Consider the following 55733-nt stretch of genomic DNA (forward strand, 5'->3'; position numbering starts at 1 on the left):
GGAAGTTTTTGTGGGATTTTTCAACTCAGGGGGACGGGGTTTCCCTTGCTATATTCGGCTCACCGCCCGCGCAGCCTCATTATCGTCGGATGATGAGGTAAACGAGTAGGCCATCCATTATGTCCCGGAGTGTTTACGGGAAACTGTCTAAAGTGACCTGTCTTCTTGAGAAGGCGGAGGTGAGGGGTGAACAGAGGCTTCATGCGGGCCGTAGGGTGCCCCATCGTCCAGAGGGCGGCTTGCCTCCCAGGCTCTAGAAAATAAATGTAAAGCAAAGTCGTACATTAGGCTGGGTCGTTGCGTGTAAACGCAAGGTGAGTTTCTGCCGTGTTCAGATGGCCTGTAGAAGGTTATGTAGGCGGCCTCGTCTGTTGCGATCACTCGACACATGTTTGGGAGATCGTAGAAGCGGATAGCGGTGTTCTTTGTTTTGCGAGCGATCTCGGATAGGTATGTTAAATTCGCGTTCACTTGCTCGGCGAGTAACCCTGGCCGGAACCCTGGGTCGATTTTCTGGATTTCTTCCTCTCTCTTTGTTAGCCATGATTCTGGACCGCCTTCTGGATCAGGCAAGAGGATTCGAGTGCTCTCCAGTCGTCCCGCTGACTTCGTCCATAACGAAACGAAGGTGTCACGTGTCAGCGCATTTCCTCGACCGGCCATCACCCATAACCAGCGTGCGTTGTTAAGATCGAGGGCTAGATCCCGTTCGGCTTCTCGCTGCTGGTCGTAGACATAGTGGATGCCTAGTCCGGTCAAACCTGCCAGTCGAGCTACGATTCTGCGGCGGATTCCTCTGGAGAACAGCCAGCCGAGGGTGACGGTGAGCGCTGTAGCTATGATGGAGCTCAACACACCGATAATGAATTCGTTCATTCCTACCTCCTCCTGGAGGCAGGGGTTCCTCCCCTGCCCCTGGCAGCTTAGAATCTAGATAAGGTAGGGAATGAGTGCCTTCAGTGTCGCCGCGGCATTAATTGCTGCTACTTTATGGTGGTCATCGTTCTTTGTGGCGTCTGCTTTATCTGAGATTCCACGCACGACTAGCCATTCGGGTGCGCCGCTGCTGATTGCGGAGTTTTCTTGAGAAAACTGAGTGATCGCTCCAGCCTCCATATCCACTGCGAGAATTTTGTCGTTATAGGAGGTCAGATATTTCTTGATCCATCCCCTATCGTCTGTCACGACTGCTTCTCCGGAGCCGATCGGACCAGTGAAGACGCGAAATTTTCCTGTCGCTGTAGTGAGGGTGGCTGGCTCTTCGTGATCGGTGAAGAAAGCGTTCACCGAATGCAGTATGCTTGCAGGGGATTCCCGTTCTTCACCGCGGGGCTGTACGCCTTCATGGCTCTCCCTTCGTAGGTCGTAGTAAACGACTCGTGTGGCAACCACAACATCGCCGACGGCGACACTGCTGTGGATGCCTCCCCCAATCCCGACGAGTGCCGTGATCTTAGGAGAAAAGCACCTGCGGAGATTCTCCAATGCACCCATTGCTGCTCTTTGTCCTTGGGAAAGTGCTCGGATTACGGCTACCCTAGCTACACCCTCCCCTGTGTCTATTTCTCCTTTATAGAAGCGTAGCGGTCCGACCTTCTGAGATCTGCGGGGGATTCCCAATTCGCTAACGACTGCGGCGGCTTCCTCTGCGAGTATGGTGACTATGCCGATATGACACTCCTCTTCCATTCTGTTGGGAAAATTAATTCGGCTGTGATCGTGTGATTCTCCTATTGATGCGCCGTCTCCCACGGCTGAACTGTATACCTGTGTGGTTCCGCTTAGGTTCATGATTCCGCTATTAGTGATCTCGCGAATATTCTCGCTTTTCATTTGTTCTCCGTGTCCTGGCTTTGGTTGCCCTGGTCGTCAGGTTTCCCTGAAGATTCATTACGGGTGCGAGAGTTACGGCCAATCGCGGAGTTGTTTACTTCTGTCTTGCCGCCCATGTTCAAGACTCCGCTGTTGATAATGTTGACGGCCTGCTTCTTGAAGGTGGACGTGTCCACCTCGTGTGTCTCCAAAAATTCTTCAGTGGCTTTCAGAATCCACTGTTCGATGATCTTCATTTGGTCGAAGATCACATCATGATCCCGTTGGGAGATCTCAAGCCAGTCTTGAGAGGCGTTCTCGCGAATGCTTATCCTGGGACCTATATGGATGCCCCGACGTGGTCGGATCGAGCGGTCCTTCCTGGACCAAAGAGCGCAGATTAGGAAAATGGGTGCTTGGATGAGTCGAGGGGTTCGCCGGATTGTGCTCGGGAGCCCCACCACCTCTCGTAAGGCCGAGCGGGCGACTGCGAGCTTGCCGTGCTCTGCGTAGGCATCAATTTTCCGGTGATCGTCGAGGGTTCGGGTTAGAGCGCAAGAAGAAAATTCCAGGCTTAGAGTCCGGCTTTTGATGCTTACTCGCAGGAAAACCGTCGTGATTAACTCGGCCTCTGCGTAAGGGGCCGTGATCACAAGGAAATGGTCGGCTTTTTCATCGGGGTTGTCGATTATTTCCGCAAGACGGTCTGGGGTCAGTGGTTCTGTCAGGAGGCTACGGTCTTTCGAAACGTCGGTTTCGGCAACGTAGACCCGGTCGGTGACTTGTAAACCGCGCATGCGGCCGCTGCCGGTTCCACTGTCGAGCCCTTTTATTGTTGTCCGAAGATGATCGACTAGTTCATGTGCATTGAATGGGAGAGAGTTATGTCTCCTCTGTGTCATCCCTTCGTTTCCGGGGCGAAGTAATTGTACGGTCAAGGGTGGGATCCAGCGGTGTACCAGTTCACCACTGCCGATGAAGGGGGAGCGGAGGTCATTCTCTTCAGGTGAGAGAAACCTGATTTCCTCATACTCTTCTCCCCCTCTTCCTTCAGGTCGGCGATAGACGGTGCAGCCGTGGAATTGCTGGGCGTCCACTGCCCTCTCGCGAGAAGTTAGGGAAGAAGGGCGTAGCGTTGGATTCGCATGTATGTGATTCAGCAAGAGCTGCCGTATAGCTCCGATGGTAGCGGCTAGCATTACTACGCCGAATAGGATCGATATGAGGCCGGGAAGGGCGCTCTCTAGCGATTCGTTGAGCAGGCGGGACGCTATCCAGGGAAATATAGATGTGGCTGCTCCGGCGCCAAGTGAAGCTTTCAGCCACCGGATTCTTTTGCGTAGCCTTGTTGAATCGTTCCACCTTCCATTCTTCCGGGTCCGCTCTTGCCATTCCTCTGCGGTCAGGGTCACTTTCAAACGGATGATCTCTGGAGCGGTACGCAATATGAACAAGAGCAGAGAGCAGAGGATGAAACCCGTTGCTGCCAGTGTGGCGGCGAGGCGGTGGCCGAGGGACCAAGTAAGAAGGAGGATTCCGGGAACCGCGGCCAAGAGCGTGGTTTCCAGCGCCCATGCGTGCCACGCGTGCCTCAGGACTGGCACCAGGTCGAAACCGTAAGAGGGAGCGACCCGGCGATAGGGGGCGTTGTGCACCTTGCGGATAACAAGATCACGAAAAGGACGGTCAACGTAGGTGCCCGCGCATAGATGGCGGGTCACTGCGGTCTCTCCTGACTGGGAGACCGCTTCTTCTGTGGTCGGCGTCGCTTGGGTGTCGCTCATGAACTCCCCAACACCTCACTGGTTAAGGTCGCCTTGACTTTAAGTGGGTTTGAGGTTCTGGTCAAGCTGACCTTTAGATTGAGGGATGATGAGTGCTACAAGAAGGACAATTGGCCATAAAGAGCCCATGTCGGTCACGGTGGACTTGGTGATCTTTACGATCCGTGACGATGTGCTTCAGGTGCTTCTGGTCGAACGGGGGAACGAGCCTTTCGCGGGCTGTTGGGCTCTGCCGGGCGGCTACATGAGAAGTAACGAGACCCTAGATGGGGCCGCGCGGCGCGAGCTGTACGAGGAGACGGGAGTCGATGTTGGCCGGCTTCACCTGGAACAGTTGAGGGCTTACGGTGACCCTGGCCGTGATCCACGAGGAAGAGTCGTTACCGTGGCTTACCTGGCGCTCGGTCCCGATCTTCCTGCTCCGGTCGCGGGTACAGATGCCAGATCTGCGCGCTGGACTGCTGTCGCGAGCGCCCTTGACTCAGGAATGGAGTTGGCCTTCGACCACGCGGTGATCCTTGCTGATGCGTTGGAAGGGGCGAGGAGGCGTCTGGAGTACACGACGGTTGCGGCGGCTTTCTGTGTGGAGCCCTTCACTGTCAGTGAGTTGCGCCGTGTGTATGAGATCATTTGGGGCTTCCCTCTGGACCCGAGTAATTTCCGTCGCAAGGTGACCCGAACGGAGGGATTCCTCGAAGCGACAGGAGAACGCCGGATGCTCGAGTCGGGGCGTCCTGCAGCGCTCTACCGCAGGGGGGGCGCAGAGGCCCTCGTTCCTCCCCTCCTGCGCCACTTCAGCGATGGCTGACTTAATGACACCTAGTGGTCTTTGATCTGTGGCGATAGGGGCGAGTCCGCTGTGATGTCGCTTAGCGCTATGGCGAGTGCTCCGCCCCGGGGTCAGTGGCCGGGGCCGTCGTCCAGGGGGAGGGCGGCGGCCAGGCCGTCCAGGACCCGGTCGAGCTGCCAGGTGAACACGGCGTCGCGGTCGGGGTGGCGCTCGGCCTCCTCCACCATGCGGGCGAAGCGCGGGTGCCCGCCCGAGGCGAGGATCCGGCGCAGGTGGGACAGCGCCGCGGGGGCCGGGGAGACGTCGCCGGAGCCGGACCAGGCGCGTGTCATCGGGGAGGTGCTGGGCCGGCCGGTGCGCTTCGAGGAGATCCCCCGGAACGGGTGCGCGAGCTGCTGCGCGAGGAGGACCGGCCGCCGCACGCCGCCGAGGAGATGGTGTCCGCCTACGCGCGCTTGACGGCCCTGCCCGCCGCCACCACGACGGCCGTCCAGGAGATCACCGGGGCGCCGGCGCGGACCTTCCGGCAGTGGGTGGCCGACCACCTGGACGCGTTCCGCTGACCCCGGACCCGGCGGGTCCGGGTCCGGCGGAAACGCGGCGGTTCACCGGGTTCCCTCCGTCTTTGCGTAGGGTGGTTGCGCCCCGCCATGGGGCCCGCGCCGTCACGTCCGCGTTTCGTGGGTCCGGGCCGTCGACGGTGCCCGCCCTTGCAACCGGCTGGAGGAGACGACGCAATGCCGCGACGCAGCACCGTCATGACCCTGCTCAAACGCGCCCTGCTCGCCGTGGTCGCTGCGGAGGTGGCGGTGGTCGCCACGCTCATCGCGATCGATAGCTGGCGCAAACGGGTCCGCCCCAAGCGCACGAGCTTCCCCCGCTCCGCGCCCAAGGAGATGCCCGTGGGGGAGACGACGGTCACCGTCTACGCCTACGGCGAGGACCTCTACCGCGACATGCTCGACGCGATCCGCTCCGCGCGGCACCGCATCATGTTCGAGGTGTTCATCTTCAAGGGCGACGCCGTGGGACGGGAGTTCAAGCGCGCCCTGATCGAGGCCGCGGAGCGGGGCGTGGAGGTGCACGTCATCTACGACGGGTTCGCCAACCTCGTCGTGCCCCGCTCCTTCTTCCGCTTCCCGCCCTCGGTGCACGTCCTCCGCTACCCGGCGTTCCGCCCCGGGGTGCTGCTGCTCAACGTGCGCAAGTCCGGGCGCGACCACCGCAAGATCCTGGTGGTCGACGGCGAGATCGGCTTCATCGGCGGCTACAACGTGGGCCAGGCCTACGCCACGGAGTGGCGCGACACCCACCTGCGCCTGCGGGGTCCCGCGGTGTGGGAGTTGCAGAACGCGTTCTGCGACTTCTGGAACGCCAACCGCGGGCCGGGACGCCCCCGCCTCGACGACATGGGCACCGAGCACTGGGACGCCCGGATCCGCACCCACCGCAACGTCCCCGAACAGCTCATCTACCCGATCCGGGCCATGTACCTGGAGGCCATCGACAAGGCCAAGGACCACATCTACATCACCCAGGCCTACTTCATCCCCGACCAGGCGATCCTGCGCGCGCTCCTCGCCGCCGCGCGTCGGGGGGTGGACGTGCGGGTCCTGATGCCGCGCAACTCCAACCACGTCGTGGCCGACTGGCTGTCGCGCGGTCTCTACGCCACCCTGCTGCGCGGCGGGGTGGGACTGTGGCTGTTCGAGGACGCGATGGTGCACGCCAAGACCGCCACGATCGACGGCCGCTGGTCCACGATCGGCACCGCCAACGTCGACCGGCTCAGCCTCACCGGCAACTACGAGATCAACGTGGAGATCTTCGACGACGGGGTGGCGGCCCACCTGGAGGAGGTCTTCCACAACGACAGCACCAACGCCCGGGTGTTGACGATGGCCGAGTGGAACCGCCGTCCCCTTCCCGCCAAGATCGGGGAGACCATCCTGCGGCCGCTGCGGCCACTGCTGTGACCGGAGGCCCGGGGCCGGCCGCGTCGGCGGCCGGCCCCGGGCCGTTGGGTCAGCCGGTGGCGACCCGTCCCGGCTCCACGGTCAGCGTCGCGCCGTCGGAGAAGGTCACCGTCAGCGGCGCCGTCCCGGCGTTGAACGCCACGTGGGTGCGCCGTCCCTCCTTCTCGAACACCGCGTAGTGCGGGGTGTCGGCGGTGACGGAGGTGTCCACCCGGCCCAGTTCGGCCAGGGTCGACACCCACTGGTAGGTGTGCGCCTTGGACTCCCCGGCCTCCGGCTCGTAGGTCTGCCACTGGGCCTCGAAACGGGCCAGCGCCGCCGGGCCGTCCGACAACGCCAGGTGGGCCCAGTGGATGTCGCGCCACACCTGGGGTTCGCCGCCGAGGCGTTCGCGCAGCGACAGGTGCATCGCCGCGGCGTGCTCGGGGTCGTGGCCCAGGTACAGCGAGGCCGCCGTGATGGGCAGGTAGTTGATCCCGTACAGTTCCTCGGCGCCGCCGGCCCACCAGATGGCGTAGTGGCCGCCGTCGCCCCAGACCATGCCCACGACGTCGTGGCCGAAGTTCTCGGGGAAGGTCTCGCCCCCCTGGTTCTGCCAGTAGGTCCCCATGGCCGATGCCTGCGTGGTGTACATGAAGACCCCGAGGTCGCGGATCTCCTCGTCGCCGATGAGGGAGCCGAGCAGCGCCGTCGCCGAGGCGAAGTGGATCCCCTCGGAGGAGGACTCCTGGTTGTTGCCCGCCGCGAACCCGGCGTGCCCCGACGCCCAGCCGTGCCCGGCGTAGGGGGAGAAGGAGCGCATCCACGGGAACATCGGGTCGTCGCGGTCGGGGTTGGCGACGTCGCGCAGCACGGTCTTCACCATGGCGCCCCAGCGGTCGTCGGAGATCCAGGCGCGGTCGTAGCGGGCGATGGTGGCCGCCGCGGTGATGAAGTAGCCGTAGTGGAAGTCGTGGTCGTTGATCTGGTCGTCGGAGCCGAAACTGGCCGGGTAGCCGGTGAGGGTGTCCCACTGCCCGTCGTAGTGGAACTGGGCGCGGTCGCCGTCGCCGCCGGCGGTCAGCCAGTCCTCCATCCTGGTCCTGATCAGGCCGAGCAGCCGGTCGCGGCCGTCGACGTAGCCGATGGAGTCGGCGATGGTGACCAGCTGGGACAGCCGGCCCAGGGCCTTGCCCGTCCAGTAGGTGTCGGTGGCGCCCTTCCACGGATCGGCCGCGCCGAGTTCCTGGTCGATGAGGGTACGCAGCCGCGCCTGGTCGGCGGAGGCGACCGTGGGCAGGTTCGGCAGGATCCCGTGGGTGGTGAGCGTCGTGGAGAAGGAACCGCCCTCCACCACGGTCATGGTGCCGCGCGGCGAGGGGTAGGTCAGCCCGGTGGACGGGGTGGTCGCCGCCCGCGTCTGGTGCGGGTACATCGCCATGAGGGTGCCGGTGCGGTCGCCCTCCTTGGCCTGGGTGGTCACCCGGTAGGTGGTGCGCAGTTCGGCGGCGCCGGGATCGTGGTCGTACTCCAGGGTGCTGCCGGTGACGAAGGAGTAGGCGTAGCCGGCGTACAGGTCGAAGTCGGCGGGGCTGGGCAGCAGCGCCACCGAGGCGTAGGAGCCGTCGGCGGTGAAGGTGGTGCCCGATCGGGTCCAGCTGCTGGAGGAGGGGGCGAAGATCGCGTAGTGGGAGTCGCCGACGGTGACGCCCAGCTTGCCGCCCTGCTCGGCGAACACCTGGGGCGGCGCCGCGAACTCCACCTCGATGGGGCCGCCGCTGACCTCGGCGTAGGCGAAGGGCAGCCCCTGCCCGATCGTGGTGCGCAGGCGGCGGGTGGAGTCCGACAGGTCGGCGGTGACGGTCCAGTCACCGTATCCGGCGACCTTGGCCCCTGAGGCGTTGAGGCCGGCGACCCCCAAGGTCAGGTCGGTGGTGTGTGGGTACTCGTACTTGGTCCCGTCGGGGATGATCACCGGTTCGGGGGTGTGGCCGATGCCCAGTCCGCCGGCGGAGGCGCGGTAGGACAGCGGGTGGGCGAAGAGGTTCTGGCCGAACCTGGCGTCGTCGTAGCGCGGGAAGATCAGCGAGGACCACCAGTCGTTGGTGACGATCGGCTGGTCGAAGTCCGCGGTGACCTGGGGGACGGCCGGGGTGCCGGATTCGGTGGAGGGACCCCGGGATCCGGCGGGCCGGGTGGTGGTGTAGCTGCCGGAGCCGACGGTGATGATGTCGGCGGCGGCCGGGGCTGCGGGGGTGAGCAGGGCCGCGACGACGAGCGCGACCGTGGCGCCGGCCGTGGCCCGCCGCAGGGCACGGGGGAGGAGGGAACGTGGGACTCGCATGGGCGGCCTCGCGAACAGGGGGGAAGTGGGGTGCCATGGCACCCCTCCGTGCAGGGAGCGCTCCCACCTCATGGGACTCGGAAGCCCCGCCGATGTCAACGGATGATGTCCGTTCTGTTACTGCTACGTTACCCTGCGTCCCTCGGTGGGGCGGGGCTCACCCGCCCACCGGCGCCGCGTGGTCCGGGGCGGGGATGAGGGGCCAGTTCCGTTCGACGAGCGCGTCGGGGTCGCGGCGGCGCAGGTAGGCCTCGAAGGAGGCCGCCTGTTCGGCCCGCCAGTCCGCCTGGGCGGTGTGCAGGTCCTCCAGGGCGCGCGTGGCGAGTTCCTCGTTGTCGGCCGCCAGGCGCCAGGCCAGCCGGGCGGCGGCCAGCGCGTCGGCGGGCGCGCCGTGGGCCTGGCCGTCGAAGGCGACGCCGTGGTGGGCGCACACGTCGGCCAGCCGGCGGCTGCCGCGCCGGAAGCGGTCCAGGTGTTTGTCGATGACGAGCGGGTCGATCACCCGCAGTGTCCCGCCGGTCAGGACGTCGCTTGGGTGGCCGTGGCGGCGGGCCTCTCGTTCCAGCAGGGTCAGGTCGTAGGGGGCGTTGTAGACGACCAGGGGGACGCCCCGGGCGGCGACCTCGGTCAGCGCGGCCAGGATCTCGCCGATCACCTCGGCGGCGGGCCGGCCGTGGGCGCGGGCGTGGTCGGTGGTGATGCCGTGGATCGCGGTCGCCTCCTGCGGGATCTCGACACCGGGGTCGGCCAGCCAGGTGGTCGGCGTCATCGCCCCGCTGGCGCCGTTGATGCGCAGCAGGGCGGCCGAGACCAGGCGGTCGGACTCGGGATCGGTGCCGGTGGTCTCGGTGTCGAAGGCGGCCAGGGGGCCCAAGTGCCAGCTCATGTGCTCTCCGGTGAGGGGACGGATCCCCATGACGCTACCCGCAGGCGGGGACGTCCAACGGGCCGCCTCGCCGGACGCGCCGTGTCCGTCCCGGGGCCGGCCGCGCGAGTCCGGCTTCTCGCCGGCGGGCCGAGGAGGGCACGGGGAGGCGGGGCCGGCCGGTGCCGGGCCGGGCGCGGACACCGCCCCGACGTTTCGCGTGGAGGGGACGGCCCGCTCGGCGGGCGGTCCGGTGGGGGACGGCGTTTCACGGGACGGGTCATGGCGCCATCGGCCGGCCACGTCGAGGCGGTTCACGGTGGTGCGGCCGGCGCGTGCCGGTGGCCGCGGCGGCGCCGACCGTGGACCAGGCCGGTCCGGTCGAGAGGACCCGAACCGGGGTTCGGGGACGTCGGCTCCGCCCCGCGTTCCCCGGAGGGCTCCGGCGGCGGGATCCACCCGTCGCGGGGGCACCGACCCCTTCCGAGCCGCACCGGACCGCTGGAAGTCCCACGATCGGCAGGGGGCCTGTCAGGCTCTTCCCGGGAGAGCGCGCCTATCGGGCCGATCGCCGGGGGTGACCGGCCCGATCCGCACAGGGACCCCGGGGTGGCCGGCGGGACTCGGCTCCACGGGGTCCTCGCTCACGCGGCGGCGTCGAGCAGGGCGAGCTGTTCGGGCGACAGCTCCAGGTCGACGGCCTGAGCCGAGTCGGTGATGCTCTGCGGGCGGGAGGCGCCCGGGATGGGGATGACGGTGGGCGACAGGGACAGCTCCCAGGCCAGGCACACCTGCTGGGGGCTCACCCCGTGTTCCGCGGCGACCTGGGCGAACACCTCGTGGCGCTGCGCGAGCCGTCCGGCGTTGGCGATCCCGCCCAGAGGGCTCCAGGGCAGGAACGCGATGCCCGAACGCGCGCACAGCTCCAGCTCGCCCCTGCTGGAGCGGAAGGCCGGGGAGAACTGGTTCTGCACCGCCGCCAGCCGGCCGCCCAGCACCTCCTGGGCGGTGCGGATCTGCCCTTCGTCGGCGTTGGAGATGCCCGCCATGCGGATCACGCCCTCGTCCAGCAGCTCCGCCAGGGCTCCGATCGTCTCCTCGTAGGGGACCCGGGGGTCCGGACGGTGGTGCTGGTAGAGGCCGATCGCCTCCACCCCCAGCCGGGCGGCCGAGGCCTTGGCCGCGGCCTTCAGATGCTCGGGACGCCCGTCCAGGTCCCACCCGCCGTCGGGGGTGCGCACGTGGCCGCCCTTGGTGGCCACCAGCACCCGGGAGGTGTCACCGCCGTAGGAGGCGAGCGCCCGGGCGACCAGCTCCTCGTTGTGGCCGATGCCGGCGCCCTTGGGCTGGTAGGCGTCGGCGGTGTCGATCAGCGTCACCCCGGCGTCCAGGGCGGCGTGGACGGTGCGGATCGCGCGTTGCGGCTCGGGTCCGCCGTCCACCGACAGTGGCATGGCCCCCAGGCCGATCGCGCCGACCTGGACCTCACCCAGGGTGCGTTGTTCCATTCGGTCTCTTCCCTTCGAATCCGTGTTCGCCGTCGGCCCCCGGAGGGATTCCCGGGACACGCTACCTCGCGCGGGACGGCGGAGCTCCCGCGGAGGTCCGATGGCGGCCGGGCCGTTCCCGGTGCCGGCCGCGCGAGCCGGGGTGATGGCCGGTTCCCCGCCGCGGGGCGCTTCCAGGTACTGTCAGGGCCTCCCGCGCCGCCCCGGCCCGTGGTGACCTGGTGGCCGGTCAGGGGGTCTTCCGCGCGCCGGGGTACGGCCGCGCGGGCCGCCGCGCGTTCGCTCCGAGGACGGGAGCGGCGTACGCCGGTCCGAGGGGCGGTCGGATAGCGTCGACCCGACGGGCGGGGGAAGGCCCGGCCGGAACCCGCGACAGGAACGCCGACGAAAGCGAACGACGTGAGTCCCAGGATCGCCACCAACACCACCGTCGACCGTGACGCGCTCATCGAGTTCATCTCCCCACGGCACAAGGCGCTGCTGATCACCCGGCGCCGCGACGGTTCCCCCCAGGCGTCTCCCGTCACCTGCGGGGTGGACGGGCAGGGGCGGATCGTGGTGTCCACCTACCCCGAGCGGGTCAAGGCCCGTAACGCCGCGCGCGACGAGCGGGTGAGCGTGGTCGTGCTCTCCGACGACTTCGACGGCCCCTGGGTGCAGGTCGACGGCACCGCCGAGGTGCTGAGCGGGGAGGAGGCGGTCGAGCCCCTGGTCGAGTACTTCCGGGTGATCGCCGGAGAGCACCCGGACTGGGAGGAGTACCGGCAGGCCATGCGCCGCCAGGGCAAGGCCCTGGTGCGCGTCACCCCGCAGCGGTGGGGACCGGTGGCCACCGGCGGGTTCCCCGCGGGGCGCGCCCCCTCCTGACCCGGCCCCGGGCCGGGCCGGCCGCGCGTCCGGCCGCCACGTCGCCACTGTCGGCGACCGCGGGTCCCACGGCACCACCGGCGGGCGCGGAGTCCGTGCCCGCCCGTGCCCGCCCGTGCCCGCCCGTGCCCGCGTCGGCCCCGCGTCGACGAGTCCCGCGTGGTCGCGCAGTGCCGCCAGGGCGAGCGCGCCGTCGGGGTCAAGGGGAGGAGCGACACAGCGACCCACGCCCACGCGGGCGGGGACGAGATCGTGTCGGCCGGGGGTCGGGCGGTAGCGATGAGACCGTTCAGGCCCTGGTGGCGAAATCGGGCGCGGTCGGGCAGGCGCCTCATGGGGTACGCCGACGGCCGATCACTGCGGATCGGCCGTCGGGTGGGATAGGGGCGTGCGGGATCGGCACATCCGACCCGGAGCCGTGGTGTTCCCAGCGGCGCGGTTTGCGGTGTCGCGGACCTGTTCGTGATCGACGCCTCGGTGATGCCGGGCCTGCCCACCGCGAACCCCGATCTCACCCCCCTGGCCCTCACCGAACACCGCGCCGCCGCCCTGGCCGCCGGTCGAGGATGCCGCCGCAGGTGATGACCTCCATCGGGTAGAGGCGGACGACGACCTCGCCGGGCACGCCGCCGCGTCGGGAGCCACGGCTGTGGGTCCACATCTTCGGGGCACGAGACACGACAGAGGAGTTCGGTATGAGCCGGCCGACAGCAGCCGACGACGCCGCACCGGCGACGATGCGGGCGGTCGTCGTCACCCAGCCCGGTGGTCTGGACGCCCTTCAGGTCACCACGGTGCCGATGCCCGAGCCGCGGCCCGGATGGGTGCGGATCAAGGTGAAGGCGTTCGGCGTCAACGAGTCCGAGGTCACGACCCGAAGGGGCGAGTCGGATCCGGAGGTCACCTACCCGCGCATCCCCGGCATCGAGGGCGTCGGTGTGGTCGACCAGGCCGACGCGGACAGCGGGCTGCGCCCGGGCCAGCGGGTGGCGACCATGATGGGCGGCATGGGCCGCTCGTTCGACGGCGCCTACGCCCAGTACGTGGCCGTCCCCGCGGGGCAGGTCATCCCGTTCGAGACCGGCCTGCCCTGGGACGTCGTCGGCGCCCTGCCGGAGATGTTCCAGACCGCCTACGGATCCCTCACCACCGGTCTCGGCCTACAGGCCGGGCAGACGCTGCTGATCCGCGGCGGCACCTCCACGGTCGGGCTGAGCGCGGCCACGATCGCGAAGGACATCGGAGCCGCCGTGCTGTCCACCACCCGCAGCCCGGACCGGGCCGGGGACCTGCGAGCCGTGGGCGTCGACCATCCTCTCGTCGACAACGGCACCATCGCCGACCAGGTGCGCGAGCTGATACCGGACGGCGTCGACGCCGTACTGGAATTGGTGGGCTGCTCGGTCCTCGCCGACACCTTCCGCGCCGTCCGCCGCCACGGCACCGTCTGCTTCACCGGAGCCCTGGCGGGCCAGTGGACGGTCCCCGACTTCACCCCGTTCATGATCCCCAACGGGGTGCGGCTGACCAGCTACGCGGGCGAAGCCGGCGACCTGCCCGCGCGGGTGTTCCAGCAGCATCTGCACGCCATCGCCGCCGGACGGCTCAGGGCCCCGGTCGCGAAGGTCTACCACGGCCTGGAGCGGGTTCGCGATGCCCAGGCCGACGTCGAGACCGGCACGACGCCGGGCAAGCACGTTGTCGTCCTGAACGACTGAGAGGGCATTGGGGGCGCCGCACGCCGCTCACGGATCGGCCGTGATTGCGCGGGCCGCGAAGGCGACCGGGGTGACGCCGGTGTGGTTGCGGAAGAAACGGCCGAAGTTCGCGGGATCGGTGAAGCCGAGGTGAGCGGCCACACTCCGGGCGTCCCACCGGGCGCTTCCGAGCAGGCGCCGGGCTTCGAGGAGGCGCCGCTCGTCGATCAGGTCACGCGCCCCTTTGCCGGTGGCGTCCCGAGCGGCGCGGCTGAGGGTGCGGACCGAGCAGCCCAGCAGCTCGGCGTAGTCCGCGGCCCGGTGCAGTTCGCGGAAGTGCAGCTCCAAGGCGTCCACGAACCGGCCGTAGGTGTCCCCGCGGCCCGTGCCGGCCGTCGCCGCGCCCGCGGGGGTGATGCCGGGGGCGTTGGCAAGGCGCAGCAGCAGTGATTCGAGCAGGCTGCGCCGCAGGGCGTGGTGGACATCGAGGGGGCGGCGTCCAAGTGCCCGGTGTTCGTCGAGGAGCTGGAGTGCCGTCTGCTGGAGCCAGGCGGCGTCGTCGGGGGGCGGGCTGAGGACGGCGGGGGCCTCGTGCGCGATGAGCGGTGCCAGCAGGCGGGCGGTGCCGGGTGTCAGTACGTCCGGTTCGAAGAGGATGAACGGGCCGCGGGCGGTGCCGGGCGGATGCCAGCACTGTGCGTGTCCGGGACGCACCCACAGCCACTGGCCGGGGGCGACGGTTCGCGTGACGTGGTCGACATCGTGGAGCAGCTCGCCCTCGGTGACCGCGATGAGGTAGTGGAAGGTGGCGCGGCCTGGACGGGGCGGGTTCCACGGCCAGTCGTCGTGCTCGGCGAAGAAGTCCTCGACGGTGCTCACCTCCAGCCCGTAGGGAGTGCCCACCGGGGGCTGGAAACCATACAGCGGGATCGCGGCCGGTCCGGGCTGCCCGCCCGGCCTGGGGTGTCGCCTATCGACCATCATGTGTCCGCAGCCTACTGCCCGATTTGCCGCTTTCAACGGAAGGATGGGGGTGCCGCCGCGACCGTGTGGTGCACTGTCCGCGTCCCTCGGCGCCGACCCGCCACCACCCGAGGAAGGAGACGTTCATGAACGGACCGACCCTGCACAAGACCGCCGCTGACTGTGCGCGGGAACTTCCCGGAGCCTGGCTGGATCATCCCTTCGGTGACGACTGGGAGGTCTTCAAGGTGCGCGGCAAGGTGTTCATGCTGATGACCGAAGTCCCCGGGCGTCCCGTCGTGATCCTCAAGGCGGAGCCCGGCGAGGCCCTTGCCCTGCGGGAGCACAACAGCCACATCACTCCCGGCTACCACATGAACAAGAAGCACTGGATCACGCTGGAAGGCGGGGAAGGCGTCGATGAGTCCCTCGTCAGGGAACTCGTCACCGAGTCCTACCGGCTCGTCGTCGCTCGCCTGCCCAAGGCCGAGCAGCCCGTCGACCCCCACACCTACGGCAGCGGCGCGCGGGCGGCCCGGTGAGCGCGGCCGGGATCAGGAGTTCCCGCCGGACGCCCCTTCACCCCCGGTTCGACGTGTACACGGTCGCGGGCAAGGTGTTCCCGATCGCCACCGTCGACCCGGACGGGCAGGTCATCATGGGCAATCGCGACCGCGAACCCGCCCGCGCGCATGAACGGCTACGCCTCGATCACACCGGGCCGCTACCTCGACAGAGGCCACTGGATCTCACCCGGGCCGGGACCCGGCGTCAGCGAGGGGCCTGTCGCCGACGCGGTCGAGGATTCCTGCGACCTGGTCGTCGAACGGCTGCCGTGACGCGACCGTCCTGGTGTGGGAGGAGCGCCACAAGCGGCTGATCCCCCGCTCGCCAGTGTCCCCGTGCAAGGCTCGCCACCCCGCACACGTCCGCCACCGACCCGAGAGACCGATGGAACCGACCCTGCCGCTCTTCGACGAGGAGCCCACCCGGCCGCTCGCCGACCGCCTGCGCCCCACCCGGCTGGAAGAGGTCGTCGGACAGGACCACCTCCTGGCCCCAGACGCCCCGCTGGGCCGCATGGTCGCCCAGCGGCGTCTCAGCTCCGCCATCCTGTGGGGGCCGCCCGGCGTCGGGAAGACGACCATCGCCCGGCTCCTCGCGCACGCCGGCAACCTGGCCTTCGAACCGGTGTCGGCCACCTTCTCCGGCGTGGCCGACCTGCGCAAGGTCTTCGCCGCCGCACAACGCCGGCGCGGCATCGGCCAGGGCACTTTGCTGTTCGTCGACGAGATCCACCGCTTCAACCGTGCCCAGCAGGACAGCTTTCTTCCCTACGTCGAGGACGGCACGATCACCCTGATCGGCGCCACCACGGAGAACCCGAGCTTCGAACTCAACGGCGCCCTCCTCTCCCGCACCCAGGTCCTCGTCCTCAAACGCCTCGACCAAGCCGCGCTGTCCACGCTCCTCGACCGCGCCGAGCAGCTCACCGGCCTCCGGCTGCCTCTTGACGACGACGCCCGCGGCGCCCTGATCGCCATGGCCGACGGTGACGGTCGCTACCTCCTCAACATGGCCGAACAGCTCCAGGCCCTCCCCGACACCGAAAGCGCCCTGGACACCGCGGCGCTCGTCCACCACATCCAGCAGCGCGCCCCCCTGTACGACAAGACGCAGGAGGGCCACTACAACCTGATCTCCGCGCTGCACAAGTCGATGCGCGGCTCCGATCCGGACGCCTCGCTGTACTGGCTCGCCCGCATGCTCGACGGCGGCGAGGACCCCCTGTTCGTCGCCCGCCGCCTGGTCCGCTTCGCAAGCGAGGACATCGGCATCGCCGACCCGCACGCCCTCCGGCAGGCGCTCGCCGCCTGGGACGTGTACGAACGGCTGGGCTCCCCCGAGGGCGAGCTGGCGATCGCCCAGGCCGTCGTCTACCTCGCCACCGCGCCCAAGTCCATCGCCGTCTACCGCGGCTTCAACGCCGCACACCGCGCCGCCCGCCGCACCGGCTCGCTCATGCCGCCCGCTCACATCCTCAACGCCCCGACCCGGCTGATGAAGGATCTCGGCTACGGCGAGGACTACCAGTACGACCCCGACACCGCCGACGGTTTCTCCGGCGCCGACTACTTCCCCGACGGCATGGACCGCGAGACGTACTACCGGCCCACCCGTAACGGCTACGAAGCCCAGATCTCCGACCGCCTGCGCCACTGGGCCGCTCTGCGTGCTCGCAGACGAAGCGACTGACCGGCCGGCGCCGTGAAGAATCCGTTGTCCGGGTCCTTGCTCGCCCCTGTGTGGAGTGACGCCCTCGGCGCCGGGGGCTGCTGCACGTCCCGTGTCCGCGGAAATGAGCGGTTCTGAGAGGACGCGAACCCCCGCCGGACCGTGTTCGGTTCGCCCCTGAACTTCGTTCTCACATCCTCTCGTGAGACAGCTTCCGCGCGATGCCCCTCGCGACGGGTTCTGTGATATGCCCCGGCTTCCCGAACCGGCCGCCGCGGTCCGACTGTTCCGGTGAGCGTTTCACATGACTCAGCCCACGCGGTTTGGGTAATGCCAGATCCGACGCGGATACCCCTCGTAACGGAGGCCTTCTCCTGAGGCGGTGTCAGCCGTGGCGCTCACTCACTCCGGCCGGTGGCTCGGCCTCAGGGGCGAAGCCGTGCCGGGCCAGCACCGAGTCGCGGTCGAATCGGGTCACGAACTGCGCCGTCACCCAGAAGACCAGCCACAGACTTCCCGCCGCCAGCAGGCTCTCCACCACCTTGGGCGCCAGTCCCACCGTGTAGTCGTCCCCCCACGGGTCCAGCCCCGCGTACAGGGCTCCCCCGTAGGCGAGCGGCAGGCACGCCGCCATCACGACGACGAGCGCCGCCAGGCCCCAACCGAACCGGCGTACCGCGAACCAGCGTCCAACCACGTCGTCGCGGGCCCACATCCGATACCGGTAGGGGACCCGCGCCCCCAGGAAGCGGTAGGCGGCCCACGCGCGCAGCGGCGGGTGCTCGCGCACACGGGTGCGCAGGCCCGCCAAGGCCAGTCCCCGCAGTTCGGCCCGGTCCACCTCCTGCGCGCCGGGGGCGCGCAGTTCCAGCGCGGTGGCCACGATCTCCTCGCCGCGGCTCTCGCGGTAGTGGCGCGGGTACCAGCGCAGTGCCCGGCGCAGCTGCCGTTCGTAGGCGTCCATCGGTCAGGCTCCTCCTGTCTGGGGGCGGGGGCCGGGGGCGAGCAGACGGTGCGCGAGCTCGGCGAGGCGGGCCATGCGCTCGGCCTCACCGGCCAAGACCGCGTGTCCCTGGCCGGTGAGCCGGTAGTAGCGGCGGTTGCGGCCGTTGACGACCTCCTCGCCCGAAACCTCCACCAGGCCCTGATCGGCCAGGCGGTCCAGTGCCCCGTACAGGGTGCCGGCGCCGAGCTTGACCTTGCCCTCCGACAGTCGGCGCATCGACTACACCTTCCCCAAGGGAGACCGCGAGCGGTGCCTGCCTCCGGGGCGCAGCGACATCGGTGGCGCCAGGGAAGTACGCCTGGTACACAGGCAGGACCTGCTGACCCGACGGGGTGGTGTGGTTTGGGAAAACAAGGCGTTCACCCTGACGCCGCGGCGCCCGCGCGACGGTTCGCGCGGGCGCTGCTTTTTCCTGAACCTGACCTCCGATAAGTGAACCTTGCCGACGGACAGACGGCCTGGGTTGACGAACCTGGACACGATGAAGCCTCCGGGTAACGGCACGTTACGCGGAGGCTGCCACCAGATCCTGAAGCGGTCCTCCCCGCCCCCTGCCTACCACTGAGGGCTGGATCGTTGATGGGATTGTTGTGTGTCCTGGTCAGTGGTCGTAAGCGATCAAGGACCGTTTGGCCGGGGCATCGATCAGCCGGTCACGTCAGATCACGGCGTTGAACGCCACGATGCGCTGACATACCCGCGCCCACACCCCTCCATGGTGCGGACCGCGTACCGCTCCGGCCCGAGCTGGTTCTTCAACGTCCAAATCGCCGCTTCGATCAGCTGAGGCAACCAGGAAGGGAACACCTCCACCTCGGGTTCGTCCCCTCGGATCGGGCGAATGAGTAGATGGCCCAGATCGGCTCGACCCGCCGGACGCGGTCATGGCCGAACATCAGTGAGGTCGAAGGCGTGGGCGGTGGGGCCGCCCGCACCGGGCATGATCGCTCCGCTCGCCGCGCCGATCGGTGCGCCCCGTCCCGCGGCCTGGGCCAGGCCGCCCCAGGCGGTCAGGGGGGCGGGTTCTCGGCGTGGACGCTGGTGCGGAGGCCGGCGGCCGAGCGGGGCGGGCTGACCGGGGTGGCGAAAACCGGGCGGGTACGCTGCTGGGTGGGGAAGACCGCGGTTTTCACGGCAATGGATTCCCCGCTCGATTGCACTCTCGCGGCGTGCGTCCGCGGTTCGGGGGAACGGTGAGGTGGACGGTCATGGACAAGCCGCGTGAGCAGGACTCGTTCTCGCTGCTGTACAGGATGGGATTCCATATCAACTACGCGTTCCTGCACGTCATGGGCCCGGCGGCCCTGACCCCCGAAGCAGATCCGCGGCTCCGGGCGAAGAGGGAGTACGAGCGTCGGCGCGAACTCCACCGGGCGTGGAAGGCGCACCGGCGGTCCCGGTAGCGCGAGCGCGCACGAGGCGTTCGCTGACGCCGGGCCCGGTGCGGACAGCAGGGGGGCGGACATCCGGTCCGCCTCCGGCTTGGGATCGGACCGGTGTCCTCGGCCGGCTCGTCGCATCGACACCCGGGCCGTGCGCCGGCGTCCCCGTCACCTCAGGCCGTGGTCTGGCCGGAGGCGTACGCGGCGCCGTTGCCCGGCCGCGGCCCACGACCAGCGCGTCGGGCCGAAAACCCTGGTCACCGCGGTGACGACGGCCAGGGGGCCGGTCCGCGGGCGGTCGTGGTGGATGTCCTCGTGAGCGTGACCCCGCGGCCACGGCAGGGTGTCGCCGTAGTCCAGGAGGCGGCCACGGACCAGGCCGCCGTCGACCTCGACATGGGTCTCGGCGCGCAGGTCCAGGCCAGGGGCCGAGACCGGCAGGAGCCGTTGACCGAGTGGCCCGTGTTCTCCCTGGTCCCGATCACGGTGCGTGGTCGTTGGAGGTGTAGCGGTTCCAGGCCCCTCCGGCCTGGGTGACGACCCGGGTGGTGGCCCCGTGGTCGAACCCCAGCGTCCCGACGACGAGCGGTGCGGGGCGCGCACCGCTGTCGCGGATCGGTTCGGCGAGGCCGTGCGGGTGCGTGGGACGCTCGGCCCCGCGGCCGGGGAACAACCAGGTCGCGTCCTGGCTGGTGGTGTTCATGTCGGTCCGCTGATCCCGGGCCTAGATCGGCAGGTCGGCGGGGGTACGGGGACCAGTGCCGGCGGGCCGCCGGGACGGACGAGCGCCTGGCCGTTGGTGTCCTGGGGGATGTCGCCGGTGGTCAGCGGGGCGATGTGGCTCGCGGGTCGGGTGGAGAGCGGCATCAGGCGGACCGCCGCCCGGAGGCGTAGCGGTCCCGCGCTCTGGTCCAGGACCCGGTGAAGGAGTTCGGGGCACCGGTGCCAGCTGAACCGTGGCCCTGCGGTGATGGCCGGGCGGGGGAACCGTCCGTTCACGGCCGGTGGCCGCGTCCCCAGGTGTTGCCGGCGGGTTTCAACGCCGTCGAACGACCAGGGGAGGCAACGGGGGGTTCGGCAGGGCGCGGGGACGGGCCGGCCCGTCCCCGCGCCCGGGGTGTACGTCCGTTCGGAGATTTCGGATCTCTGGTCGCCGATGAGCGCTAGATGACCTGCTCCGTCGGGAGGATGGTGATCTCGGTGAGGTTGACGTGCTTGGGCACCGCGCTCATGAAGGCGACCGTCTCGGCGACGTCCTCGGACGACAGGACGTCGATCCGTTCGATGAGATCGGCCATGAGCTTGCTCGCGGCCGGGTCGGTGACGTGGTCGGGCAGTTCGGTGTCGACCATGCCCGGCTCGACCACTCCCACGCGGATCCCCTTGCGGCCCAATTCGGTGCGGAGCAGCCGGGTCAGCTGGGCGACGTAGGCCTTGGTCGCCGAGTAGACCTGGAAGCCCTCCAGGATCCGCACGGCGGCGATCGACGACGTCATGATGAGGTCGGCGCTTCGGCCCTCGGCCGCGGCCGCCTCCAGGGAGGGGACGAACGCCTGAATGGTGTTCATGACGCCCTTGACGTTGAGGTCGATCTGGGCGTCCCAGTCGGCCGTCGCCAGGTCGGTGATGGGAGAGATCAGCTGCACACCGGCGTTGGCGAAGACGAGGTCGGCCCGGCCCAGTTCCTCGGTGACCCGGTCGGCCGCCGCGAGGACGGCAGCGCGGTCGGTGACGTCGGTCGGCAGCGCCAGGGCGGTTCCCCCGTCGGCGCGGACGCGGTCCTCGACCTCGTCGAGCCGGTCGCCGCGACGGGCCATCAACGCCACCTTCGCGCCGAGTCCGGCCAGGCGCAGGGCGGTCGCTTCGCCGATGCCGCTGGAGGCACCGGTCACCACGGCGACACGTCCAGCGAGCGGGGTGCCGGAGATGGTTCGGGCGGAGTGCTGGGTGTCGTGTGTCGTGTCCATGTCGACCAGTGTGCGACCGGTTCCGCCGATCCGGGGGGTAGCGATACGGCCCCCCACCGGTCGGCGGCCACGCCGTGTCCGTCGGTAGGCTCACGGCATGTCACGCAGCGAGTTGGGCGAGTTCCTCATGACCCGCCGCGCCAGGGTGACGCCCGAGGAGGTCGGCATGCCCGCGGCGGGGGAGCGCCGGGTGCCCGGCCTGCGCCGCGACGAGGTCGCCGCGATCGCCGGGGTGAGCGTCGACTACTACCGACGACTGGAGCAGGGCAAGGAGACCCGCCCCTCGGAGGTGGTCCTCGCCGGCCTCTCCCGGGCGCTGCGGCTGACCGAGGCCGAGGACCGGCACCTGTACGCGCTGGCCGGCGCGGCACGCCGGCTCGACGAGGAGGCGACGGTCCGGCCGGTGCCGGCCGAGCTGTTGAACCTGATGGACTCCTGGAGCGACTCCGGCGCGATCGTGCTGGATCCGGTGCTCGACGTCCTGGCGATGAACGCCGCGGCGCGGGAGCTGTTCGCCGGGTTCGAGGAGACCGCGAACCTGCTGGAGATGGTCCTGCTGGATCCCCAGGGCCGCCGGTTCTTCGTCGAGTGGCAGGCCTCCGCCGAGGCCACCGTGGCCAACCTGCGGGCCAGCGCCGACTTCGCGGTCGCCCCGGCCCGGCTCCGGGAACTGCTCGACCGGCTCAACGCCGAGAGCCCGGAGTTCCCCGACCTGTGGGCGCGCCACGACGTGTGGCCCAAGACCCATGAGACGAAGGTGCTGCGCCACCCCGCCCGGGGCCTGCTGCGCATCGAGTTCCACGCGTTCGACGTCGCCAGCGTGCCCGGCTACCAGCTCCTGGTCTACCAGGAGAAGGGGGAGGCGACCGATGGTGGCGGCTGACCGCGGTGCGGTCGGTGTTCTTCGCCGCCTCGGGCCGGAAGGCTCCGCGGGCGTCGGCCGCTCGGACAGGTCCGCCCGCGGCGGCATCCGGTTCACGCGACCACGCCCCTCCCGGTAGCGGGAAGGGCGCTCTTCATGCCTGAATTGTCGAGGTTTCCGGTCTCCTGTAGGTGATCCCGCGACGGGCGGGAAGCCCCACTGTGGTTTCGGCTCCAGGCTGGAGGGAATCCCCACCCCCGGGAGAGCTCCAACCCGTCGCGGGGGACACGGACGTCGGCGTGGTCGACGTAGGGATCGGCCGCGGTGGGCGTGCCGGGCTGGGAATAGCCGGTGCCGTTTCCGGTGGTCCGCAGGGGCGCGCCGGCGTTGCCCGCCCGCGCGCCCCGGAACCGGGCGTCGGGGCCATAGGCGCTGGCGTCGCACAACGGACGGGTCTCCGTCCAGGACCGTGGGTGACGGGCCGGCCCCGCCGCCCCACGCCCCGGGCGAGGCCGTCTCCTCTCCGGCCGGAACCATGACCGCCCAGGCCCGGCCGCCCCGCCCTCCCCGCGAAGGAGCAGGAGCATGACCGAACCGCCATCGGACCGCTACGGTCTCGCCCACCTGTCCCCGGTCGAACGAACGCTCGTGGTGACGTTGATCGGCCGGGCGCGGGACGAGCGCCGGTCCGTGCCGTTCCTCGGTGACCCGGTGCCCGCCGCGCTGCTGGAGCGCCTGGACGTCGACCCCGGCCGTGTCGGGGTCGGTGGCACGGTGGCCCTCGCCACGGCCCTGCGCAGCGTCATGCTCGACCGCGCCGTGCGATCCTTCCTGGCGACCCACCGCGACGCGGTGGTGGTCGAACTCGGAGCCGGGCTGGAGACCCGCCGCCACCGGATCCGGCCGGGTTCCGAAGTGGACTGGTACGACGTCGAGTTGCCCGCGGCCGCGGAGTTACGCCGTGCCCTGCTGCCCCCTGAGCCCCTGTCGCCCGAAGGCGCCCGCGCGCACCTGGTGGCGGCCGACGTCACCGCCGCCGGCTGGCTCGCCGGCCTGCCCCGGAACCGTCCCACGATCGTGGTGGCCGACGGGCTCGTCGGTCTCCTTCCCCCTGACGGGGCGCGGGCGATGCTCACCGCGCTCGCCGGGCACTTCCACGACGGTGAACTGGTCTTCAACGCCTATCCGCGCCTGGTGGCCCGCACCGTCGGGGCCCAGCCCATGATGCGGCGCCTGGGAATTCCCCGCGGCTACCGGGGCTTCGGGTTCGACCAGCCGCGCGCCGTCGAGGCGCTGGCCCCCGGCCTCGTCTTCGTCGACGAGCGCTTCGGCGTCCAGGAGCGGGTGGGGGCGCTGTCGCCGCCGCTGCGGATCACGGCCGCCCTGTTCGCCCGATGGCCGGCCCAGGCCCGCAGAGGGGTGTGGGTGGTGCGCTACCGCTTCGCCGGCCCCCACCGCGAACGGCCGGGAGCCGAGGGACGGCCGGGCTGGCCGCGGAACGGGGCGCCCAGGGGGCCGTGCCCAGGGCCGGCTCGGTGGCGCGCGCGGGGCAGGGCGGGGCGGGGCCGCTGCCTGCTCCGGCCGCCCGCCACACGCCCGGCCGGGGCCGGGCGGTGACGCGAAGGGACGGTCGCCGGCCCGAGACCGGGGAGGCGGCGGCGCCATCGTCGCCGTTCCACCCCTCTGCGACACCGATGCGGCGGCGCCTTCCCTTCGACGCCGTGGGGCGGTGCCCGACGACGGCGCTCCCGGGCCGGACGCGCCGCTTGTCCACCGACCGGCGCGTCCCCGCGCGGGGGACGGCGCTCTCGGACCGAGCACGCATGCCCGGTGGGCGTGCGGGTAGCGGCGACTCGCCCCACCTCGACGGGCGCGGGGAGACCGTTTTAGGACCGCCCCGATGGCACTCGGCAGGTGCCGCCCGGCGGGACGGGGCGCCGACCTCCCGACCACACGGAACGAGGAACAGATGCAGATCGGATACAAGCTCGCCGCCGAGGCGTTCGGCCCCGACGAACTCGTCCGCCAGGCCGTCCTGGCCGAGCAGGCCGGGTTCGACTTCGTGGAGATCAGCGACCACTACCATCCCTGGCTCGACGTGCAGGGCCACTCCCCGTTCGCCTGGACCGTGCTCGGCGCGATCGCCGCCCGCACCGAGCGGATCGGCCTGGCCACCGGTGTGACCTGCCCGACCGTGCGCTACCACCCGGCGATCATCGCCCAGGCGGCGGCCACCACGGCCCTGATCTCCGGCGGGCGGTTCGTCCTGGGCGTGGGGTCGGGGGAACGCCTCAACGAGCACGTCGTCGGCCAGGAGTTCCCCGATTCGGTCCGGGTGCGCCACGCGATGCTGCGCGAGGCGCTGGAGATCATCCGGCTGCTGTGGCGCGGCGGATACCGCTCCTATGAGGGGGAGTACCTGCGGCTGGAGGACGCCCGCGTCTTCGACCTGCCCGAGGAGCCGCCGTTGATCGCCGTGGCCGCCAGCGGCGAGGTCTCGGCGCGCATCGCCGCCGAGCTCGGCGACGGCCTGTTCGCCACCGAGCCCAAGGGCGAGATCGTCGAGCACTACCGCGCCGCGGGCGGCGACGGCCCCGGCTACGCCGAGGTGCCCATGGCGTGGGCCCCCGACGAGCACACCGCCGCGCAGGCCGTCCTGGAGACGAGCCGCTGGGCGCTGACCGGGTGGAAGGTCATGAGCGAGCTGCCCAACCCCGTCAACTTCGACGCGGCCACCTCCACCGTCCGGGAGGAGGACGTGCTCGCCCAGTTCGCCTGCGGTCCCGACCCGGAGCGCTACGTCGAGTCGGCCCAGGCCTACGTCGACGCCGGCTTCGACCGGCTGGTGATGCAGAACGCCGGCCCCGATCCCGACGGCTTCATCGACTTCTACCGCAAGGAGCTGGACGGCCGCATCCGCGGGCTGACCCCGCGCGCCTCGGGGTCCTGAAATCCGGTCCGGAATCGGTGAAGCCCGGCGGGGAACCCGCGGACCGGGCGATACTCGGGAAGCCGGGGACGGCGACGGCTGGGCCTCGATGGGGCGAGGCCTCACCGCGCGTGCGTACCGGCGGGCTGTGCCCCGCGCGCGGATTGTCGTGGCATCCGGCCCCCGGCACCGACCCCGGCGAGGACGTCTGGACCCACTACGGCTTCACCGGGACCGCGACGTGGGTGTCGCCCCGGGTCGGCAGGTGGGCGCTGCTGCTCACCGACCGGATCCGCTACTCCCGCGACCCGGTGCCGATCTCCCGGCTGCGTGACGCCTTCCGCGGGCTCGTCTTCGGCCGGGCGGGCGAGGGGCAGGGGCGTCCCCGCGGGCACGGCCGGAGCTTCGGAGGCGAGGAGGGCACCAATGGCGCGGCAGGAGGAACCGGAAGGCGGCCCCGCCCCTTCCTCCTCGACCCTGCGGCGGTGGCGTCGCCGGCTCGCCGACGAGCGGGAGGCGGCCCGGACCTACCGCGCGCTGGCGGCCCGCCGCACCGGCGAGGAGCGCGAGATCCTGCTCGGCCTGGCCGCCGCGGAGGAACGCCACGTCGCGCACTGGGAGGACCTGCTCGGCGACCGGGTCGGGCCGCCGCGCCGGGGCGGGCCCCGGAGCCGGCTGCTCAACCTCTGCGCCCGCCGCTTCGGCTGGGTGTTCGTGCTGGCGCTCCTCCAGCGGGCCGAGGACCGGTCCCTCTACGAGGGCGACGCCGACGCCTCACCCGCGATGGCCGCCGACGAGCGCGTGCACGCCGAGGTGGTGCGCGGGCTCGCCGCGCGCGGGCGGGCCCGGATGTCGGGGACACTGCGCGCCGCCGTCTTCGGCGCCAACGACGGGCTGGTGAGCAACGCGGCCCTGGTCCTCGGGGTGATCGGCGGTGGAGCCGGCTCCCAGACGGTGCTGCTGACCGGATTGTCGGGGCTGCTGGCCGGCGCGCTGTCGATGGCGGCCGGGGAGTTCGTGTCGGTCAGCTCGCAGCGGGAACTGCTGGCGGCCTCCGCCCCCGGCGGGGACGCCACGGCGCCGCCGCCCGCGCTCGACGTCGACGTCAACGAGCTCGCCCTGGTCTACCGGGCCCGGGGGATGGCGGCGGAGGAGGCGCGCCGGCGCGCCGACGCGGTGCTGCGCCACGGCATGCCCGCGCCCGGCGCGCTGGGCGCGGGCGGTGGAGGCGACGAGGTGGTGGGCAGCGGGATCGGCGCGGCGGTGTCGAGCTTCGCCTTCTTCGCGACGGGGGCGGCGATCCCGGTGCTGCCGTTCCTGGCCGGTGGGGAGGGGACCGCCGCGCTCGTCGTGGCCGGTGTCCTCACCGGGATCGGCCTGCTGCTCACCGGCGCGGTCGTGGGGCTGCTGTCCGGCGCGTCCCCGTTGCGCAGGGCGCTACGCCAATTCGCGATCGGCGCCGCCGCCGCTGCGGCGACCTACCTGCTCGGCCTCGCCTTCGGCACGGCGGTCGGCTAGGCCGTGTCCCATGATCGATCGTGTGGTGGGGCGAGGAGAGACAACGGACGCGCCGTGGCGACCCGGTTCGCCAAGCCGGCGGCCCGCTACCCGGCCGGGGTGGTCATCGTGGCACTGATCCTCCGGCTCAGGGCCGACAGCTGATCATCGTGTTCAGTCCGAGTTGAACCACACCAGCACGCCTGGACCGTCCGGCGTGACCACCGGCACCCACGCCTCATCGATCTCACGGATCCGGCTCCCGTCCAGCCGCAGAGCGTGCGGCTCCTCGGTGGTTCCGTCGGATGCCCAGTAGCGGACGGCTCCGATGATCTCCCGGAGCCTGTCCCGCTCGTCATCCGGCCACCCGTGGTTCCGGGTGCCGGCACCACGGAAGTGCTTCTCGAACAGCTCGCGCAACGCGTCCAGCTCATCAGGGCCGAACAACGGCACTAAAAAGCCCTCGACCCGCCCCTGCCGGCAAGCCGTTCCGCCGTACTGCTGCTGATAGCAGACCCCGGTCTCCGCCTCGACCACCACATACAGCCAGCCGCCGGCACTCATGCCGTCAGGATCGAGGAAGACGAAGTGTCGAGAGGCCATGGCGTCAGTCTTCCGGGCCGCCCACCACAAGCTCAACGACATTTGGCCCTGCGAGATCGATCATGAGACACGGCCTACGCCGCGTGGCCGGCGGCCACGCCCGGTCGCCCGGACGAGGGCGGCCCTGAAATCGCTTCACTCGCGCTCGCCTCGTCCACTACGATCGCCGGGTTGTTCTCCCGCCGGGGCCAAGAGGTCCGCCCCTGGTCCACCCGGCGGTTCCCGGAGTGAGAGTGGGGTTCGTTCATGGCGTGTCGTATCAGTGAGCTCGTGCTCGGCTGCCGCGACCCCGAGGCGCTGGCACGCTTCTGGTGCGAGGTCCTGGACTACGTCGTACTGGACCGCGAGGAGGGCGCGGTGGAGATCGGGCCGCGCGAGGGGTTCGGCGGCCCACAGCCGACGATCATCCTCAGCCGCAGGGACGAACCGGAGAAGGGGAAGTCCCGACTGCACATCGACGTCAACGCCACCGACCGCGATCAAGACGCCGAACTCGAACGTCTTCTCGCGCTCGGTGCCCGCCCGGCCGACATCGGCCAGACGGGGGAGGAGCCGTGGCACGTCCTGGCCGACCCCGAAGGCAACGAGTTCTGCCTGCTCAAGGCCCGCCTCGACCCGCTGTGACGTTCGCGGGTCACGCCCGGTCGCGGGTGCCGCGATCGCGATGTGAGCGCGGTCTCCGGTGGCGGGTCCGTCCACGACGGCCCCGCACACCGGGGACCGCGTGGCCGCCCTGACGGGGCGGCGCGCCCCGACCAGCGGGCGCGGCCGGAACCCGGTCGCCCGTACCCGCGCGATCGGGGCGGCGGCCGGCGCGCCCAGGCGGGGCGGCGCGGACCGCCAGGCCCCGGGTGGGCGGTGCGGGCGCCGGTGGGGCGACGGGCCGGACCGGCGGAGCGGGAGGTCAGCGGTAGTACCCGTCGATCGCCCGGAGCAGGCGCCCACGGGCGGCCTCGGTCTGCTCCACCCCGACCAGCACGTAGTAGGCCAGTCCCTCGGCCAGGGCGACGAGGGAGACGGCGGCCTCCCTCGCGTCGGCGTCCTCGCGCAGCAGACCGGCGTCGCGGTCGCGTTCCAGCAGCCGTGCCAGGCGGTCGTGCAGGTGGGCGTACTCCGCTCGCAGCCGGGTCGCGATGGCCTCGTCGGTCAGGGCGAGGGCGCCGAAGGAATGGCGGACCCGCAGGTGGTCCCGTGTCGCGGCGTCGTAGGGGATCAGCTCGACGAGGACGACGGTCACGACGGTGCGAGGCGCCGCGGGCGACGCCGCTTCCGCGACCTTGCGTTCGATCCGGGCGGTGCTCAGGGCGTTGCCCCGCTCGAACGCCGTGGTGATCAGCCGGTCCTTGGTCGGGAAGTAGTGCTGGACGCGCCCCGGGGAGACGCCGGCGCGGGCGGCGACCTCGCTCAACGACACGGCGGCCGGGCCGAGGTCGGCGACCACCGCCAAGACGGCGTCGGCGATCTCGGCGCGGCGGAGTTCGTGCTGGGCCCCCGGACCGCGGGTGCGACCTCCCATGGGCACTCCAGGTAAATCGATGAGGGCATATCGGATTGACGGGGTGAGTGTATCCGGGTTAGGTTCGCGCCATCAGCAAAGCGATGAGGTCTCATTGTTTTGAGGGCTTCCGCCGCCGGAAGATCCGGACCCAACGGCGCGAGCACGGAAGGCAGGCCGACATGACCGAGCGCAAACCGCCCGGGATGGACTTCGAGTCCTGGGTCGACCGTCAGATCCGCGAGGCCACCGAACGAGGCGAGTTCGACAACCTGCCGGGCGCGGGCAAGCCCATCCCCGACATCGACCGCCGCCACGACGACATGTGGTGGATCAGGCGCAAGCTGCGCGAGGAGGGCGCCTCGCTCCTGCCACCCGCGCTCGCCCTGCGCAAGCGGGCCGAGGACGCGCTCGCCGCGGCGCAGCGGGCCGGCAGCGAGGCCGAGGCGCGCCGGATCGTCGAAGGGATCAACGAGGAGATCCGCGCGATGCTGCGGCGCCCGATTCCGGGACCACCGCTCACCCTGATGCCCTACGACGTCGAGGCGGTCCTCGCCCGCAGGCGCGAACGCCGCGACGGGTGAACGGCTCCCCGCGGGCGGCCGTTGGACGGTCTCTTCGGGGCCGTCCGACACGGGCGGACACGGGGATCCCGGCCGTTTCGCGGGACGGCCGAAGCGCGGCGGGGGATTGGCGGCCGTGACGTGGGTAGCCGCGGGGAGGACTTTGACCCCGACTGGCGAGGAGACGACCGTGCCCCCAGCGAACATCTTCGTGATCGGCATGGACGAGACCAACCTGGACACCTTACGCGACGTCCCGGGCGCCCAGGAGTACCGCTTCCACCCCCTGCTCAGCGTCGAGGAGCTCCAGCACGGGGAGATCCCCGTGGCCGACCTGATGGAACGCGCCCAGGCCGGCCTGGACGCCTTCGACGGAACGATCGACGCCATCGTCGGCTACTGGGACTTCCCCGTCAGCACCATGGTGCCGATCCTGTGCGAGCGCTACGGCCTGCGCGGCACGAGCCTGGAGTCGGTGGTCAAGTGCGAGCACAAGTACTGGAGCCGGCTGGAACAGCAGAAGGTCATCGACGAGCACCCCGCCTTCGGGATCGTCGACCTGGACGATCCCCGGCCGCCCGCGGGGGTGGGGTTCCCGATGTGGCTCAAGCCCGTCAAGTCCTTCTCCTCGGAGTTGGCCTTCCACGTCGCCGGGGAGGAGGACTTCCGGGAGGCGGTCGCCGAGATTCGCGCGGGCGTCTCCCGGGTCGGCCGCCCCTTCGAGTACTTCCTGGACCGCCTCGACCTGCCCCCCGAGGTCGCCGTCGCCGGCGGACAGGCCTGCCTGGCCGAGGCGGAACTTCCCGGCGTGCAGGCCGCGGTCGAGGGGTACGCCGTGGACGGCGAGGTCGTCGTCTATGGCGCGTTGGACTCCATCAACTACCCCGACAGCTCCGCCTTCCTGCGCCACCAGTACCCCTCGTCCCTGCCCGAACCGGTGCTGCGCCGAATGGAGGACGTCGCCAAGCGGGTGATCTCCCGGATCGGCCTGGACTCGGCGACCTTCAGCATCGAGTTCTTCTACGACCCCGACAGCGGCGCGGTCAACCTGTTGGAGATCAACCCGCGCCACTCCCAGTCCCACGCCGAGCTCTTCGACTACGTCGATGGCGTCCCCAACCACCACTGCATGCTCGCGCTCGCGCTGGGCCGCGACCCCCGGATGCCGCACCGGCGGGGGCGCTACGAGCTGGCCGCCAAGTGGTACCACCGCCGCTTCGAGGACGGCGTGGTGCGCCGGGTGCCCACCCCCGAGGAGATCGCCCGCCTCGAACGCGAGATCCCCGGGGTCAAGGTCGACATCGTCCCCGAGGTCGGCACGCGGCTGTCCGACATGCCCGGCCAGGACAGCTACAGCTACGAGCTGGCCCACGTCTTCGTCGGGGCCGACGACGAGGCCGGGCTGAAGGACAAGTACGAGCGCTGCGTCGCCGCGCTGCCCTTCGAGTTCGCCGACCCCGATCGGAGAGAGGAGGTCCGATGATCTCCACCGTCACCGACCTGCCCCACCCGATCCAGGAGGAGGAGCACGTCCGTATCCCCGTCTCCGACGGGATCCACCTGTCCGCCCGCATCTGGCGTCCGGTCTCCTCCGACCGCGACCCCGTGCCGGCGGTGCTGGAGTACATCCCCTACCGCAAGCGCGACCTCACCTCGGTGCGCGACTCCCTCCACCACCCCTACATGGCCGGGCACGGGTACGCCTGCGTGCGGGTGGACCTGCGCGGCACCGGCGAGTCCGAGGGGCTGCTCGCCGACGAGTACCTGGAGGTGGAGCAGCGCGACGCCGAGGACGTGCTGGCCTGGCTGGCCGAACAGCCCTGGTGCAACGGCCGGCTCGGGATGATGGGGATCTCCTGGGGCGCCTTCGCCGCCCTCCAGGTCGCGGCGCGGCGCCCGCCCGGCCTCGACGCCATCGTCATCTCCTCCTTCACCGACGACCGCTACGCCGACGACATGCACTACATGGGCGGCTGCCTGCTCTCGGACAACCTCGCCGAGGCCGGCACGATGTTCGCCTACGCCACCTGTCCCCCCGATCCCGAACTGGTGGGCGAGCGCTGGCGGGAGATGTGGCACGAGCGCCTGGAGGGGACCCGCCCCTGGGTCCTGGAGTGGCTGCGCCACCAGCGCCGCGACGACTACTGGCGGCACGCCTCGGTCTGCGAGGACTACGGGGCCGTGGGCTGCCCGGTCCTGGCCTCCAGCGGGTGGGCCGACGGGTACTCCAACGCCGTGACGCGGCTGCTGGAGCACCTGGACGTGCCCCGCAAGGGCCTCGTCGGCCCGTGGTCGCACAAGTACCCCCACCTGGGGGAGCCGGGGCCGGCGATCGGCTACCTCCAGGAGGTCGTGCGCTGGTGGGACCACTGGCTGAAGGACGTCGACAACGACGTGATGGACGGTCCCATGCTGCGGGCCTGGATGCAGGAGAGCGTGCCCCCCTCCACCGCCTATGAGGAGCGGCCGGGACGCTGGGTGGGGGAGCCGGCCTGGCCCTCCCCGCACATCCGGGAGCAGACCCGGCCGCTGGCCCCGCACCGGATCGCCGCGCCGGGCGAGGAGACGCCCGAGGTGGAGATGACCGTGCGCTCGCCGCTGTCGGTCGGCCAGTTCGCCGGAAAGTGGGCCTCCTACAACGCGCCCCCCGACCTGCCCTACGACCAGCGCGAGGAGGACGGCGGGTCCCTGGTCTTCGACAGCGAGATCCTCGCCGAACGCACCGAGATCCTCGGCTCGCCGGTGGTCCACCTCGACGTCGCCGCCGACGCGCCGATCGCGATGGTGGCCGCCCGCCTGTCCGACGTGGCCCCCGACGGCAGCGCCACCCGGGTCACCTACGGTCTGCTCAACCTCACCCGCCGGGACGGCGGGGACGAACCGAGCAGGCTCGTCCCGGGCCGGCGCTACCGCGCCGAGATCCGGCTCAACGGTGTCGCCCAGGCCTTCCCGCCGGGGCACCGCATCCGGCTGTCGCTGTCCACCTCCTACTGGCCCCTGGCCTGGCCACCGCCGCGACCGGTCCTGTTGAGCGTGTTCTCCGGGAGTAGCGCGCTGACCCTGCCGGTGCGCCCGCTGGCCGAGCCGGACGAGGCGCCGCTGCGCCCCTTCGGGGAGCCCGAGGCGACCCCGCCACTACAGACCACCCGGCTCGAACCGGGGGAGCACCACTGGAGGGTCTCCCGCGACCTCGTGGACTATGAGTCGGCGCTGGAGATCGTCAAGGACAACGGCCGGGTGCGCTATGACGACATCGGCCTGGAGACGGCCCGGCGCGCCCACGAGCGCTACTCGTGGATCGCCGACGACTTTGAGTCGGTGCGCGGGGAGTCCACCTGGACCATGGGGTTCTCCCGCGGCGAGTGGGACGTGCGCGCGGTGACCCACACCGTGTTGAGCTGCACGTCGGAGGAGTTCCACGTCCACGCCACGCTCGACGCCTACGAGGGCGCGCGCAGGGTGTTCTCGCGGGAGTGGAGCGAGAGGGTGCCCAGGGACCACCTCTGACGGGGCCGCGCCAGACCGGACCGCGCCCGTCCCGTCCGGTTCGCGGACGGGACGGGCGCGGGCGGTCCCGGGGTCAGCCGATGGGGTCGGGCAGCCGGCGCGTGGTGTAGTCGAGGCCGATCACGTCGCCGGTGCGCGGGTCGCCCAGCTCCACCCGCCAGCAACGGGCGAACTGGTCGACGCCCTCGCGCATCGGGATGGTCCCCGACAGCAGCACCGTGCCGGGGTGGAGCAGGTCCCGTTCGCGCAGCAGCTCGACCCAGAAGTCCGGGGCGAGCAGTTCGGCGAGGGTGCCCCGCTGGATCTCGGTGTCGGCCTTGTCCTCGCCGACCCAGGCGGTCAGGGTCAGCTCGTCGAGGTGGTCGGCGACGTCGACCAGCCGCCAGGCGCGGGTGGCGATCACGTCGGGACCGGCGTTCTTGCTCCAGGCCACCCCGTGCACCTCCAGGGCGCGGTCGGTGTGGTCGCAGGCCGCGGTGAGCAGCAGGTCCTCGGGGCGGGGGCCGGCGACGATCAGCGCCCACTCGGCCTCGCCGGAGGTGCGCTCGTGCTGGACGGGCACCTCGTCGGTCTGCATCGCCAGGTAGGGCGAGATGGGGTAGAGCGCCGGGGTGGTCTCGGGGGCGGGCACGCCGAGCAGGGCGAGTTCGGCGACGTGGGCGCGCACGTCGTCCTGGCTGCGGCCGGCGTAGCCGCCGTTGAGCAGGGTCGTGATCTCGACGTCGACCTCGACGCCGTTGTTGAGCTCAAGTTTCAGACTGGTCAAATCTACTCCCGACACTTGCGCATACCTCTTGTATACAAGCAGTATAACGACAGGTTTGCTTCTCATGAAGGAAAGGTCGGGTCGACATGACGGATTCGGGCGGGGCGACGACGGCGCCCGCGCAACGCGGCGACGTGGTGAGGGCCTTCGTGGCCAGCCTCTCCGGAACGGCCCTGGAGTGGTATGACTTCGCCGTCTACTCGGCGGCGTCCGCGCTGGTGCTGGGGCACCTGTTCTTCCCCAGCCACGACCCTCTCGCCGCGACACTGCTGGCGTTCTCCACCTACGCCATCGGCTACGTCGCGCGCCCCCTGGGCGGCTTCGTCTTCGGGCGCCTCGGGGACGTCATCGGCCGTAAGAAGGTCCTCATCAGCACCCTCATGCTGATCGGCGTGGCCACCTTCCTCATCGGCCTGCTGCCCACCCACGCCTCCATCGGCTCGACGGCGGCGGTCCTGCTCGTCCTGCTGCGCTTCGCCCAGGGCGTGGGCGTCGGCGGCGAGTGGGGTGGCGCGGTACTGCTGTCCAGCGAGTTCGGCGACCCCCGCAAACGGGGGTTCTACGCCTCGGCGGCCCAGGTCGGCCCGCCGGCGGGCAACCTGATGGCCAACGGCGTCCTGGCGCTGCTGGGCCTGCTGCTCACCGAGGAGCAGTTCCTCTCGTGGGGCTGGCGCGTGGCCTTCCTGCTGTCGGGCGTGCTGGTGCTGTTCGGCCTGTGGATCCGCGCCAAGCTGGAGGAGACCCCGGTCTTCCAGGCCATGGAGAAGGAGGGGCACCGGCCCTCCGCGCCGATCCGCGAGGTCTTCCGCGACCAGCCGCGGGCGCTGACCGCCGCCGTCCTCAGCCGGGTGGCCCCCGACGTCGTCTACGCGCTGTTCACCGTCTTCGTGCTCACCTACGCCACCCAGGAGCTCGGCTTGGAGTCGGGGACCGCGCTGGCCGCGGTGCTCATCGGGTCCGCGACGCAGGTCCTGCTCATCCCGCTGGCGGGCTGGCTGTCCGACATCGTCAACCGCCGCTTCCTCTACGGCGTCGCGGCGGTCGGGGCGGCGGTGTGGCCCTTCCTGTTCTTCCCGATGATCTCCGGCGGCTCCTTCGCCATGCTGACCGTGGGGATCGTGGTCGGGCTCCTCCTGCACTCCCTGATGTACGGTCCGCAGGCCGCGTTCGTCGCCGAGCAGTTCCACCCGCGGCTGCGCAGCACCGGCAGCTCGCTGGCCTACACCCTCGCGGGGGTCATCGGCGGCGCCATCGCCCCGTTGCTCTTCACCTACCTGCTGGCCCAGTTCGGCACCTGGATCCCGCTGGCCGTCTACCTGGCCGTCACCGCGGCGGTCACGGTGATCGGCCTGCTCCTGGGCCGCGACCCCGCGCCGCACGAGGACGACGAGGTGCTGCGGGCGGCCCGGGAGCGGGCCGACGCCTCCGTCACCACCGGCTGAGCGCGCCGGGGTGCGGGTCCGGTCAGGTGTCGATCAGGACGCGCAGGGTCGAGTCCAGGTGCGCGTCGATCGCCCGGTGGGCGGCCGCGACGTCGCCGTCGACGAGCCCGCGCAGGATCTCCTCGTGTTCCTGGAGCACCGCCTCACGGCGGTGGGGGGCGGAGAAGAGCGCGACGATCCCGGCGCGCACCTGCCGGGCCCGCAGCCCGCTGTAGAAGTCGATGAGCATGTCGTTGCCGACGGCGGTGACCAGGGCGGAGTGGAAGCGGTGGTCCCAGTCGATGAAGGCGGCCCCCTCGTCGCTGCCGCGCAGTCCGTACTGGCGGTCCAGCGCGGCGCGCATCTCGGCCTCGGGGACCACGCCACGGGCGATCGCCTGGGTCGCGGCGTGGCGCTCCACCATGCCGCGCAGTTCCATCAGCTCGCTGAGCTCACGCGCCGTCCACGGGGCCACGTAGGCGCCGCGCTTGGGGATGAGCTGGACCAGCCCCTCCGCGGAGAGCAGGAACAGGGCCTCACGGATCGGTGTGCGCGACACCCCGATGCGGTCGGCGACCTCCTGTTCGTTGATGAACCTGCCCTGGCACTCCGGATCGGCCAGGTAGACCTCCTTCAGGTAGGTGTACGCACGATCCCGCCCCGACCCGGCCACGACCCCTCCTCTTGTACACAATTCGTATGCAGGCAGCCCAGTATCCCAGCCCGCCCACCGGGCGGACACACCCGAAAGGAGCACGGATGCGTATCGCACTGTGCCAGACGAGTTCCACCGACGATCCCGCGGCCAACCTCGAATCCGTCCGCGCGGGCGTTGCCGAGGCGGCGGCACGGGGCGCCGGTCTGGTGGTGTTCCCCGAGGCCGCCATGGTCCGGTTCGGGGTCCCGCTGGCACCGCTGGCCCAGCCCCTGGACGGGCCGTGGGCCGAGGGCCTGCGCGCCATCGCCGCCGAGGCCGGCGTCACCGTGGTGGCGGGGATGTTCACCCCGGCCTCCGAGGGCAGGGTAAGCAACGTCCTGCTGGCCACCGGCGGGGGAGTGGAGGCGGCCTACCGCAAGATCCACGTCTACGACGCCTTCGGCCACCGGGAGTCCGACTCCGTGGAGCCCGGCGCGCAACCGGTCGTCATCGAGGTGGACGGGGTCCGGATCGGCCTGGCCACCTGCTACGACGTGCGTTTCCCCGAACTCTTCCGCCACCTGGCCCGCCACGGCGCGGTCGCCACCGTGCTGTGCGCCTCGTGGGGGACCGGCGAGGGCAAGCTCGACCAGTGGCGGCTGCTGACGAGGGCGCGCGCCCTCGACTCCACCTCCTGGATCCTGGCCTGTGACCAGGCCGACCCCGAGACGGTGGGGGAGACCGTCACCGGCAACGCCCCGCGCGGCATCGGCCACAGCGCCGTGATCGACCCCACCGGGCGCGTCGTGCACGAGCTGGGCGCGGCTCCCGAGACGCTCGTCGTCGACATCGACCCCGCCACCGTCACCGGCGTGCGCGAGGCCATCCCGGTGCTGGCCAACGCCCGGCTGTGACACCCCCGCTCCTCGAAGGAGCCGCCGGTGCCGGGACGGGGGCGACCGTCCCGGCACCGGTTCAGGCGGGCGACAGCAGGTTCAGCGCGCCGGGACGGACGCGCAACCGAGCGGGAAGCTCCCCCAGGTCCTCGCCGTCCCCATAGAGCGGGACCGGCCGGTCGGCCGCGATGACGACCTCGCGCGCCGTCACGATCCGCACCCCCGCCATACCGGTGTGGGTCCCTTTGCGAGCGCGCAGCATGAAGGGGACGAGCCGGTGGCGGGAAACCGCGTCCACCGTCATGACCCGCAGCACCCCGTCGTCGAGGACGGCCTGCGGGACCATGCGCAGCCCGTGCCCGTAGGTGCCGGAGTTGGCCACCGAGACGGTGTGCCCGCGCAACGTGATCGAGCGGCCGTCGAGGGTCAGGGTGTAGCGCGGGACCCGCCAGCGCAGCATCGCCCACACCGGCGCCAGCCGGTACAGCAACAGCGGGGGAAGCCCCCGGAGCTCGTTGACGAGCAGGTTCGCGGCCGAGTCGACACCGGCGTAGACGTTGCCGACCACGATGGTCCCCTCGCCCACCTCGATGACGTCCACCGCGCGCGGCCGGCCTTCGAGCAGCACGCGCGCCAGCTCCCGCGGGGAGGCGGGCAGCCCGAGCCGCCGGGCGAGGTCGTTGCCCCGCCCGGCCGGCACGATCCCCATGGTCCCGCCGGCGGCGACCACCCCTTGCGCCACGTCCCGGACCAGGCCGTCGCCGCCCACGGCGACGACGACGTCCCCGGCTTCCGCCGCGGCTTCGGCGGCCTCGGTGGCGTGCGCGGAATCGCGGGTGCGTTCGGTGCGCACCACGGCGCCGGCCCGCCGCAGCAGGCCGGGTTCGGCCCGGCCGTCACCGGAGACGGGGTTGACGAGCGCGGTGAACCGCCGCGCCTGGCTCCGGGCGGGGACCGGGTGCGCGGGGGCGGGCCGGGGCGGCCGGATGGGGGGCGGGGGCGTCGAGGGGGTCCCTGGTGACACGGTTCCTCACGATCCACACGACGACGCGGCGGGCTACACGTTATACCGGCCCGCCCCGGAGGCACCGCTGAGGCGGGAGCCGGTCCGGATCCGGCGCCGCGCGGCCTCCACCGTGCCCCCCCACGCCATCCCGGGGAGGCCCGGAGACGGAGGCGCACGGGCGGGCGAGTTCCCGCGCGATGTCCAGGAGTCACCAGCTCAGAGCGCGTGCGTGTTCGGTCCGGTCCGGCGCGGGTACGGGAGGGGCGCGCGACCGCTGAGAGCGGGCGAGCGCGGCCACCGGGACGCCCCGGCGGGTGCGGCGGACGGTTCCGCTCGTATCGGCCCGGCCGGGCGGGCGCGGGGGCTCCCCTGTTGCGCGAGGGAACTCCTGTCGGTTTCCGGTGGGGAAGTGGTGTACACGCCGGCGCGTACCCGTCACAGTGAGGTGGGCGCGCGGGGAACCTCGAGAAAGGACGGATGACGATGACCGAACCGCCATCGGGAACGAGGCCGGCCCGCCCCGTCCGCTGACGAGACCCACCCTCCCCACCCCGACCCCCTGGAGACCTCTCCCCGTGCAGCCCCGATCCGCCCATGAGGTGCCCCTGCCCGATCCCGCCGTGGTCGAGGCCGTCCGCCTGTCCTGTGCCGACCTGCCCAGAGGGTCCACCCGGCTGGCCGACCTGTTCTACGACCACCTGTTCGCGCTCGTCCCCGAGACGCGGTCGATGTTCCCGGCCGACATGGGGCCACAGCGCGAACGGATGGCGCACGCCCTCGTGGAGGTCGTCGACCACCTGGACCGCCCCGTCCAGGTGCGTGACTTCCTGCACCGGTTGGGGCGGCACCACCACCGGATCGGCGTCCGCCCCGAGCACTACCCCCACGTCGGCCGGGCCCTGGTGCGCGCCGTCGCCGACATCGCGCCCACCTGGACCTCCTCGATGAGCTCGGCCTGGGTGCTGGTCTACGAGTGGATCGCGGCGACCATGCTCGTCGGGGCGCGGGAGGCCGCGGAAGAGGAGACGGCACGCGCTCCCCTGGCCGCGCGCGGCCGGCACAGCCGCGCCGCGCGTCCCGCCGGCCCGCTTCCGTAGTCGGGAGGCGTTCGCGGCGCCCGCCTCACGGACGGGCGCCGCCCCGGCCCGGCCGGGGGGCGGCTCACAGGCGGTGGAAGTAGTCGCCGCTGTGGTAGTCGGCGGTCAACCGGAAGCTCTCGTCTCCGGGAACACCGCCCCGGCCGTTCTCGCGGTGACGCTCGGCGGCGGTGCACACCAGGTCGTCCCACATCACCTCCTCGCCCTCGGAGGTGGGGGCGTCGGGCACCACGATCGTCACGGGGGTGTCGTCGGGCAGGTCGCTCCCGGCCACCGCGCGGCGCAGTTCGCCGAGCGTCAGGATGACCGCCTCGTGGCGGTAGGTCCGGTCCATGATCGTCCTTTCGTGCTCTCGGGGTCGCCGTCCTGCCGTTGGCCATGCTCTCAGCAGCGGGCGCGCCGAGCAGGGATTTCCCTGGTATGGCAGGGGTGGCGTCGCGTCGGCTCCCCGAAGGCCGGGGCCGCGGTCGGGGCGCTCCGCCGGGCTCGGCGCGGACCGGGGCCGGCCGGCGTCCAGCCCCGGCGCGCGTGGACAAGCGCGGGAGGGGCTTCAGGGCCCCGACCGGAAAGCGGCAGGCAAAATCCATCCAACTTCTCCGCCGTGGATCCCCGCCCCTTTAAAGGCTTGACGAACTTCGCCGGTGCCTGGTTGCCGCCCGCCGCGGACCGGATACAGGCTACGTGACGGCCGGCGGTCTACGTCGGAAAAAGCATCGGATGGCGAGAATATCGACTTCGATCCGGAGGCGACGATGAATGGACCCGAGAATATGCTGCCGAACGAAACATCGAATGGGCTGGAGAACGCGGCCGAAGAAGGGGACGGCCGGTCGGTCGTCCCCGGTGGGTCGGGCGCGCGGACGGTGACCGCCGTCCGTGGACGGCTCGTGTGGTTCTGTGACGATCCCTTCCTCGTCGGTACCGGCGCGGCCATGCGGCACGAGAAGGACGGCCTGCTGATCTGCGTGGACGGCCGAATCGCTTACTCGGGTCCCTATCAGGATGGAATCGGCCGCGTTCCCGAAGGCGTGAAAGTCGTCGACTATCGTCACTGCGTCATCACTCCGGGATTCGTCGACTCCCATGTCCACTACACCCAGGTGGGAATGGTCGCCTCCTACGGCGAGAAGCTGATCAACTGGCTGGACAAGTTCGTCTACCCGGAGGGAATGAAGTACTCGGATAAGAAATACGCCGAAGAGGGCGCGGAACTGTTCTGCAAGGAGCTGTTGCGAAACGGCACCACCACGGCGCTCGTCTTCACCTCGACGTACCCGCATTCCGTCGACGTCCTGTTCGACAGGGCCGCGAAATACGGCATGCGCATCGCGGCCGGCAAGGTCCTGATGGACCGGAACGCGCCGGAGGCGCTGCTCGATCGCAGCGTCGAGGAGGCGATGGAGCAGACGAGGGGGTTGATCGACAAGTGGCACAACAAGGCGGGGACGCGCAACGTCTACGCCGTCATGCCCCGTTTTCCGCTCGCCTGCACGCGCGACATGCTCACGGAGGCGGGCAGGCTGTGGGAGGAGTACCCGTCCGTGCTCATGCACTCCCACATCGCGGAGAACGCCGACGAGGTCTTCGAGGGACGCAAGCTCTTTCCCGAGTGCCGGACCTATCTCGACGTCCTCGACGACCACGGGCTCCTCAGAGCGGGCACGGTCCTGGCCCACGGAGTGCACCTGACCCTGGGCGAGCTGGACACCTGCCATCGGACCGGGGCGGCGATCGCCCACTGCCCCACCTCCAACCTCTTCCTCGGCAGCGGCCTGTTCCGGCTGCGTGACGCCACCACGCCGAGCAGGCCGGTCACCGTGGGCCTGGCCACCGACGTCGGGGGCGGCACCAGCCTGTCGATGCTGACCACCATGAACGAGGCGTACAAGGTCGGGGCGCTGGACGGCAACCCGATCGACGCGGTCCGGCTCTTCTACCTGGCCACGCTCGGCAGCGCCAGGGCGATGCGGATGGACCACCAGATCGGGTCGCTGCAACGGGGCCACGAGGCCGACTTCGTGGTGCTCGACCCGCGGGCCACCCCGCTCCTGGAGAAACGCACCCGTACCGGCGACGGCTCCATCGAAGACGTGCTGTTCGCCCTGGCGCTCCTGGGCGACGCGGAGGCGGTGGAGGCCACCTATGTCGCCGGCCGCCGCGTCCACCAGCGCGGGAGGAAGGAGGAGAAGGCGACCTGGTCGGACTTCCCCTTCGCCTGGAGCCGCTACGACTGGAAGTCCGGCTCCTGGATCCCCGACCAGGTCGTCGCCACCACGCGGGGGTGGCGGCTTCCCGCGATCGACGCCTTCGCCGGCGGGCTGCACTGCGTCTACAACGATCCGACCGACCTGTTGCACTGGACGGTGTTCACGAAGAAGGACGACCGGCCGGGCACGTGGAGCAAACCGGAGAGCCTGGGGGTGCGCTCCCACGCCAGTGTCGCGCTCGCCCCCTACCATGACCTGCTCTACTGCTTCTACTCCAGGGACGGAAAGATCTGCTGGAAGTCCCGGGACGATCAGATGGCCAAGCCGTGGGGGCCGGAGCGGGAGATCCCCGGACTGTCCTCGCAGCAGCCGCCGGCGGTGACCGCCTACAACGACGACCTCCACGTACTGGCCGTCGACGGCGAACGGCGCATGCACTGGAACACCTACCACTCCAGCACCGGCGCCTGGAGCGGGTGGGAACCGTGGAAGGACGGCAACGGCGACATCGTGAAGGGAGGCTGGCCGAGCATCGCCGCCTACGCGGGACGGCTCTACGTCGTCTACTCCCCGGGCGCGGACGCCGACGTGCGATGGACGGCCCGCGATCCCGGAGGCGAGTGGTGGCGGCACCGGGACCTGGAGGGGACCGCCGGGACCGGCCAGCCGAGGATCGCCCATTACAACGGGCTCCTCTACGCGATCGGCTCCTGGTGGGAGTCGGGTAAGTACCAGGAGACCTGGTGGGCGCAGCAGGGGGTGGACGTTCCGGAGTGGACCACCCCGCGGTCGATCACGCAGATCCGCACCGGATCGTTCTCGGGAAACGGGTTGACCGCCTACCACGGCCAGCTCTACACCGCCTACTTCACGGGGTGAGGTTCGCCCGGCGTGGCGCGCGCGGGCGGGACGGACGTTCGGCCTGGGGTGGGGTGAGCGGTGTGGGCCGGGCTTCACCTCTCGGCCCCGTCGGGTCCGCGGCCACGGACCCCGGCCGGGATCGCCGGGACCCGCGCGCCCGGGGGCGTGGGGTCTCCTATTTCGGGGGTCTCCCCGCCGGCCCGGTCCCGCTCCGCGGGCTCCGCCCTTGTTCGGCGCGGGCCCGCCCCCGGCGCGGTGCCGTGCCGGGCGCGGCGCCGTCCGCCCGGGTTCCCCGCCCTCTCCAGCGGGGCGCCCGGAGCGGAGGGCCGACCCGGCCCCGTGGTTCGGGTCAGGCGAGATGCTCCTCGTCGCGGACGTGCTCCAGCCAGGTGGTGGTCGCGGCGGGGTCGTCGGCGTTGTCGAGCATCGCCAGGTGTTCCATGAACGAGTCGGCGGAGGCGCCGTGCCAGTGCTCCTCGCCGGGCGGACAGTAGAGGGACTGGCCCGGGTGGACCTCGACCTTCGCACCGCCCCGTGACCGCACCCAGGCGACCCCCTGCGTGATGTGCAGGGTCTGCCCGCGGGCGTGGGAGTGCCACGCGGTCCGGGCGCCCGGCGCGAAGCGCACCTTGGCCACGACCATCCGCTGTCCGTCCTCGCGGGGAAACGCGATCGGGTCCAGCCAGACGTCGCCGGTGAACTGCTCGGGCGGGTTCTTGACGGTTGGGGCACGCGGATCGATCTGCACGGGCCTGCCTCCTCTCGCGGGCGGCCACCTCGGCCGCCCCTCTGTCCACGTTAGGCAGGTGTCCTCGCGGGAGGGAGGCCCTGACGTTCCCCCGCTGGGCGCCGCGCATCCTCGCGCCCGCGAGTCCGGACACGACCAGCCGGGAGGAGACGATGGCGCCGGGGAGCGCCGCGGACACCGTCCCGCGGGCTCCCGATCGGCGCGTGCTGTGCCCGGTTCCCGTGGCCTGCGCGGGGTGGCCGGACGGGACTGCTAGCATCTGAAAACGATTTCCATTTTCAAAACGTGTCAAGGGTGACGGGCGTCGCCGGGAACCCGCGCCATGGGCCGCGCGCAACGCCCTCGCGTTCCCCAGGCCACTCGCGGCCGTCGATCCCCGAAGGGCGGACGGTGCGGAGAAGGCGCCCACGCCGGCCCCTCCCAAGGCCCGCGGCCCCTCGGCGCCGTCCCCTATGAGCCCGCGTGGAAGGACCATCCCCATGAGCGCACCCACCGACCTGCCGGTGACCGTGCTGTCCGGCTTCCTCGGAGCAGGGAAGACGACCCTGCTCAACCACCTCCTGGGCAGCCTGGACGGGCTGCGGGTCGCGGTCATCGTCAACGACATGAGCGAGATCAACATCGACGCCGACCTGGTCCGGGGCGAGGGACACCTGACCCGGACCGACGAACGCCTGGTGGAGATGACCAACGGCTGCATCTGCTGCACCCTGCGCGACGACCTGCTGGAGGAGGTGGCCCTGCTCGCCCGGCAGGGCCGCTTCGACCACCTCCTCATCGAGTCCAGCGGAATCTCGGAACCGATGCCGGTCGCCGCCACCTTCGCCGTTCCCGGCCCCGACGGGCGTCCGCTGCTGGAGGGGGCCAGGCTCGACACCATGGTGTCGGTGGTCGACGCCGCGAACTTCCTGACCGAGCTCGACAAGGGGGACGATCTCGTCGAGCGCGGACTGGACGCCTACGAGGACGACGAACGCACCGTCAGCGACCTGCTCGTGGACCAGGTGGAGTTCGCCGACGTCCTGCTCATCACCAAGACCGACCTGGTCGCCCCGGAGGAGGCCGACCGGGTGGAGGCCGCCGTACGGCGCCTCAACCCGCTCGCCCGGGTCCTGCGCGTCTCCCATGGCCGGGTCGACCCCGCCGAACTGATCGGCGCGAACCGGTTCGACCTCGAACGCGCCTCCCGGGCGCCGGGCTGGGTGGCCGAACTCAACGGCGACCACGTGCCGGAGACGGAGGAGTACGGCATCTCCAGCCTGGTCTTCCGCGCCGACCGCCCCTTCCACCCCCAGCGGCTCTGGGAGTTCGTCTCGACCGGCCTTGAGGGCGAGCAGTACGGGACCGTCCTGCGGATCAAGGGCTTCTTCTGGTTGGCGACCCGGGCGCGGACGACGGGGCTGTGGTCCCAGGCCGGGCCGGTGGCCCGGTTCGAGCCAGCCGGCGTGTGGGATCCCGCCGACGGCCTCGCCGCGGGCTACCCGCCCGAGGACCTGGTGGACGCGGAGCCGGTGCGACCCCGGCAGGAGCTGGTGCTCATCGGCACCTCCCTGCGGCACGGCCCCCTGGAGGAGGCCCTGCGCTCCTGCCTGCTCACCGACGCCGAGCTCGCCCTTACCTGGGAGACGTTCGAGGATCCCTTCCCCGAGTGGGACCTCCATGGCCCGCACGCCCACCACGCTCACGGGTGAGCCGGGCAGGCGCGAGAGGTCCCCGGAGCCGGCCGCCTTCCGTGGCGTGCCGGCAACGGGGACACGGGGCGCGTCCGCGCCGGGCGCGCCCCGTCAGCGCGGCGTGGGGAGCGGGCCGGTGGCGGGAGCGGGGGAGTCCCCGAAGACCGCCGGCCCGCAGGGAAACGCCCGTGCCTCACCCGCGCGCCTGAAGCGGAACCCCGACACCGCCCGGTCCCGGCCCGGCCACCTCGGCGCGCCCGCAGGGGCCGGCGCGGGCCTGTGCCGCACCGGTGGCGGGACGGCGAACGTCCCAGCGACGCGCCCCCGCGGCGTCAGGCACCCCCCGTCCGGCCGGCGGGGACGACACCGGTGACGCCGGTGATGTCGGTGACGTCGACCAGGCGGTCGAGGCGCGCGAGGGTCTGCGCGCGGTGGGAGGCGACGAGGACGGTGCCGGGGAACCCGGCGATGACGTCGCAGATCGCCTGCTCGGTGGCGGGGTCGAGGCTGGCGGTGACCTCGTCGACAAGGAGGATGCGCGGCCGGCGGACGAGGGCCCGGGCCAGGCAGAGCCGCGCCCGCTGCCCGCCGGAGAGACGCACACCGCCCTCGCCCAGCTCGTCGTCGAGGCCGATCCAGGCGGCGGCGCCCACGCGCTCGAGCACGGCGGTCAGGTCGGCGTCGGAGCGGGGCGCGCAGCCGCGCAGCAGGTTGTCGCGGACGGTGCCGTGGAAGAGCACGGCCTCCTGGTCGACCAGGGCGACGGCGTCGCGTAGCGCGGCGTCGTCGAGCTCGGCGACGGGAATGCCCGTGCCGTCCGGCGTGACGAGCTCGATGGTGCCCGCCAAGGGGTCCCACAGGCGTGCCGCGAGCGCGATGACGGTGCTCTTGCCCGAACCGGAGGGGCCGACCAGCCCGACGTGCTCGCCGGGGGCGAGTTCGACGGACCAGGACGTGAGCGTCGGCCGCCGGCCCTCGTAGGCGAAGGACACGTCGCGAAAGCGCAGACCGAGCGGGCCGGTGGGCAGCGGCCGTGGCCGCTCGGGAACGGAGACGACCGGGGCGCGGCCGATGCCGGTCGCGACGCGCTCGGCGCCGGCGACCAGTGGATGCAGCCGGGTGAGGGTGGCGGTGGCGTCGGAGATCGCGGCGACGCCGGCGAGGGCCAGCGCGACCAGGGCGGGCAGCTCCGCGGGCGACAGCCGCGCCTGGGCGCCCTCGGCGAGCACGCCGGCGGCGGAGGAGCTGACGGCGATGATGCCGATGACCACGGCGGTGATGACGAGCTCGCGGATGGCGGTGACCAGCTGCGACAGCAGTTCATGGCGGCGCGCGATCGCGGCGGCGCGCGCGGTGGCGGCGTCGGTCTCGGCGATGATCCGGGGGGCCAGGCCGTAGGCGAGCACTTCGCGCAGGGCGCCGAGCGCGTCGACGATGCGCGTGGACAGGGCCGAACGCTCCCGCTGCTCCTGCTCACCCAGCCGTCTGGCCGCGCGCGCCCGGTACAGCGCGCTGCTCGCCACGACGAGACCGCCGACGAGCACGACGAGCCCGGCCTCGGGCAGCAGGACGGAGGCGCTGACCAGGGAGGCGAGGAACAGGGTGAGCGAGGCGCCGAGCTGGGCGACCGTGTGGGCGTAGAAGAACTCGAGCTTTTCGATGTCGTCCATCGCGACGGTGGCCGCGTAACCGGAGTGCTCGCGGCGCCGGCCGGGGACGCTGCGCGCGTAGGCGTCGAACAACGCCATCCGCAGCCGGGCCAGCACGCGGTAGGCCAGGGCGTGCGAGACGTCCATCTCCCGCCAGGTCAAGACCGCGCGCACCAGCACGAGCCCGATGACGAGGACCCACCACAGGGGACCGGGCGGCGTCCGTTCGACGACGGCGTGGCCGACCGCCCACGCCGTGAGGACGGTGAGGCCGGCCAGGCTCAGCGCGCTCGCGGTGCCGATGAGGTAGCTCCACAGCATCCCGCGCCATTCGGGGCGCAAGACGGGCAGCAGTTCGCGGAAGGCGCGAAGCGCGGAGAAGACGTTCACGGGGCGCTCCTGTCCAGGTGCCCGGAGTCGAGGCGCAGCACGTGCGCGACCTCGGTAAGGGTCTCGGGTCGGTGGCTGATCATGATGACGACGCGGTCGCGGGCAACGCGGTGCAGCGTCTCGATGACGTTGGCGGCGCGGCCGGCGTCCAACGCGCTCGTCGGCTCGTCGACGAGGAGGACCGGGCGGCGGGCGAGCAGCGCGCGGGCCAGGGCGAGGCGCTGGCGCTGCCCACCCGACAGGCTGGTACCGGCCTCGGTGACCTCGGTGTCGAAACCGTTGGGGAAGCCCCGGATCTCGTCGAGGATTCCGGCGGCGTGGCAGGCCGCGACGAGCTCGGCCTCCGTCGCGGGGCCGGTGACGGCGAGATTGTCGCGGATGGTCCCGGCGAAGAGCACCGGGCGCTGGGAGACCACCGCGATGTCGGAGGGCCGTAGCGGCCGGCCGTCGAGCTCGATGCGCCCGGAGTGCGGGGTGAGGAAGCCGAGGAGGAGGTCGAAGAGGGTGGACTTTCCCGCCCCGGAGGCTCCGACGATCGCGCTGAGGGAGCCGCGCCGGGCGGTCAGGTCGAGGTCGCGCAGGACGTCGTCGGGGGCACCCGGGTAGCGGAAGCCCAGCCCGGTCACGCGCAGCTCCTCCGCCCGCCGCTCCGTGGGAGCCCGGTCGCCTTCGACGGCGGAGGCCGCGTGGCCGGGGGCGGTGGCGCGCTGTTCCGCGAACGCCCCGAGCCGGTCGAGGCCGGGGACCGCGGTGAGCCCGAGGAACCCGGCGTGCCAGTGCCGCGAGAGGTCGCGGACGGGCCGGAAGGCCTCGGAGGCGAGCAGGAGGATCAGGTAGACCTCGATGGAGGGGGCCTGCCCGGCGACGGCGTGGGCGATGGCGGCGGCGGAGGCGGCGACCACTCCCGCCTGGACGGCGAGGTCGGTGACGGCCGTCTCGGCCAGGGAGACGCGCATCACCCGTTCGGTGGCCCGGCGCAACGCCTCCGAGCGGGCGTCCAGCCGGCCGCGGGTGCCGGGCACGTCGCCGAGCGTACGCAGGGTGGCCATGCCCCGCAGGGATTCGAGCAGGTCGGCGCTGAGCGCCTCGTAGCTATCCCAGTGGTCGAGTCCGCGCCGGGCCGCCATCCGCTTCCACGCCATCGGCCCCAGCAGGGCGAGCACGACCCCGGCGGCGACGCACAGCCCCGCCGATGGCGAGAGCGCGAGCAGACCGGCCACGACGATCGGGCAGGTGAGGAGCAGCTGCGCGACGGCGGGGAGGTACTTCGAGACGTAGGCGTCGATGCCGTCGACACCGTCCCCGAGACTGGCGCGCATCGAACCGTCCCGGGCCGCCGTGTCGTGCAGCCGTTCGGACACCAGCGCGGCGCGCATCGCGCGGCGGCGGACCGCCTGCCTGACCCGGCCCCCCAGGCGGGCCGCGGCCGATGCCTGGGCCAGGCAGAGCACCAGCCGCAGCAGCGCGATGCCGACGATCAGCGCCAGCGCGACGAGCACGTCGTGGGCCTGTCCGCGCAGTACCGCCGACATCGACCAGGCGATCGCCACGGCCTGGGCGAGGTGGGTGAGCGAGACGAGCGTCAACAGGGTGACGCTCCATGCCAGGGTCGCGGGGAAGCGTGCCGCCTCCCGCCACAACTGGGGGACGATCATCGTGGGTCCGGTTTCTTGTCGAGGTCGGGTCCGCCGGGAAGCATCGCCAGGGCGTGCACGGTCCACCGGCCGTCCGCCGCGACGAATCCCGACACCGGGCGGCAGCGCCACTCCCGGGACAGGGCGCCCGCGTAGCACAGGCCGGCCGCGGCCCGGTGGGCCCGCCACATGACGTCGGCGATCTCGGCCGCGGGTGCCTCGGTCGCGACGGACCACGTCTCCAGCCGCCGGGCTCCGAGCACCCAGGTCTGTCCGCAGGCTCTGGCGACCTCCACGGCGTGCGGGTCGGGTGCGCGCGCCGCCCCCTCGAACTCGCCGATCGCGGGAGAGCGCCTGGCGGCCAGGGCGTCGCGGCGCTCGGGGAGGACCGTCCACGAGCCGGGCAGCTCGACGGCGGCCAGCGGGATCTCCGGGACGAGTCCGCGCGCGAGCCACCGTTCGTGCTCGGCCGCGCGCGCGACGCCGAGCAGCTCGCGCAGCCACGGTCCGGGGCCCAGCCGTACCGAGGTGGGCGCCGGCGCGCCCAGGAACTCCACGGCGGCCAGGGCGTAGGCGGTGTCCGCGATCCACAGCGGCCAGGCCCGGTGGCGGTACCGGCCGAAGCTGCGGCCCGGCTGCACGGTCAAGACCAGGTGGGTCCCTGCCACGTCGCTGTTCGCGCCGAAGGCGTCCCAGCCCGCCTCCCGCTCCCACGCCTCGTCGCGTCGAAGAAGCGCGCCGTCCTCCAGGTCGTAGACGTAGCGCCCCGCCGCCAGGGCGCCGCCGGTGCCGACGACCAGGTGGGTGTGCACCGGATAGGCCGCCCCCGCGGAGGGCACCGGCCGCTCGCGGATGCGGGTCGGCGTCCCGTCGGCCCGGCGGTGGTAGCCCCGGCCGCGCCACAGGGCGTCGAGCAGGCCGCGTTCGCGTTCGGGGACCGCCACCGGCACGGCTCCGGCCCGCCGCCAGGGGTTGGCGCGCGGCCCGGGCGGGCACGGCGGCCCCGGAATCTCGGGTCCGAACGCGCGCGCCAGCTCGGGAGGCAGGCGCGGGGAGGCGTCCGGCCGGCGCGTCGCGCCGTGCGCGGGAAGAGGCGGCGGGGTGGTACGGGGCATGGGGGGCGGCCTCACATGTGCGGGGGCGGGACGAGGGTGACATCGTCCGGACCCCCGTCCCAGGAGGTGCGCCACCCGCGTTCGATGGCCGCGTGCTCGAAACGGGGCATGCCGAGGTAGGCGAAGGCGGCGGGGGCGTTGGGGACCAGCCCGGTGACGAAGCTGCGCACCACGCGCAGCGGGGTGCGGCCGACATCGCTCGTCGTCAGGTCGCGGGTCAGGACGCGGTGGCCGCGGGCGGCCAGCCGCCGGTAGACCTCGTCCATCGACACGGCCGGGATCGCGCTGATCGGCCGGACCCCCAGGGCCGGCGCCGTGAACCGCCGGGCCTCCCCGTGGACCCGGGGGTCGAGCCAGACCTGGACGTGGGCGCCCAGGTCGATGACGTTCTCGCAGTGGGCGCCGGCGGCGTCGAGGTAGGAGGCGTCGGCGCGAAAGTCGAGGTAGAGGCCACGGGCCATCAGACCGTGTTCGACGGCGCGGAAGACCCAGCCGTCGGCGGTGGTGCAGCCCTGGGTGTAGACCCAGGTGTGGACGGCTTCGAGCACGGCCTTGCGGGCGGCCCGGACCGGATCGAGCGAGGCGGAGAACCCCGCGGCGTACAGTCCGCGCTCCTCGTCGCGCACGAGCGCCGCCACGGCGGGGGCGAACTCCGAGGGCATGGCCACCAGGGACACGTCCAGGGAGCCGCCGCGCAGGTCCTCGGCCAGACCGGGGACGCTGGCGGGGTCGATGCCGAAGGTGGGGCCGTCCAGGTGCCACCACAGTTCGAGCGCGTCGCGTTCGACGATCTCCAGGACCCCGCGGTCCCGCGCGTCGTCGAACCCCTGCCCGGTGGCGATCCCGGCGTAGTTCAGGTGGTGGACACGCGGCAGGTGCCGGAAGCGCGACTGCCTCCAGTTGAGGTAGATCAGCGAGGCGGGCATCCAGACCTCGGCACCGTCGTGGTCGCCGCAGCGCGCCCACAGCGTGGGCGTGGTCTCGGTGAGGCGCTGGTAGGGGAAACCGGCGCGGTCGTACTGCCACGGGGCGAACACCGGCAGGTCGCCCAGGTCGATCGGGCGCAGGCCCGCGGCCAGCAGTTCCGCGTGGGAGCCGACGCGCAGTTCGCCGTCGGGGAGGTCGGCGGGAAGCCAGTTCCCGCAGTAGCGCTCGATCCCCTCGGCGATCGCGGCGATCCTGGCCTGCTCGACGTCACCGAAGGAGGTGCCCAGCGAGACGCGGTCGGCGGGCCACTCGCCGAGTCGGCGCGCGTCGCAGACGGCGGCGGTCAACCCCAGGTAGGAGGGGGGCGCGCCGGTGGGGTGCGGCACGGCCCGCACCGACCGGATGATCCCGCACTCGGGATCGACCAGCGCCTCCACGGGCAGGCGGCGATCGGCCGGCCGGGTGTCCGTGTCGGTGTGGGCGGCCGGCCGGTGGCGCCGCTCGGCGTCGAGGAGGGTCAAGGTGAGCTCCTTTCGTGGCGCCAGGCCCCTGACGCGGGATCAAAGGTCGATCGGGTGCGGGGCTCGGCGGTGGCCGCGAGGACCCGGGTCCACGCCGCCGGGGTGCCGGGCAGCCCGTGCGCCGCCAGCCAGGGGTCGATGACGTGGGTCAGTCCGCCGGCGGCCCTGACGCGGGTCCGCAGGGCCTCGTCGGTGACGCCGCCGACGAGGTGGTGTCCCCACGGGCCGCTGGCGAAGTGGTTCGAAGCTCCCCAGGCCCGCGCGAGACGCCGGGCGTCGTCGTGGAAGAAGTCGTCATCGCCGCTGATCACCAGCAGCGGCGCGGCGAGGTGGCCGTAGCGTGCCGCCAGGTCGACGCGCTCGGCACTCCACAGCCGCCGCCAACCGGTCAACGCCGGCGGCGCCCAGCCCCAGCCTTCGGCGGCCTCGACAACGCCCTGGGCGCGGGCCTGCGCGGTGCGCCGGTCGAGTTCGGCCACGGGCAGCGGGGGCAGGGAGCGGCGCAGGCGCCCGTGCTCGTGCCACCACCCGATCCGGTGCCGGATCTGCGGGGCGCCCGCGGCGTCCCACGCGGTCTCGGCCAGCCCGAGCGCGGGGACGAGGACGATGATCGCCGCGACCTGGGGCGTGCCGTCGCGCGCCGCGGCGCGGGCGGCCTCCAAGGCGGTGTGGGCGGCGTAGGAGGCGCCGAAGAGGACCAGGGGCAGCCCCGGATACTCCGCGGCCAGCCGGGCGAGCGCCCGCCCGCCGTCGTCCTCCTCGTGCGTGTAGGGGGACCAGGTGCCCGCTGACCGGTACCGGCCGCGCACGTCCTGGACGAGGCAGTGGTAGCCACGCGCGTTCCACGAGCGCGCCGTCGAGGCGTGCCGCTCGGCGTCGTAGGGGGTGCGGATCACCACGAGGCCCTTGGGGCGCGCGCACTCCCACACGAGCCCGCGCAGGACGGTGCCGTCGCGCGCCGGGCAGAGGTGTTCGCGTCCCTCCTGCGCGGTCACGGCCGCCGGCCCGCCTCGCGGTCGATGGGGTGGGGCGCGTCGTAGGCCAGGACCGGGTGCTCGCTGATCGTGCCGGTCGCGGGGACCAGCTTCCACAACGTGGTGCGGTACCCCTCCAGCGCGGCCGTCCCCTGGGCCCAGGCGAGGGCCACGGTGAGCACGCGGCCGGTCAGCAGCGTGCGCGCCGCGGGCGAGGGCGCCGTGGTGGTTCCGGCCGCCCGCTGCCAGGCGTCGAACTCGCGGGGGGTGGGGCTGGCCGCCAGGCGCCGCCGGTACACCTGCTCGGCTCCGGGGTCGTCCTCGGTGAGGCAGATCGGGTCGACGAAGCAGTTCTCGCCCTCGCGGTAGGCGCGCAGCCAGGCGACGCCGTGGCCGGGCAGCGCGTCGAGCCGCTCCCAGCCGACCCGCTCGGCGGGGGAGTCCGCGTAGGCGATCACCAGGTCCCAGCCGCCGGTGTCCCGCCTGTCGGGGTCGGTCGCCTCCGCGGCGTCGCGTCCGCCGCCGACCGCGCCGTCCAGCGCGCGGAGCAGGGCCGCGCCGTCGGCGTGGCGGGTGACGGCCACGTTCCACTCGGCCAGCGCCTCGGCGAGGGCGTCGACGAGCGGGCCCGTTCCGACCAGACCGACCCTGCCCCGCGGGCGCGGCCAGCGACGCCGGGCGTCGTCGTCCTCGCGCGCGGCCATCTCCGTCCGCAGCTTCTCGGCGTAGGCGGAGGTCCTCTCATCCCCCTCCGACGCGCCGGCCAGGACCTCCGGCAGACCGGGCGGTGGGGAGTGCAGGCGCAGAAAGCGCCCCGAGGAGGTGCGGACGATCCCGGTGTCCTCACCGTCGACGAGCACGTGCGCGCCGGTTCCCGGTACACGGGCGATGGAAGGTGGTGGGGTCATGGCCGGCCTCTCGAACGGGCCCGGTCGGGCGGCGCGAGGCCGCCCGACCGGGTGTCGGTTCTCACTGACCACGTCGTGGACGACGGTGGTTAGTCGAAGGGGTTCTCGACGAGGGCGTTGGAGTGCGAAGCCGACAGGTGCGCCAGCTGCTCGGGCTCCTCGATCTCGGTAACGATCTGGGTGTCCATCTGGTCGTCCATGGCGGACTCCTCTCGCAAGGAAGGACGTGCCGGTCGTCAGGTACCGACACGTGTTCGTGGGGGACGAACGTCCCTTACCCTAGTTGAAAACGGTTATCAGTCCCAATAGTTTTGCTTCATGACTTTGCGGGAACTCTTCGTGGCCGACTACCGCGCGGGCCGCACCTACGCCGTCGAGGACGGCGCCGTGCGCGCGCTGGGCGGCGCGGTCCTGGCCGAGCACGCCGGGGTCCTCTCCCTGCCCGGCCGTGGAGAGGGACCCGCCGAACTGGCCTTCGTCGACGACCGCTCCGGCGCCCTCGTCGTCTCCGGCCCCCGCGGTGAGCGGCGCATCCCCGTGGCCATCCCCGGAGAACACCTCGCCTGCGACGCCTCGGGCCGCTACGTGGTGGTGACGACCGGACTGGGCGCGAACGCGGCGGCCTGGAGCGACGTCGTCACCCTCGTCGATCTGGACCGGGGCGAGTCCGTGCGGTTTCGCGCCCGGGTCGGCGAGCCCGGGGCGATGATCGTCCCCGACCAGGCCGACGGGGAACCGGTGATCGTGCTGCGCCACCGAGAACCCGGGGCCATCGAGGCGTTCCCGCTCTCCCGCTGCCTCGACGTCGCCCCCCACGTGCCCCGGATCGTCGGCGCCGCTATCGACGACATCGCCGATGACGGCCACGGCGATGTCGTCGACCAGCGCACCGGCATCGCGGCGACCGCGACCGGCAGGGGACTGGAACGCTTCGTCGTGGACGGCGGCGTGCCGCGCATGCTCGGCGTCGTCGCCTGGCCGGTCCCCGGACGCGCCTACTACCTGCGCCTCGACCAGGCCGCCGGCCACGCCGTGGGCGTGGTCCGGGGCGGCCCGGCCTCCCCGACGGCGTGGACCGAGTGGACGAACCACCTGGTCGACATCGACCTGACCACCGGGCGGACACGCTGCCTTCGACTGCCAGGAGGGCTCGCCTTCCGGTTCGCGCTCGGCGGCACGAGCGCCGCCGTCGCCACGATCCATCCCGACGGGGACGAGCTGACCGTCGTCGAACGCGCCGGGCCGCGGCTGAGCGTCTCGCAGCGGACACCGCTTCCCGCGATGTCGCGCCCACCGGCCGCGGGCCGGCTGCCCTGGGACCCGGTCGGCGACTCGCCGGCACAGCGGCGGGCCGTGGCCGTCGATCCGACCGGCACGACGGTCGCGGTGACCCGAGGGGGCGACGGCCAGCTGCACCTGCTGCGCGACGGCCGGCTGCACACCGTCACCATGCCCAGCCCGCTCGACGAGGGCGGGCACCTGTACTGGCACGGCGGCCACATCGACCCCGTCGGCCGGTGAAAACGGTGACCGACCTCCCCCCTCCCACCATCCCCGCCATCGACGCCGCGCTCACGACGTGGGAACGGCACGGGCGCCCGGGCCTGCCGCACAACGGGTTCGCGCTCAGCCGGCCCGCGGGGCGCCCACGGCAGGGGATCTACCGCGTGGACACCGGCGCGTTGGTGATCGAGCCCGAGGGGCACATCCTGCGCATGGCCCCCTCGCCGGACGGCCGCCGCATCTGCGTCCAACTGGCCGAACGCGCGGACGAGGACGCCGCCCTGGGACTGGTCGACGTCGCCACGGGCGCGCTGCGGCTCTACCCGGACATCCGCTGCCGCTACGACCCCATGCTCTGGCACGACGACTCCACCACCGTCGAGCTGGTCGCCGGCCGCTCCCACGGCGTCGTCGGCCTCGACGCGGACACCGGACGCTGGTCGGCCACGGCCGCGCCGCCGGGCATCCGGCTCAGGCTCTTCCCGGGAGGCGCGCGCGGGCTGTTCGCCGAAAGCCGCCCGGGCCGGCCCACCCGCCTGGTCGACCGCGCCACCGGGACCGAACTCGCCACGTTCGCCGCCATCGCCCGGGTGCTGTCCGTCGGGGATGACGTCGCCGTGGACGACGGAACCCGCCTGCACGTCCTCGACCCGCGCGACGGCACCCGGAGATGGCACTGGGGGGATCCGGCCCTGCGGATCACCTCGGCGGCCGCCCTCGACGAGGACCTCATGGTCGTCGGCGTGCGCGCCGGGCGCAGCGTCATCGTGCGGCTCGCCCACGGCGCGGTCACGGCCGAACGGGAGGTCGCCTACCAGGGCGGCCCGGCGGTCGCGACCGGGGTGAGCGCCGACGCCGGCCGGTTCCACGTCCTCGTCGAAGGCCCGGTGCTGCCCCCGCGGGTCGTGCCCGCCGACGAGCTGCTGTCCGATCGGCCCGCCAGAGTCCGCCGGGCGGCCCCGGCGCGCACCGAACGGCACGCCGTGACCGCCGACGACGGCACGCGCATACCGGTCGTGGTCACCTCCCCGAGGAACGCCGACGGCCCCACGCCGTTGATCCTGACCTGCTACGGCGGCTTCGGCGTGCCGAGCCTGCCGGTGTTCGAGCCCACCGTGCCGGCCTGGATCGAGCACGGCGGACGCTACGCCATCGCGCAGGTCCGGGGCGGCGGCGAGCACGGCAGCGCGTGGCGGCGGGCCGGATACGGCCCGCGCAAGGCGCGCGGTATCGACGACCTGGCCGCCGTCGCGCGCGGCCTGGCCGAGGCCGGTCTCACCCGGCCCGACCTGCTCGTCCTGGCCGGCGCCTCCCACGGCGGGGTGCTGGCGGCCAGCTGCGCGCTGGGGACCCCGGGGCTGTGCGCCGGTGTCGTCAGCACCGCGGCGCCACTCGACCTGCTCAACCTCGACGCCCACCCGCTCGGGCGACAGTGGGCCGGCGAGTTCGGCGCCTCGGACACCCCCGAGGGGGTCGAGCGCCTGCGCCGGATCTCACCGCTGTACCGTGCCGAGACGCTGGCCCCCGGCACCACGCCTCCCCGCTTCCTCGGCATCGTGCTGGCGGAGGACTCCCGGGTGGCCGCCGACGACACCCTGGCGGTCGCCGAGGCGCTGCGCCGCGCCGGCGGTGACGCCACGGTGTGGCGCGCACCGCGCACGGGGCACGGCGGCAACCACCTCGACAGCCTGCACCGCTTCGGGGCGGCCGTGCTCGGCTTCGCCGCCACCACCACCGGATCGCCACGGACCACCCCATCGACACCGTGAGAGAGCACCCGAAACAGATGGCACAGACAACCAACGGAGACGCGCGTTGACCTCCCTCGAACGCCTTCCACCCGATGCGCGCCCGGGGGCATCGGCCTCCGCCGACCCTCCGGCCGCCCCCGCGGGCTCCCCTCGGCGGCGTGGCGCGCTCGCCGTCCGGATCCTCGTTCCGACCCTGACGCTCGTGCTGCTGACGGTGCTGCTGCTGTCGACGAGCATCGGCACGATCGCGGTGTCCCCGGCGGACGCCCTGCGCATCGTCATCGGCCATCTCGTGCCCGGGATGCCCTGGATGTCGGACGGTTCGCTGACCACGGTGCAGGACAACGCCGTCTGGCAGTTCCGGCTGCCCCGCGCGCTCCTGGCCGCGACCACCGGCGCCGCGCTCGCGCTGGCCGGC

At 71.8% G+C, this 55733-nt stretch carries 52 protein-coding genes and 2 pseudogenes (1 of these 54 only partly in view); 26 read left to right on the plus strand and 28 right to left on the minus strand.

From position 1 onward, the window contains the following. Positions 1-147: 147 nt before the first annotated feature. From B5D66_RS07290 to B5D66_RS24960, 3 genes are read right to left on the minus strand one after another with little or no spacing between them, the layout of a single operon-like run. Entirely contained in the window at positions 148-876 is a 729-nt protein-coding gene (locus tag B5D66_RS07290) for a hypothetical protein (protein WP_200813554.1), read from the minus strand. 54 nt (positions 877-930) lie between these two features. After that, positions 931-1833 carry a 5'-methylthioadenosine/S-adenosylhomocysteine nucleosidase gene (locus tag B5D66_RS07295; protein ID WP_078760864.1) on the minus strand — a complete coding sequence of 301 codons (903 nt, stop codon included), beginning with the start codon at positions 1831-1833 and terminating at the stop codon, positions 931-933. Next, positions 1830-3596, minus strand: coding sequence for an MFS transporter (locus B5D66_RS24960; protein ID WP_144390014.1), 1767 nt, complete (start codon positions 3594-3596; stop codon positions 1830-1832). The genes B5D66_RS07295 and B5D66_RS24960 overlap by 4 nt, the downstream gene beginning before the upstream one ends. A 127-nt stretch (positions 3597-3723) precedes the next feature. Between B5D66_RS24960 and B5D66_RS07300 the strand changes: the two genes are divergently transcribed. Beyond that, the gene (locus B5D66_RS07300; protein ID WP_235000831.1) at positions 3724-4404 is read left to right on the plus strand and encodes an NUDIX hydrolase; all 681 of its coding nucleotides are present in this window, start codon (positions 3724-3726) and stop codon (positions 4402-4404) included. Positions 4405-4496: 92 nt separating this feature from the next. Here B5D66_RS07300 and B5D66_RS07305 read toward each other — a convergent pair whose 3' ends face one another. Beyond that, on the minus strand, positions 4497-4718 hold the full coding sequence (locus B5D66_RS07305) for a hypothetical protein (RefSeq protein ID WP_078760865.1): 222 nt from the start codon (positions 4716-4718) through the stop codon (positions 4497-4499). Positions 4719-4769: 51 nt separating this feature from the next. On the opposite strand from B5D66_RS07305, the gene B5D66_RS07310 reads away from it, so the two are divergent. Beyond that, positions 4770-4949, plus strand: coding sequence for a hypothetical protein (locus B5D66_RS07310; protein ID WP_078760866.1), 180 nt, complete (start codon positions 4770-4772; stop codon positions 4947-4949). Between the two features lie 174 nt (positions 4950-5123). Beyond that, positions 5124-6362 carry a phospholipase D-like domain-containing protein gene (locus tag B5D66_RS07315; protein WP_078760867.1) on the plus strand — a complete coding sequence of 413 codons (1239 nt, stop codon included), beginning with the start codon at positions 5124-5126 and terminating at the stop codon, positions 6360-6362. A 49-nt stretch (positions 6363-6411) separates the two neighbouring features. On the opposite strand, the gene B5D66_RS07320 is transcribed toward B5D66_RS07315, so the two are convergent. From B5D66_RS07320 to B5D66_RS07330, 3 genes are all read right to left on the minus strand, one after another. Then, positions 6412-8685, minus strand: coding sequence for a glycosyl hydrolase (locus B5D66_RS07320; RefSeq protein WP_078760868.1), 2274 nt, complete (start codon positions 8683-8685; stop codon positions 6412-6414). Between the two features lie 157 nt (positions 8686-8842). Further along, on the minus strand, positions 8843-9571 hold the full coding sequence (locus B5D66_RS07325) for an exonuclease domain-containing protein (protein ID WP_078760973.1): 729 nt from the start codon (positions 9569-9571) through the stop codon (positions 8843-8845). A 623-nt stretch (positions 9572-10194) separates the two neighbouring features. Next, on the minus strand, positions 10195-11058 hold the full coding sequence (locus tag B5D66_RS07330) for an aldo/keto reductase (protein ID WP_078760869.1): 864 nt from the start codon (positions 11056-11058) through the stop codon (positions 10195-10197). Between the two features lie 399 nt (positions 11059-11457). Between B5D66_RS07330 and B5D66_RS07335 the strand changes: the two genes are divergently transcribed. The 3 genes and pseudogenes from B5D66_RS07335 (at position 11458) to B5D66_RS07350 (ending at position 13643) form a co-directional block, all read left to right on the plus strand. Then, the gene (locus B5D66_RS07335; protein WP_078760870.1) at positions 11458-11925 is read left to right on the plus strand and encodes a PPOX class F420-dependent oxidoreductase; all 468 of its coding nucleotides are present in this window, start codon (positions 11458-11460) and stop codon (positions 11923-11925) included. A 441-nt stretch (positions 11926-12366) separates the two neighbouring features. Beyond that, positions 12367-12507 (plus strand): annotated as a pseudogene (locus B5D66_RS07345) (GMC oxidoreductase); the annotation flags it as partial. A 113-nt stretch (positions 12508-12620) separates the two neighbouring features. Continuing rightward, positions 12621-13643 carry an alcohol dehydrogenase catalytic domain-containing protein gene (locus B5D66_RS07350; protein ID WP_078760873.1) on the plus strand — a complete coding sequence of 341 codons (1023 nt, stop codon included), beginning with the start codon at positions 12621-12623 and terminating at the stop codon, positions 13641-13643. Positions 13644-13670: 27 nt separating this feature from the next. Here the strand turns inward: B5D66_RS07350 and B5D66_RS07355 are convergent, their stop codons facing one another. Continuing rightward, on the minus strand, positions 13671-14606 hold the full coding sequence (locus B5D66_RS07355; protein ID WP_078760874.1) for a helix-turn-helix domain-containing protein: 936 nt from the start codon (positions 14604-14606) through the stop codon (positions 13671-13673). Between the two features lie 125 nt (positions 14607-14731). On the opposite strand from B5D66_RS07355, the gene B5D66_RS07360 reads away from it, so the two are divergent. The 3 genes from B5D66_RS07360 to B5D66_RS07370 all read left to right on the plus strand — a co-directional run bounded on the left by B5D66_RS07360 (position 14732) and on the right by B5D66_RS07370 (position 16841). Continuing rightward, the gene (locus tag B5D66_RS07360; RefSeq protein ID WP_078760875.1) at positions 14732-15127 is read left to right on the plus strand and encodes an MmcQ/YjbR family DNA-binding protein; all 396 of its coding nucleotides are present in this window, start codon (positions 14732-14734) and stop codon (positions 15125-15127) included. A 150-nt stretch (positions 15128-15277) separates the two neighbouring features. Continuing rightward, positions 15278-15424 (plus strand): MmcQ/YjbR family DNA-binding protein, encoded by a 147-nt coding sequence (locus B5D66_RS25675; RefSeq protein WP_200813555.1) that lies wholly within the window; start codon positions 15278-15280, stop codon positions 15422-15424. Between the two features lie 112 nt (positions 15425-15536). Further along, on the plus strand, positions 15537-16841 hold the full coding sequence (locus tag B5D66_RS07370; RefSeq protein WP_078760876.1) for a replication-associated recombination protein A: 1305 nt from the start codon (positions 15537-15539) through the stop codon (positions 16839-16841). Positions 16842-17205: 364 nt separating this feature from the next. Here the strand turns inward: B5D66_RS07370 and B5D66_RS07375 are convergent, their stop codons facing one another. The 4 genes and pseudogenes from B5D66_RS07375 to B5D66_RS26280 form a co-directional block, all read right to left on the minus strand. Further along, complete coding sequence (locus B5D66_RS07375; RefSeq protein ID WP_078760877.1) at positions 17206-17784, minus strand: hypothetical protein; 579 nt, start codon at positions 17782-17784, stop codon at positions 17206-17208. Between the two features lie 3 nt (positions 17785-17787). Next, complete coding sequence (locus tag B5D66_RS07380) at positions 17788-18042, minus strand: PadR family transcriptional regulator (protein WP_078760878.1); 255 nt, start codon at positions 18040-18042, stop codon at positions 17788-17790. A gap of 442 nt (positions 18043-18484) precedes the next feature. Then, positions 18485-18690: pseudogene (locus B5D66_RS26595) on the minus strand (IS982 family transposase); the annotation flags it as partial. A 146-nt stretch (positions 18691-18836) separates the two neighbouring features. Next, positions 18837-18959: a hypothetical protein gene (locus tag B5D66_RS26280; RefSeq protein WP_268805236.1), complete on the minus strand. Its 123-nt coding sequence runs from the start codon at positions 18957-18959 to the stop codon at positions 18837-18839. Positions 18960-19034: 75 nt separating this feature from the next. On the opposite strand from B5D66_RS26280, the gene B5D66_RS07385 reads away from it, so the two are divergent. Next, positions 19035-19229 carry a hypothetical protein gene (locus B5D66_RS07385; RefSeq protein ID WP_078760879.1) on the plus strand — a complete coding sequence of 65 codons (195 nt, stop codon included), beginning with the start codon at positions 19035-19037 and terminating at the stop codon, positions 19227-19229. A 460-nt stretch (positions 19230-19689) separates the two neighbouring features. Here the strand turns inward: B5D66_RS07385 and B5D66_RS07390 are convergent, their stop codons facing one another. Together B5D66_RS07390 and B5D66_RS07395 are read right to left on the minus strand one after the other, a co-directional pair. Continuing rightward, a complete protein-coding gene (locus B5D66_RS07390; RefSeq protein WP_078760880.1) occupies positions 19690-19911 on the minus strand; it encodes a hypothetical protein in 222 nt (73 codons plus the stop codon). Between the two features lie 460 nt (positions 19912-20371). Next, positions 20372-21175, minus strand: coding sequence for an SDR family oxidoreductase (locus B5D66_RS07395; RefSeq protein ID WP_235000832.1), 804 nt, complete (start codon positions 21173-21175; stop codon positions 20372-20374). A gap of 97 nt (positions 21176-21272) precedes the next feature. On the opposite strand from B5D66_RS07395, the gene B5D66_RS07400 reads away from it, so the two are divergent. The 4 genes from B5D66_RS07400 (at position 21273) to B5D66_RS07415 (ending at position 26484) form a co-directional block, all read left to right on the plus strand. After that, positions 21273-22058: a helix-turn-helix domain-containing protein gene (locus tag B5D66_RS07400; protein ID WP_235000833.1), complete on the plus strand. Its 786-nt coding sequence runs from the start codon at positions 21273-21275 to the stop codon at positions 22056-22058. 564 nt (positions 22059-22622) lie between these two features. Continuing rightward, positions 22623-23654 carry a class I SAM-dependent methyltransferase gene (locus B5D66_RS07405; RefSeq protein WP_078760881.1) on the plus strand — a complete coding sequence of 344 codons (1032 nt, stop codon included), beginning with the start codon at positions 22623-22625 and terminating at the stop codon, positions 23652-23654. Between the two features lie 352 nt (positions 23655-24006). Next, positions 24007-24987 carry a TIGR03557 family F420-dependent LLM class oxidoreductase gene (locus B5D66_RS07410; RefSeq protein ID WP_078760976.1) on the plus strand — a complete coding sequence of 327 codons (981 nt, stop codon included), beginning with the start codon at positions 24007-24009 and terminating at the stop codon, positions 24985-24987. Between the two features lie 405 nt (positions 24988-25392). Continuing rightward, complete coding sequence (locus B5D66_RS07415; RefSeq protein WP_078760882.1) at positions 25393-26484, plus strand: VIT1/CCC1 transporter family protein; 1092 nt, start codon at positions 25393-25395, stop codon at positions 26482-26484. Between the two features lie 153 nt (positions 26485-26637). On the opposite strand, the gene B5D66_RS07420 is transcribed toward B5D66_RS07415, so the two are convergent. Further along, complete coding sequence (locus B5D66_RS07420) at positions 26638-27066, minus strand: DUF6210 family protein (protein ID WP_078760977.1); 429 nt, start codon at positions 27064-27066, stop codon at positions 26638-26640. Between the two features lie 246 nt (positions 27067-27312). Between B5D66_RS07420 and B5D66_RS07425 the strand changes: the two genes are divergently transcribed. Next, entirely contained in the window at positions 27313-27690 is a 378-nt protein-coding gene (locus B5D66_RS07425) for a VOC family protein (RefSeq protein WP_078760883.1), read from the plus strand. Positions 27691-27970: 280 nt separating this feature from the next. Here the strand turns inward: B5D66_RS07425 and B5D66_RS07430 are convergent, their stop codons facing one another. Next, positions 27971-28582 carry a TetR/AcrR family transcriptional regulator gene (locus B5D66_RS07430; protein WP_078760884.1) on the minus strand — a complete coding sequence of 204 codons (612 nt, stop codon included), beginning with the start codon at positions 28580-28582 and terminating at the stop codon, positions 27971-27973. 161 nt (positions 28583-28743) lie between these two features. On the opposite strand from B5D66_RS07430, the gene B5D66_RS07435 reads away from it, so the two are divergent. From B5D66_RS07435 to B5D66_RS07445, 3 genes are all read left to right on the plus strand, one after another. Further along, the gene (locus B5D66_RS07435; protein WP_078760885.1) at positions 28744-29145 is read left to right on the plus strand and encodes a DnaJ family domain-containing protein; all 402 of its coding nucleotides are present in this window, start codon (positions 28744-28746) and stop codon (positions 29143-29145) included. Between the two features lie 169 nt (positions 29146-29314). Continuing rightward, a complete protein-coding gene (locus B5D66_RS07440; protein WP_327308072.1) occupies positions 29315-30607 on the plus strand; it encodes an ATP-grasp domain-containing protein in 1293 nt (430 codons plus the stop codon). Continuing rightward, positions 30607-32631: a CocE/NonD family hydrolase gene (locus B5D66_RS07445; protein ID WP_144390026.1), complete on the plus strand. Its 2025-nt coding sequence runs from the start codon at positions 30607-30609 to the stop codon at positions 32629-32631. Before B5D66_RS07440 ends, B5D66_RS07445 begins: the two co-directional genes overlap by 1 nt. Before the next feature lie 73 nt (positions 32632-32704). Here B5D66_RS07445 and B5D66_RS07450 read toward each other — a convergent pair whose 3' ends face one another. Continuing rightward, positions 32705-33397, minus strand: coding sequence for a DUF2848 domain-containing protein (locus B5D66_RS07450; protein ID WP_235000834.1), 693 nt, complete (start codon positions 33395-33397; stop codon positions 32705-32707). An 86-nt stretch (positions 33398-33483) separates the two neighbouring features. On the opposite strand from B5D66_RS07450, the gene B5D66_RS07455 reads away from it, so the two are divergent. Beyond that, entirely contained in the window at positions 33484-34839 is a 1356-nt protein-coding gene (locus tag B5D66_RS07455) for an MFS transporter (RefSeq protein ID WP_200813556.1), read from the plus strand. Between the two features lie 22 nt (positions 34840-34861). Here the strand turns inward: B5D66_RS07455 and B5D66_RS07460 are convergent, their stop codons facing one another. Next, positions 34862-35491 (minus strand): GntR family transcriptional regulator, encoded by a 630-nt coding sequence (locus B5D66_RS07460; protein ID WP_144390015.1) that lies wholly within the window; start codon positions 35489-35491, stop codon positions 34862-34864. Positions 35492-35577: 86 nt separating this feature from the next. Here B5D66_RS07460 and B5D66_RS07465 point away from each other — a divergent pair, with 86 nt between their 5' ends. Beyond that, entirely contained in the window at positions 35578-36369 is a 792-nt protein-coding gene (locus B5D66_RS07465) for a carbon-nitrogen hydrolase family protein (protein WP_078760889.1), read from the plus strand. 61 nt (positions 36370-36430) lie between these two features. On the opposite strand, the gene B5D66_RS07470 is transcribed toward B5D66_RS07465, so the two are convergent. Next, the gene (locus B5D66_RS07470; protein ID WP_235000835.1) at positions 36431-37375 is read right to left on the minus strand and encodes a diacylglycerol/lipid kinase family protein; all 945 of its coding nucleotides are present in this window, start codon (positions 37373-37375) and stop codon (positions 36431-36433) included. A 557-nt stretch (positions 37376-37932) separates the two neighbouring features. On the opposite strand from B5D66_RS07470, the gene B5D66_RS07475 reads away from it, so the two are divergent. Then, positions 37933-38454, plus strand: a complete 522-nt coding sequence (locus B5D66_RS07475) for a globin domain-containing protein (RefSeq protein WP_078760890.1) — start codon at positions 37933-37935, stop codon at positions 38452-38454. 64 nt (positions 38455-38518) lie between these two features. Here B5D66_RS07475 and B5D66_RS07480 read toward each other — a convergent pair whose 3' ends face one another. Then, entirely contained in the window at positions 38519-38788 is a 270-nt protein-coding gene (locus tag B5D66_RS07480; protein ID WP_078760891.1) for a DUF6225 family protein, read from the minus strand. Between the two features lie 436 nt (positions 38789-39224). Here B5D66_RS07480 and guaD point away from each other — a divergent pair, with 436 nt between their 5' ends. Continuing rightward, the gene (guaD, locus tag B5D66_RS07485) at positions 39225-41540 is read left to right on the plus strand and encodes a guanine deaminase (RefSeq protein WP_078760892.1); all 2316 of its coding nucleotides are present in this window, start codon (positions 39225-39227) and stop codon (positions 41538-41540) included. A gap of 331 nt (positions 41541-41871) precedes the next feature. Here the strand turns inward: guaD and B5D66_RS07490 are convergent, their stop codons facing one another. Further along, positions 41872-42270, minus strand: a complete 399-nt coding sequence (locus tag B5D66_RS07490) for a (R)-mandelonitrile lyase (protein WP_078760893.1) — start codon at positions 42268-42270, stop codon at positions 41872-41874. A 479-nt stretch (positions 42271-42749) separates the two neighbouring features. Here B5D66_RS07490 and B5D66_RS07495 point away from each other — a divergent pair, with 479 nt between their 5' ends. Further along, the gene (locus B5D66_RS07495; RefSeq protein WP_144390016.1) at positions 42750-43961 is read left to right on the plus strand and encodes a GTP-binding protein; all 1212 of its coding nucleotides are present in this window, start codon (positions 42750-42752) and stop codon (positions 43959-43961) included. A 314-nt stretch (positions 43962-44275) separates the two neighbouring features. Here B5D66_RS07495 and B5D66_RS07500 read toward each other — a convergent pair whose 3' ends face one another. From B5D66_RS07500 to amiA, 7 genes are all read right to left on the minus strand, one after another. Next, a complete protein-coding gene (locus tag B5D66_RS07500) occupies positions 44276-45982 on the minus strand; it encodes an ABC transporter ATP-binding protein (RefSeq protein ID WP_078760895.1) in 1707 nt (568 codons plus the stop codon). Continuing rightward, on the minus strand, positions 45979-47637 hold the full coding sequence (locus tag B5D66_RS07505) for an ABC transporter ATP-binding protein/permease (protein WP_078760896.1): 1659 nt from the start codon (positions 47635-47637) through the stop codon (positions 45979-45981). Before B5D66_RS07505 ends, B5D66_RS07500 begins: the two co-directional genes overlap by 4 nt. Then, entirely contained in the window at positions 47634-48731 is a 1098-nt protein-coding gene (locus B5D66_RS07510) for a nitroreductase family protein (protein WP_144390017.1), read from the minus strand. The genes B5D66_RS07505 and B5D66_RS07510 overlap by 4 nt, the downstream gene beginning before the upstream one ends. Positions 48732-48742: 11 nt before the next feature. Next, a complete protein-coding gene (locus B5D66_RS07515; RefSeq protein ID WP_200813557.1) occupies positions 48743-50179 on the minus strand; it encodes a YcaO-like family protein in 1437 nt (478 codons plus the stop codon). Continuing rightward, entirely contained in the window at positions 50176-51174 is a 999-nt protein-coding gene (locus B5D66_RS07520) for a CocE/NonD family hydrolase (RefSeq protein WP_078760899.1), read from the minus strand. The genes B5D66_RS07515 and B5D66_RS07520 overlap by 4 nt, the downstream gene beginning before the upstream one ends. After that, positions 51171-52061, minus strand: a complete 891-nt coding sequence (locus B5D66_RS07525; protein ID WP_078760900.1) for a hypothetical protein — start codon at positions 52059-52061, stop codon at positions 51171-51173. The genes B5D66_RS07520 and B5D66_RS07525 overlap by 4 nt, the downstream gene beginning before the upstream one ends. 89 nt (positions 52062-52150) lie before the next feature. Next, positions 52151-52261 (minus strand): streptamidine family RiPP, encoded by a 111-nt coding sequence (amiA, locus tag B5D66_RS26285; RefSeq protein WP_268805248.1) that lies wholly within the window; start codon positions 52259-52261, stop codon positions 52151-52153. Positions 52262-52379: 118 nt separating this feature from the next. Between amiA and B5D66_RS07530 the strand changes: the two genes are divergently transcribed. The 3 genes from B5D66_RS07530 to B5D66_RS07540 all read left to right on the plus strand — a co-directional run. Beyond that, complete coding sequence (locus tag B5D66_RS07530; protein WP_078760901.1) at positions 52380-53582, plus strand: hypothetical protein; 1203 nt, start codon at positions 52380-52382, stop codon at positions 53580-53582. 5 nt (positions 53583-53587) lie between these two features. Beyond that, positions 53588-55333, plus strand: coding sequence for a prolyl oligopeptidase family serine peptidase (locus tag B5D66_RS07535; RefSeq protein ID WP_078760902.1), 1746 nt, complete (start codon positions 53588-53590; stop codon positions 55331-55333). Positions 55334-55493: 160 nt separating this feature from the next. Then, positions 55494-55733, plus strand: partial view of a FecCD family ABC transporter permease gene (locus tag B5D66_RS07540; protein WP_078760981.1) — the 5' end (the start) only. The gene runs 786 nt beyond the window's last position; only the first 240 of its 1026 coding nucleotides appear in the window; the start codon lies at positions 55494-55496; the stop codon falls past the right edge of the window.

It is taken from the genome of Marinactinospora thermotolerans DSM 45154, from assembly GCF_900167435.1.
Classification (GTDB): domain Bacteria; phylum Actinomycetota; class Actinomycetes; order Streptosporangiales; family Streptosporangiaceae; genus Marinactinospora; species Marinactinospora thermotolerans.

What these genes read in the sequence shown, in the direction of transcription:
- B5D66_RS07430 (WP_078760884.1), bottom strand. Translation starts at nt 28,582, where the DNA reads ATGGGAGGTCGCACCCGCGGTCCGGGGGCCCAGCACGAACTCCGCCGC.
- B5D66_RS07370 (WP_078760876.1), top strand. Translation starts at nt 15,537, where the DNA reads ATGGAACCGACCCTGCCGCTCTTCGACGAGGAGCCCACCCGGCCGCTC.
- B5D66_RS07435 (WP_078760885.1), top strand. Translation starts at nt 28,744, where the DNA reads ATGACCGAGCGCAAACCGCCCGGGATGGACTTCGAGTCCTGGGTCGAC.
- B5D66_RS07525 (WP_078760900.1), bottom strand. Translation starts at nt 52,061, where the DNA reads ATGACCCCACCACCTTCCATCGCCCGTGTACCGGGAACCGGCGCGCAC.
- B5D66_RS07505 (WP_078760896.1), bottom strand. Translation starts at nt 47,637, where the DNA reads ATGATCGTCCCCCAGTTGTGGCGGGAGGCGGCACGCTTCCCCGCGACC.
- B5D66_RS07305 (WP_078760865.1), bottom strand. Translation starts at nt 4,718, where the DNA reads ATGACACGCGCCTGGTCCGGCTCCGGCGACGTCTCCCCGGCCCCCGCG.
- B5D66_RS07395 (WP_235000832.1), bottom strand. Translation starts at nt 21,175, where the DNA reads ATGGACACGACACACGACACCCAGCACTCCGCCCGAACCATCTCCGGC.
- B5D66_RS07420 (WP_078760977.1), bottom strand. Translation starts at nt 27,066, where the DNA reads ATGGCCTCTCGACACTTCGTCTTCCTCGATCCTGACGGCATGAGTGCC.
- B5D66_RS07410 (WP_078760976.1), top strand. Translation starts at nt 24,007, where the DNA reads ATGCAGATCGGATACAAGCTCGCCGCCGAGGCGTTCGGCCCCGACGAA.
- B5D66_RS07480 (WP_078760891.1), bottom strand. Translation starts at nt 38,788, where the DNA reads ATGGACCGGACCTACCGCCACGAGGCGGTCATCCTGACGCTCGGCGAA.
- B5D66_RS07290 (WP_200813554.1), bottom strand. Translation starts at nt 876, where the DNA reads ATGAACGAATTCATTATCGGTGTGTTGAGCTCCATCATAGCTACAGCG.
- B5D66_RS07510 (WP_144390017.1), bottom strand. Translation starts at nt 48,731, where the DNA reads ATGCCCCGTACCACCCCGCCGCCTCTTCCCGCGCACGGCGCGACGCGC.
- B5D66_RS07400 (WP_235000833.1), top strand. Translation starts at nt 21,273, where the DNA reads ATGTCACGCAGCGAGTTGGGCGAGTTCCTCATGACCCGCCGCGCCAGG.
- B5D66_RS07330 (WP_078760869.1), bottom strand. Translation starts at nt 11,058, where the DNA reads ATGGAACAACGCACCCTGGGTGAGGTCCAGGTCGGCGCGATCGGCCTG.
- B5D66_RS24960 (WP_144390014.1), bottom strand. Translation starts at nt 3,596, where the DNA reads ATGAGCGACACCCAAGCGACGCCGACCACAGAAGAAGCGGTCTCCCAG.
- B5D66_RS07320 (WP_078760868.1), bottom strand. Translation starts at nt 8,685, where the DNA reads ATGCGAGTCCCACGTTCCCTCCTCCCCCGTGCCCTGCGGCGGGCCACG.
- amiA (WP_268805248.1), bottom strand. Translation starts at nt 52,261, where the DNA reads ATGGACGACCAGATGGACACCCAGATCGTTACCGAGATCGAGGAGCCC.
- B5D66_RS07415 (WP_078760882.1), top strand. Translation starts at nt 25,393, where the DNA reads ATGGCGCGGCAGGAGGAACCGGAAGGCGGCCCCGCCCCTTCCTCCTCG.
- B5D66_RS07360 (WP_078760875.1), top strand. Translation starts at nt 14,732, where the DNA reads ATGAACGGACCGACCCTGCACAAGACCGCCGCTGACTGTGCGCGGGAA.
- B5D66_RS25675 (WP_200813555.1), top strand. Translation starts at nt 15,278, where the DNA reads ATGAACGGCTACGCCTCGATCACACCGGGCCGCTACCTCGACAGAGGC.
- B5D66_RS07355 (WP_078760874.1), bottom strand. Translation starts at nt 14,606, where the DNA reads ATGATGGTCGATAGGCGACACCCCAGGCCGGGCGGGCAGCCCGGACCG.
- B5D66_RS07425 (WP_078760883.1), top strand. Translation starts at nt 27,313, where the DNA reads ATGGCGTGTCGTATCAGTGAGCTCGTGCTCGGCTGCCGCGACCCCGAG.
- B5D66_RS07405 (WP_078760881.1), top strand. Translation starts at nt 22,623, where the DNA reads ATGACCGAACCGCCATCGGACCGCTACGGTCTCGCCCACCTGTCCCCG.
- B5D66_RS07315 (WP_078760867.1), top strand. Translation starts at nt 5,124, where the DNA reads ATGCCGCGACGCAGCACCGTCATGACCCTGCTCAAACGCGCCCTGCTC.
- B5D66_RS07455 (WP_200813556.1), top strand. Translation starts at nt 33,484, where the DNA reads ATGACGGATTCGGGCGGGGCGACGACGGCGCCCGCGCAACGCGGCGAC.
- B5D66_RS07380 (WP_078760878.1), bottom strand. Translation starts at nt 18,042, where the DNA reads ATGCGCCGACTGTCGGAGGGCAAGGTCAAGCTCGGCGCCGGCACCCTG.
- B5D66_RS07530 (WP_078760901.1), top strand. Translation starts at nt 52,380, where the DNA reads ATGACTTTGCGGGAACTCTTCGTGGCCGACTACCGCGCGGGCCGCACC.
- B5D66_RS07295 (WP_078760864.1), bottom strand. Translation starts at nt 1,833, where the DNA reads ATGAAAAGCGAGAATATTCGCGAGATCACTAATAGCGGAATCATGAAC.
- B5D66_RS07495 (WP_144390016.1), top strand. Translation starts at nt 42,750, where the DNA reads ATGAGCGCACCCACCGACCTGCCGGTGACCGTGCTGTCCGGCTTCCTC.
- B5D66_RS07350 (WP_078760873.1), top strand. Translation starts at nt 12,621, where the DNA reads ATGAGCCGGCCGACAGCAGCCGACGACGCCGCACCGGCGACGATGCGG.
- B5D66_RS07325 (WP_078760973.1), bottom strand. Translation starts at nt 9,571, where the DNA reads ATGAGCTGGCACTTGGGCCCCCTGGCCGCCTTCGACACCGAGACCACC.
- B5D66_RS07390 (WP_078760880.1), bottom strand. Translation starts at nt 19,911, where the DNA reads ATGAACACCACCAGCCAGGACGCGACCTGGTTGTTCCCCGGCCGCGGG.
- B5D66_RS07385 (WP_078760879.1), top strand. Translation starts at nt 19,035, where the DNA reads ATGGACAAGCCGCGTGAGCAGGACTCGTTCTCGCTGCTGTACAGGATG.
- B5D66_RS07375 (WP_078760877.1), bottom strand. Translation starts at nt 17,784, where the DNA reads ATGGACGCCTACGAACGGCAGCTGCGCCGGGCACTGCGCTGGTACCCG.
- B5D66_RS07300 (WP_235000831.1), top strand. Translation starts at nt 3,724, where the DNA reads ATGTCGGTCACGGTGGACTTGGTGATCTTTACGATCCGTGACGATGTG.
- guaD (WP_078760892.1), top strand. Translation starts at nt 39,225, where the DNA reads ATGCTGCCGAACGAAACATCGAATGGGCTGGAGAACGCGGCCGAAGAA.
- B5D66_RS07465 (WP_078760889.1), top strand. Translation starts at nt 35,578, where the DNA reads ATGCGTATCGCACTGTGCCAGACGAGTTCCACCGACGATCCCGCGGCC.